This is a genomic window from Sinosporangium siamense, assembly GCF_016863435.1.
Classification (GTDB): Bacteria; Actinomycetota; Actinomycetes; order Streptosporangiales; family Streptosporangiaceae; genus Sinosporangium; species Sinosporangium siamense.
In genome coordinates, this window is the sequence record NZ_BOOW01000053.1 from 1 (window position 1) to 57,671 (window position 57,671).

Here is a 57,671-nt window from a genome sequence, read left to right on the forward strand (position 1 = left end):
TGCCCACCTCATCCTGGAGGCGCCCGAACCTGAGGTGGAGATCGCCCCGGCCGGTGATCTGGGGCATGTGGTGCCGTGGGTGTTGTCGTGCAAGAGTGAGGCCGCTCTCCGTGAGCAGGCCGCGCGGATGTCGCACTGGCTCGGCGAGCACCCGGAGGCATCCGCCCTGGACATCGGGTTGTCCCTGGTCACCGGCCGGTCGGATTTCGTGCACCGGGCGGTGGTGGTGGCCGGGGACCGGGAGTCGGCCGCACTGGCACTGGCAGGGCAAGGGTTGGTGGAGGGGGTCGCACGACCCGGAAAGTGCGGATTCCTGTTCTCGGGGCAGGGGTCGCAGCGGCTCGGGATGGGCCGGGAGCTGTATGAGCGGTACCCGGTGTTCGCCGAAGCCTTCGACGAGGTCTGTGCCGGGCTGGACGAACACCTGGGAGGAAGTGTCCGCGCGGTCGTGTGGGGCGATGACGCGGAGGCGCTGAACCAGACGGTCAACGCGCAGGCCGGGTTGTTCGCGGTCGAGGTGGCGCTGTTCCGCCTGGTGGAGTCGTGGGGAGTACGGCCTGACCTGCTTACCGGGCACTCGATCGGCGAGGTCGCCGCGGCACATGCGGCCGGCGTGTTCTCTCTGGCCGACGCGTGTGCACTGGTGGCGGCACGCGGCCGGTTGATGCAGGCATTGCCGGAAGGCGGGGCCATGCTCGCGGTGCGGGCGGGCGAAGCCGAGGTGTCGGCCTGCCTCGACGCCGTCGCGGCCGAGGGGCAGCCGGTCTCGATCGCGGCGGTCAACGGGCCGTCGTCGGTGGTGGTGTCCGGCGAGGAGGAGGCCGTCGCTGCGGTTGAGGCCCACTTCCACGACCTGGACCGGAAGACGACCAGGTTGCGGGTGTCGCACGCGTTCCACTCGCCCCTGATGGAGCCGATGCTGGAGGACTTCCGCAGGGTGGTCGAGACGCTGTCGTTCGAGCAGCCCACGATTCCCGTGGTGTCGAACCTGACCGGTGCGGTCGCCATCCCCGAAGAGCTCTGCTCCGCCGGCTATTGGGTGCGTCACGTGCGCGAAGCCGTACGCTTCGCCGACGGGGTGCGCACCCTCCAGGACCAGGGCGCGACCCGGCTGCTCGAACTCGGCCCCGGCGGCGTCCTGTCGGCCATGGCCGCCGACTCGGCCGACGAGGGCACCATACTCATCCCGCTTCTGCGCAACGGCAGACCGGAGGAGACGACCGCGCTGCACGCGCTCGCCCGCCTCCACGTCGACGGCTGCCGGGTCGACTGGGCGGCGCTGTTCGCCGGGACCGGGGCGAGGCCGGTGGAACTTCCGACCTACGCGTTCCAGCGTCGACGCTTCTGGCCTGTCCCGTCCCCCTCCGCCGGCACCTCCGGGTTGAAGTCCGCTGGCCACCCGCTGTTCACGGGTGCGGTGGACCTCGCGGGCTCCGGCGGCGCGCTGCTCACCGGCCGCCTGTCGCTTGAGACGCACCCCTGGCTGGCCGGCCACGTGGTGCTGGGCTCGACGCTCGTGCCCGGTACGGCGCTGCTGGAGATGGCCGCCCGCGCGGGCGACGAGGTCGGCTGCGACCTGGTGGAGGAGCTGACGCTCGCCGCGCCCATGGTGATGCCGGAGCTGGACGGCGTGCGCGTGCAGGTGGCGGTCGGCGCCCCCGACGAGGGCGGCAGGCGTACGGTGACCGTGCACGGGCGCCGCGCCGACGACGACGAGTGGACCGAGCACGCGACCGGTTTCCTGGCCCGTCACGAACGCGGCGGACCGGCCTTCGACGCGACGGTCTGGCCGCCCCGGGGAGCTCAGCCGCTGGACGTGAGCGACGTCTACGACCGCATGGCGGACGGCGGCTTCGCCTACGGGCCGGCCTTCCAGGGGCTGCGGGTGGCGTGGCGGCTCGGCGAGGAGGTGTTCGCCGAGGTGGCGTTGCCGGACGAGGTCGATGCGGCCGGCTTCGCGGTGCACCCGGCGCTGTTCGACGCCTGCCTGCACGCCGTCGCCCTGTTCGCCCCTGAGCCCGGTGCGGTGGCGGCCGGAGTGCCGTTCACCTGGTCCGGGGTGTCGGTGCACGCCGCCGGGGCTTCCGCCGTACGCGTGCGGCTCGCCCGGTCCCCTGAGGGGACGGTGGCGCTCGACCTCGCCGACGGCTCGGGCGCGCCGGTGGCGTCGGTGGAGTCGCTGCTGACCCGGCCCGTCTCCACCGGGGGAGCGCGGTCCGACTCGTTGTATGAGGTCGAGTGGGTGCCGCTGGCGGATCAGGCAGGGGAGCCGCCGGTGTTCGCCGTGGCCGGGGAGATCGACGGGATCGGCGGGGAGAGATATGCCGATGTGGAGTCTCTCCCGGATTCTCCGCCACCTGTCGTGCTCGTGCCGATCGGCGGCGAAGGGGTCGGTCCCCGGCATGTGCACGAGGTGGCCGCGGAGGCCCTCCGGCTGACGCAGATGTGGGTGGCGGGGGACCGGTTCGGCGAGTCCCGCCTGGTGTTCGTCACCCGTGGCGCGGTGGCAGGGGACGACCTGGCCGGTGCGGCGGTGTGGGGGCTGGTGCGGTCGGCCCAGTCCGAGCATCCTGAGCGCTTGGGCCTGCTGGACATTGACGGTGAACTCTCCGAGACGGGCGTCACCAGGGCCCTGGCCGCCTCCGGTGAGCCGCAGGTGCTCACCCGGGGCGGCGACGTCCTCGTGCCGCGGCTCAGGAGAGCGACGGCGGGCGGGGAGATGTCTCTCGGCGGTGAGACGGTCCTCGTCACCGGGGCGCTGGGCGGCCTGGGCCGCCTGGTGGCGAGGCATTTGGTGGAGCGGCACGGTGTGCGGCGCCTGGTGCTGGTGAGCCGGAGAGGCATGGACACCGAAGGCGCCCCCGAGTTCGCCGGCGAGCTGGCCGCCCTGGGCGCGGACGCCGTGGTGGAAGCCTGCGATGTCGCGGATCGAGCGGCTGTGGCGGACCTCGTGGCCCGCCACCCGATATCCGCCGTCGTGCACGCGGCTGGGGTGCTGGACGACGGTCTGCTCGGCTCTCTCACCCCGGAACGCCTGTCCGCCGTGCTGCGCCCCAAGGTCGACGCCGCCTGGAACCTCCACCTGGAGACCAAGGACCTGTCGGCCTTCGTGCTCTTCTCCTCCGCGGCGGGCACACTCGGCAACGCCGGCCAGGCGAACTACGCCGCCGCCAACGCGTTCCTCGACGCCCTCGCCAACCACCGCCGCGGCCGGGGCCTTCCCGCCGTCTCGCTCGCGTGGGGGCCGTGGAAACAGGCCGGCGGCATGACCGGCGGGCTCACCGACGCCGACGCCGAGCGCATGGCGAGAGCCGGCCTGCCGCCGCTGTCACCCGAGCAGGGACTGGCCCTGCTCGACACCACGCTCGACGCCAAGGCCGGGGGCCTGCTCCCCGTCCGCCTGGACCTCGCCGCCCTCCGTGCCCGGGGCGACGTGCCGCCCCTGCTGCGGGCCCTGGTCAAACCCGCCCGCCGTACGGCGGCGCCCGACGGCGGCGCGGACCTCACGCGACGCCTGGCCGCCCTCCCGAGCGCCGAGGAGCAGCGCGAAGCGCTGCTGGACGCGGTGCGCGCCCAGGTGGCCGCCGTGCTCGGCCACACCGCCGCGGCCGGCGTGGACCCGGCGCTGGCCTTCCAGGACCTGGGCTTCGACTCGCTGACCGCGGTGGAACTCCGCAACCGGCTAGGCGCGCTCACCGGCGTGCGGCTGCCCGCGACCCTCGTCTTCGACTATCCGACCACCGTGGAACTGACCGATCACCTCTACACCCGCCTCGGCCTCACCCCGCAATCCGGCGAGCAGGCCCTCCTGGCCGAACTCGCCAGACTGGAGCAGGCGTTCAGCGGTCTGGAGATCGGCCCCGAGGTGTACAGGCAGGTGGCCGGCCGGCTGGACGTGCTCAAGGCCACCTGGGCCTCAGGCACCGGAGCCTCGGTGAACGGTGGCGGCTTCGACTTCGAGTCGGCATCCGACGAGGACGTCTTCAACCTTCTGGACAACGAACTCGGACTTTCGTGAAACCACCGCATCGAAAATCGGTGCGGCGGTTAAGCCGCTGTCCGTGTGAGACGCTCTCCCGGCGGGACATAACCGGATTCCCCATTCTCACCCCCGGGGATGTGGCTCTGGGAGTCGGTGTCCCGCCGTAAGGCAGGCGGGTCACCCCTCTTCCGCCCGGGGCCTGCGAGTTGCGTTTGATGAGCCGACTCCAATAAGTCGGGCCATAAGGCAATGTAGCTCGCTGATCACCCTTATGAAGGTGCATTTGCCGCGTGCAATGTGGATTACTCACGGGAATTGATCGGTGGATTATGGCAATTGTCGTGCCGCCCGCAGTGGAGCGCTCACCGCTCTCGCGGCCGGCTTTCCGACACTGCGCCTGGCCGTGCCCGCTGAGGAGCTCCGGCTGCGCGACGCGATGAACATCCACGGCATTCACGCCCTGCCGGTCACCTGGGACGCCGGCTTCTAGTCGCCGGCCAGGCGGGTGGCCTCGGCGACGACATGTTCGGCGAAGGGGCGGAGCCGGGGGAGGAGGTCGTCCCAGCTCTCCCCGCCGCCGCCGCGATAGGCGTCGCGGGCGCGGACGACGACCGGCCGGTGCTCGGCGGGCAGGCGGTCGAGGGCCCAGTCGGCCGCGCCGTCCTTGGAGCGGATGACGCCGGTGGCGAGCGTGGTCCAGATGCGCGCCAGCGTCAGCACGACGTTGCGGGTGTCGGTCTCGATCTCGTCCAGGAGCGCCGGGACGCCGGCGACGAGGGCCCGGTTCAGGTCCTCGCGCGGCACTTCGGGCAGCACCTGTGCCGGAGGCGGCCCGATCACGGGCGTGTCGCCCAGCAGCACCATGGTGATCAGCGGCGCCAGATCAGGGTCGGGCGTCGGCGCCGGCACCTCGCCGCGCAGATATTCGTCACGCAACCACTCGCCATACTGAAACTCGCGGATCGGGGGATAGCGCCAGGGCCGGACGTCGCCCTCGACGACGATCGACAACTCGACGGGGCGCAGCACCCCGGCCGGATAGGCCGAGATCTGGAGCAGCTCACGCACGAGGGTGCGGCGCTCCTCCTCGCTCGTGCGGCGCGCCAGCACGGCGAACACGTCGACGTCGCTGTCGGGCCTCATGCCGCCGAGTACGGCGGAGCCGTGCAGATAGACGCCGGCCACGTCGTCGCCGAACACCCTCAGCACGAGAGCGACGACGCTCTGCGTCTGGGAGTCGCCCGTCTCACGATCGACCATGGTCCGCGATGGTAGTCAACCGGTCACCCCTGGGCGCAAACCGTTTTCTGCGGCGCGGTTCAAGACCTGGCCCGGCGGGCGGAACGGCGATCGTGCGCTCTTGAAAGCCGGACAAGAGCACGGCCCGCACCCTGCGGTTCGGCGCCCGGGGCGGGCCGTGCCGTTGCCCGCACGCCTGCGGTTCTCCAGGCCGCGGCCGTGCGGATCCGCGCGGCCGGCCCCTCCTGCCGGGGTCGCGCGTCCTGCGATGTGGTGGCAGGTCCGGGACAGGTCGGCAATTTCCGCGAGATGCCCGGCGTGGTCCGGCAGCCCCGTCCGCGGGGCGGTTGCGGGTGGAAAACCGGTTGTCGGTGGCAGCGGGGATTTGATGTACTCGCCGGCGGCGGGGAGACGAGCGAGGAAAACGAGGAGAGTGCGATGAGGACTGCGCGCGTGTCCACCCAGCAGGCCGTTCCCACTCTCCCCGAGGACACGACGCTCCATGGCGCAATCCCGCACGACATCGCCCGAGGCCGACGAGCAGGCGTCGCCGGAGCCGGCCGCTAGGCCACGGCTCTCCACATTCCACTTCCTGCGCCCGGGACCCGGCACCACCGCCGCCCTGGTCCTCGCCGTGCTGGCGGCGGCCGCGCTTCCGCTCGCGGCCCCTCACCTCACCAGGCGTTTCGTCGACGACGCGATCGCCGGAGCGGCCACCGCCCACCTGCTGACGCTCGCCGCCGGTTATCTCGCCCTGGTTCTCACCGGCCAGGCCGCGCGCCTCGCCACCGTGTGGGTGGCGAGCAGGCTCGCCTGGGACGGCACCAACAACCTGCGTGAACGGCTCGCCGAGCACGCGCTGCGCCTCGACATGGACTACCACGGCGCCCACACGCCCGGCGAGATGATCGAACGCGTCGACGGCGACGTGACCGCCGTCGCCGATTTCGCCGTCGCCTTCATCGTGGACGTCGTCGTGGGTGCCCTGCTGCTCGCCGGAGTCCTCGCCGTGGTGTTCACCCTCGACGTCCGGCTCGGCGCCGCACTGCTCGTCTACTGCCTGCTGCTGGGGTTCGCCATGATGCGGGTCCAGCGGCTCGCCACGCCGTCGGCCGCCGAGGCGCGCGAGCAGAGCGCCGCGGTCATCGGCGGCCTGGAGGAGCACCTGACGATGGCCGAGGACATCCGCGCCAACGGCGCGGGCGCGCACGTCGTCAACCGGTTCCACCGGGCGAGCGCCGGGTGGTTCCGCGCGGACTACCGCGCCTCCACCGTCGGCAGCGCACTGATCGCGGGCACCTCGGTGGCGTTCGCGGCGGGCACGGCCCTCATGCTCGCACTGGCCGCGTGGGGCCGGGTGTCGGGAGTGCTCACCGTCGGCACCGCCGTACTCCTCTTTCAATACATGCTCATGGTGCGCACGCCGTTCGAGCGCCTGATCGACCAGCTCCGGCAATATCAGGGGGCGCTCGCCGGCATGGCCCGCGCCGGCGCGCTGCTCGCCGAGCCCCGCACCTTGCCTCCGCCCGCCGACCCGCGCCCCCTGCCCGGGTCAGGGCCCTTGAGCCTGCACCTCGACGGCGTCGGCTTCGCCTACCCCGACGACGGCGCGCGCGTGCTCGCGGGCGTCACGATCACCCTGAAACCGGGGGAGACGCTCGGTCTGGTCGGCCGCACCGGAAGCGGCAAGACCACCATCGCCCGCCTGATCCTGCGCCTCTACGACCCCACGGCAGGCGCCGTCCGCGTCGGCGGGATCGACCTGCGCGACACCGACCCCGCCTCGCTGCGCCGTCGCGTCGGCGTCGTCACCCAGGACGTGCAGCTTTTCGCCGCCGACGTGCGCGACAACCTCACCCTCTTCCGCCCAGGCACCGACGACAGCCGCCTGCGGGAGATCCTCGGCGAGGTCGGCCTCGGCGAGTGGCTCGCGGCCCTCCCCAATGGGCTCGACACGCGCGTCGACCACGTCTCCGCCGGTGAGGCACAACTGCTGGCCTTCGCCCGCGCCTTCCTCGCCGACCCGGGCCTGGTCGTGCTCGACGAGGCGTCCAGCCGGCTCGACCCCGCGACAGAACGCCACATCGAACGCTGCGTCGACCGCCTGCTCACCGGCCGCACCGGCGTGCTCATCGCCCACCGGCTCACCTCTCTGTCCCGCGTCGACAAGATCGCGGTGGTGAGCGACGGCGCGATCGTCGAGTACGGCTACCGCCGCGACCTCGCCGCCGACCCGGGCAGCAGGTTCTCCCGCATGCTAGAGCTGGCGGGGGCCGGCAGATGACCCGTCCGCGCACGAGGCCGGTGCTGCTGGTCGCCGCCCGCCTCGCCCGTTTCGACCTGCGCCGCTATCTGATCGGCGCGTTCCTCTGGTTGCCGGTCAGCGTCATCCCGCTCGCCGGCGGCCTGCTCCTGAAGGAGATTTTCGACCTGATCGGTGGGGACGCCCCCGCCGCGCTGGAGCACATCCTGGTGTTGTGCGCGGTCTACGCCGGCGTCGAACTGCTGCGCGGCGTGGTGATCGTCGTCGCCTGGTCCTACGGCGTCTACTGGTGGAACGCCGCCGCCACCCTCCTGCGCGCCAACGTCCTGCGCTCGATCCTCACCGCGCCAGGACCGGCGGCCGCCCGCCTGCCGCACTCCTCGGGCGAGGCCGTCGCACGCATGCGCGACGACGTCAGCGACGTGGTCGAACTCACCGACGAGTCCGTCCCGCTGGCCGGCATGTCCCTTTTCGGCGTCGCCGCCGTCGTGGTCATGGCCTCGATCGATCCTGTGCTCACCCTGGCGCTGATCGTGCCGATGATCCTGATCGCCCTGGTCAGCCGGCTCATGGGCACGACGATCGCGCGCCTGCACGGCGACGCCCGCGCCCGGGGAGCCGCCGTCGCCTCCTTCGTCGGCGAACTCTTCAGCGGCGTGCTCGCCGTCAAGACCGCCGGCGCCGAGACCGCCGCGCTGCACCGCCTGCGCCACCTCAACCGGCGGCGCCGCGACGCCGACGTCAAGGACCGGGTCGCCATCGGTCTCCTCCACGGCCTGACCGTCGCCGGCATCGAGGTCGGCGTCGGGCTTGTGCTCCTGCTCACGGCCTCCTCCATGCGGCGCGGCGACTTCACTGTGGGCGACTTCGCGCTCTTCACCGCCTACGTCGGCTGGATGACCGGCCTGCCGAGGGTCGTCGGCGCCATCCTCTATCGCATCCCGCAGTCGGCGGTCGGCGTCGGACGGCTCACCCGGCTCATGGCGGCGCACGAGGACGCCGACCACCTGTCCCGCGGCAAGGAGGTGCACCTCACCGGCCCGCCGCCGCCCGTGCCCGCCTCGCCGCCGAGGCACCACGACCCCCTTGAGGTCGTCGAGGCGCGCGGGGTCACCGTACGCCTCGGTGTGAACGGCGGCGGCCTGCACAGTGTCGACCTGCGTGTCACCCGGGGGTCGTTCACGGTCGTCACCGGGGCCGTCGGGTCGGGCAAGACCACTCTCGTGCGCGCCCTGCTCGGCCTCGTGCCCCTCGATGCCGGCACGATCAGCTGGAACGGCGTGAGCCTCGACGACCCCGGCTCCCACCTCGTGCCGGGCCGCGCCGCCTACGCCGGGCAGGTGCCGCGCCTGCTCTCCGCCTCACTGCGGGAAAACCTCCTGCTCGGCCATGCCGACGACCACCTGTCGCGCGCCCTCAAGCTCGCGGCCTTCGAAGACGACCTCGCCGGCATGGCCGACGGCCTCGGCACCGTCGTCGGGCCGCGCGGGATCCGCCTGTCCGGCGGGCAGCTCCAGCGGGCCACCGCCGCGCGGGCACTCGTGCGCGACCCCGACCTGCTCGTCGTCGACGATCTGTCCTCCGCGCTGGACGTCGAGACCGAGAACCTCCTGTGGGAGCGGCTCGCCGGCGACGGGCCGGAAACCGTGCTGGTCGTCTCCCACCGGCGGGCGGCGCTCGAACGCGCCGATCAGGTCGTCGTGCTCGACCGGGGGCGGGTCGCCGGAAGCGGACCGCTCAAGGAGTTGCTGCGGACGTGCCCAGAGATGCGGAGGTTGTGGGACGGGGTTGGAAACTCTGGGCAAACCCCCCTAATTCTCCGATCAAGGGTTGATCCACCCTTGACCTCTTGATCCAGAGCCGGATACTTGATCTGCTTATCGCCACGCCAATGTCCGGCCGCGACGTCGAGTCCGCAAGAGGTGACACAGGTGTTCACTCCGCCATCCGGCAGGAAACCGTCCGACGCGATCCCCACGTCCCTGTGACCGGCCCCGTCCCGGGCGAGACCGTGCGGGAGAGCTCGCCCGCCGGGCTGCTCGGTGCGCTCCTGCCGTCCGCCGCGGCGTCGTACGAACTGTTCCACGACGCCGTCGACCCCGACCTCCATCCCGAGGCCCGGCTCTTCCCCGACGAGGAGGCCGCGATCGCCCGGGCCGTCGAACGCCGGCGCCACGAGTTCGTCACCGTCCGCGTCTGCGCCCGGCGCGCCCTGGCCACCCTCGGCTTCGGGCCCGTCCCCGTGGTGCCGGGCGAGGCGCGGGCGCCCATCTGGCCGCCCGGCATCGTCGGCAGCATGACCCACTGCAAGGGCTACCGCGCGTGCGTCGTCGCCTGGGACCACGAACTCGCCACCGTCGGCATCGACGCCGAGCCGGCGGGCCCGCTGCCCGACGGCGTGCTCGAAGCCGTCAGCCTTCCCGAGGAGCGCACCAGGATCAAACGGCTGAAGGCGGCAGACGCGACGGTGCCGTGGGAGAAACTCCTCTTCTCCGCCAAGGAGGCCGTCTACAAGGCGTGGTTCCCGCTGCAGCGGCGCTGGCTGGGCTTCGAGGAGGCCGACATCGCGTTCCACCCGGACGGCACCTTCTCGGCGCGACTCCTCGTGCCCGGCCCGGTCGTCGGCGGGGAGACGTTACCCGGGTTCACCGGCCGCTGGCTCGCCGGCCAGGGGCTCGTGCTCACCGTCATCGCCCACCCCGCCCCCGGGTAGAGGTCCCCCGGCCGTGCGTCAGGCGGGGAGGACCGCCTGACGGGCCGAGGGAAAGTAGCGGCTCAGCATAAAGATCGACAGCGCTCCCAGGGCCAGCTCGACGAAGGTGACCACCACCAGCGGGCTCGCCGGCATGCCGTCCACCGCGATGCTCAGGATCCGCCCAAGGCCGTAGGCGACGTAGACGACGGCCCCGGCGATCAGCGCCGGGTAGGCCAGCCGGGAGACGAAGACGGCGGCGATCGTGAGGGCCCCGGTCGCGAGCAGGGCCGCGCCGGGCGCCCGGATCTCGCTGAGCAGGCTGGCGTCGCCGCCCAGCTCGACGCCGTTGAGCGCGTGGAGAGTCGCGGGCGAGAACGACAGGGCCGCGCCGACCGCGAGCAGGGCCAGGCCGGATACGACCAGGAACAGGGTGAGGGGTGTGCGGCTCCGCATGTTCGTTGTCCCTTCCAAAGGGGCGCGTTTCCCTTGACCTGGAACAGCACCCCGACGATGTTGCCGGAATCCATGCTGAAGCCGTGAACATGGACACACAATGACCACGTGTCCGGCCTGCTTTGCCGTTCGTCCAGGCATGTGGACGGGCGATCGGCCGCGGTGGCACGATGACGCCTATGCCAAGCCCGCCCCGCAGGATCCCCGCCCCGGCGGACGTCGTCGGCGAGGCGCTCCACCAGCTCCGCCTCACCGGGACCCTCTACTGCCGTGCCGAGCTCACCGCGCCCTGGGGTGTGGACGTGCCGCCCCTCGACGGGGCCATGGCCTTCCAGATCGTCACCGCAGGGCAGTGCCTGCTGGAGATGGCGGGGGCGGCGCCGCTTCTCCTCCAGCCGGGCAGCCTCACGCTGATTCCCCACGGTTCCGCGCACCGGTTCCGCAGCGGCCCCGGCGTCGACTGCGAGCCGCTGTTCGACCTCCAGGTCGAGCGGGTCAGCGACCGCTACGAGATCATGCGCCACGGCGGCGGGGGAGAGATCACCCGCGTCACCTACGGCGTCGTGCAGTTCGACCAGGCGGTGGGGCGGCGCCTCACCGCGCAACTGCCCGAGGTCCTGCACATCGACGCCTGGGAGGACGACGGGAGCTGGCTGCACAGCACCCTGCGCTTCATCTCCCGCGAGGCCCTCACCCTGCGCCCCGGCGGTGAGACCGTGCTCACCCGCCTGGCCGACATCCTCGTCATCCAGGCCATCCGCGCCTGGCTCGACTCCGCCCCCGAAGCCCACCAGGGCTGGCTCGCCGCCCTGCGCGACGAGCACATCGGGCGGGCCCTCACGCTCATGCACAGCGCCCCCGAGCAGGACTGGAGCGTCGCCACCCTCGCCCACGAGGCCGGCATGTCCCGCTCCGCCTTCTCGGCCCGCTTCACCGAACTGGTGGGTGAGCCCGCCATGCGCTATCTCGCGCACTGGCGCATGGGGCTCGCCCGCACCCACCTCCAGCAGACCGCCGAACCCCTCACCCTCGTCGCCCGCCGCTTCGGCTACCAGTCCGAGGCGGCGTTCTGCCGGGCCTTCAAACGCGCCTTCGGCGTGTCCCCCGGCAGCGTGCGCCGACCGGCGGTGCCCGCGGCGATGTGAAGGACGTGGGGTACGGCGGAGCCGGCTTGGAACGTACCGTGTCCTCGCCGGGGCCCTGACACGTCTTGTTCGGCTGCTTCTGCCTGCCGCCGATCGCAGTGTATTGACTGACTTATCTTGCCATTTGCTAATTTCGTCATTTCTATTGTCAGAACGTTGTTGGGATCGCTCCCCTGGCCTCTTGTTTGGGTTGTGTGCAAATCGGCGTATCGGTAAGGCGTTAAACGGCTACATGGACCTGCGTCATGTCATGAAAAGTGATGCGTGACACCGACTTGGCGGCCATGCCATACTCGCAGAGGATTTGAATAGGAAAGTTTCCTAAGATTTCCTTTCGGGCGTTCCGGGCAGGCAATCTCGCAGGTGAGGCCTGCCCTAATCTGCTCACCTCTGATGGAGGTGCGACTGTGGTCGCCTCACGAGGCATGCCCTCATCCGTGGAAGGCCGGCACAATGTCCGAATCACCGGCGCCCGGGAACCCCTGACAGTCCCGGCCGTTCTCGCGAGCCGCGCGCTCGCGCAACCGGACCGCGTCGCCCTGAATGTGGGCGGCTCCCGGTCTCTGACGTACCTCGAATGGGAACAGCGCGCCAACGCCGTCGCCACCGGTCTGCTCGACCGCGGTATGCGGCGCGGCGACCGTGTGGGGACGCTCTTCGACGAGCACCACTGGATCGAATACGCGATCACCTATGTCGCGATCCAGAAGGCGGGCGCGGTCGCGGTGCCGCTTCCCTCACGCCTCGCGCCCTCCGAGATCCGGTGGATGCTGGACCACTGCGGGGCCCGCGGCGTCGTCTCCGACGGCAAGATCCGCGGTGTGCTGGACATCCCGATGTGGAAGGCCGACGACCTCGCCACCGGCGCCGCCGATCCACCGGACGCCGGTGCCGGACCCGGCGACCTCGCGCAGATCCTCTACACGTCGGGCACGACCGGGCGGCCCAAGGGGGTGGAGGCGAGCCATGCCAACCTCACCTTCGAGATCGGCGCCTTCCGCCGGGGACGGCCGCTGGGGCATTCCGAGCACTTCGCGCACGCCTTCCCCATCGGCACCAACGCCGGGCAGACGATGCTCCTCAACTCGCTCCACGTGCATCCCGCCGCGCTGGTCCTGCCGCGCTTCTCGCCGGACCGCTTCGCCCGGCTCATCGCCGCGCACGCGGCGGGGACCGTCTTCGTGGTGCCGGCCATGGCGATGGAACTGCTCAACGCGCGGGTGCAGGACCGGCACGACCTGTCCGGCGTCGTCCTGCTGGGCTCCACGGCGGCGCCGCTCCCGCCCTCGGTCGGCGCCGGGCTGGCCCAGGCGTTCCCGAAGGCCGCGATCGTCAACTACTACACCTCGACCGAGGCGGCCCCCGCAGGGACGACGATGATCTTCGATCCTGCGCGGCCCGGATCGCTGGGCCGCGCGTCGGGAGCCAACACCGTCAGGATCACGGCTACCGACGGCACGCCGCTGCCGGCGGGACGGGCGGGGGAGGTGTGGCTGCGCTCCGGCGCCGCCGCCCGTGCCTACCACCGGGACCGGCGGGCCACCGACGAGGTGTTCAAACACGGCTGGATCCGCACCGGCGACCTCGGCTACCTCGACTCGGAGGGCTACCTCTATCTGGTGGACCGTGAGAGCGACGTCGTCAAGGTGGGCGCCTTCAAGGTGTCGACGATTCATGTCGAGGCGGCGGTGCACCGGCACCCGGCGGTCGCCGACGCGGCGTGCTTCGCCGTCACCCATCCCGCCTTCGGCACGCTGACCGCCGTGGCCGTCGTCAAGCGGGCCCCGGTGACCGCCGCCGACCTGCGGCGTTTCCTCGCCGAGCACCTCGCCCCGCACGAGGTGCCGGCACGTGTGATCTTCCTCGACTCCCTGCCTAGGAACGATGCAGGAAAAGTCATGAAACGAGAACTTCGGCAGCGCGCGGAAGGGATGTGAGCCTTGCCCCCGGCTTCACTCGCACAGCACGGCATCTGGATCACCGAGCGGGCCGCGGATGTGGGCCCGGCCTACCACATGGCACTCAGCATCGACCTTAAGGGGGCTCCCGCCGTACACACCCTGGCGGCGGCCTGCGAGGACGTGATCACACGGCACCCCGTGCTCGGCACCGCCGTCGCCGAGCGCGACGGCGTGCCCGAGCCCGTCCCCGCGGCCACCCGCCCCACCGTCGCAATCGAGCACGTGCCGGAGAGCCGCCTCGCCGAACGTATGCGTGAGGAGACCCGGCGGGCCTTCGACCCGGCCCGCGGCCCCCTCGCGAGATTCCACCTGCTCCTGCCCGCCCCCGGGCGGTGCGTGCTGCTCTTCACCGGCCACCACCTGGTGTTCGACGGCATCTCCAAAGACATCCTCGTCCGCGACCTGGCCGCCTTCTACAACGCGCGCTCGCACGGCGGCGACCCCGGGCTCCCGCCACTTGAGACCGGCTACGCCGAGCACGCCGCCGCCGAGCACACCGCCGTCGGCGGCGCACTCCCCGACGCGCGGGCCTACTGGGCGCCCAGGTTTCGCGAGCCCGAGGCCGTGCTCCCAGGCCTGCGCCCCGGGCACGCCGAGGGCGGCGCCGAGATCGCCTCGGTCATCGTCGAGCAGGAGTTCAACGGGCTCGCCGCGACGGCCGCGGAGCTCGGCCTCACCCACTTCGAGGTCCTGCTCGCCGCCCTGCACACCCTGCTGTTCAGGTACGGCACAGCGGCGCCGGCGATCGCCATCGACCTCAGCACCAGGACCGCCGGCACCCGCGACCACATCGGGCTGTTCGTCAACGAACTCCCCGTCTTCACCAGCCCCGCCCCCGAGATGAGTTTCGCGGACTTCGCCCGCCTGGTCCGGCGCGACGTCAGGCAGATGTACGCCGTGCGCGCCGTGCCCCTGGCCCGCGCCGTACCCGGGCTGACGCCGCGCACCGCCCTCGCGCCCGTCTCCCTCAGCTACCGCAGGCACGACACCGACCCCGTCTTCGCCGGGGCCGCGGCGGTCGTCGACCGCACCCTGTGGTGCGGCGGCAGCCGCAACCCCCTCCACATCCAGGCGGTGGAGGGCCCTTCGGAGCTCGTGCTCAAGCTGCAATACGCCCCGGCGCTGCTCGGCGCGGACGACGTGGAGAGGATCGGCGGGCACCTGCGGACCCTGCTGGCCGCCGTCGTCAAGGACCCGCGCACCCGCCTGGCCGACCTGGAGGTGCTCGGCGCGGAGGAACGCCACAACGTCGTCGCCGATTGGAGCGTGACACGCGCCCCCCACCTCACCGCGGAACCGGTGGTGGCCATGATCGCGCGGCAGGTCCAGGCCAACCCGGGCAGGCCCGCCGTGATCGACGGGGAGCGCCGCGTCAGCTACGCCGAGCTGGACGCGCTCGCCAACGGCGTCGCGGCACGGCTGGGCGACGCGCGCGACACCCTCTGCGCGGTGCACGAGGGCAACTCCATCGAGATGGTGGCCGCCTGGCTCGGAGTGCTCAAAGCGGGCGGCGCCTACCTGCCGCTCGACCCCGCCCATCCGCCGGCCCGGCTGCAGATGATTCTGGAGGACGCCGCCCCCTCCGTGGTGCTGTCGGTAGGAGACCTTCCCTTCAGCACCGATGCCACGGTGCTGCGACTCGGCGACGTGCGGCCGACGACGGCGGCCCCGCCCACCCCGCCCCGCAGCGGCGACCTCGCCTACACCATCTACACCTCCGGCTCGACCGGCCGCCCCAAGGGCGTGCAGGTGGAGCACCGGTCCCTGGCCAACCTGCTGCTCGCGATGGCCGACCGGCTCGGATCCTCGGCCGGCGACGTGTGGCTGGGGCTGACCTCACCGTCGTTCGACATCAGCGCCCTGGAGGTCTTCCTCCCGCTGGCCACCGGCGGGCGCCTGGTCGTCGTGCCGCCGGGCACGGCCAGGGACGGCAGTGCCGTACGCAGCCTGATCGCGGATGAGGGAGTCACCCATGTGCAGGCGACACCTTCCGGGTGGGAGCTGCTGCTTGAGTGCGGCTTCGCCGACGAGACGATCAGCGCGCTCAGCGGGGGCGAGGCCCTGCCGGCGGGGCTCGCCCGCGATCTGCGGGCCCGCGTCCGGCGGCTGGTCAACGTCTACGGCCCGACGGAGACCACGATCTGGTCCACCGCCGACGAGGTGCCCCCCGAGCCGGAGCACGTCGGGATCGGCGGGCCCATCGCGAACACCACCGTCCGGGTGCTCGGCCCCGGTCTCGACCTGCTGCCGATCGGCGTGCCCGGCGAGCTCTTCATCGGCGGCGACGGCGTCGCACGCGGATATCTCCGCCGCCCGGGACTCACGGCGCAGCGCTTTGTGCCCGACCCGTACGGCCCCGCCGGGGCGCGGCTCTATCGCACCGGTGACCGGGTCCGCTGGCGGGGCGACGGCACTCTTGAGTTCCTCGGCCGCGCCGACAACCAGATCAAGATCCGCGGACACCGGGTGGAGCTCGGCGAGATCGAGTCGCGGCTCCTTGAGCACTCCGGCGTGCGCCAGGCCGCGGTCGTCCACCGCGACGGGCGCCTCATCGCCTACGTGGTGCCGCGCGGCGCGATCCCACCGGTGGACGACCTCAAACGGCACCTGGCCGGCACGCTGCCCACGGCCATGGTGCCTTCGGCGTACGTCGTCCTTTCCGGGTTTCCGCTGAACCCGAACGGCAAGCTCGACCGGGCCGCACTCCCCGGCCCCGCGCCCGCCGCGGCCGAGCCGGCCCCCGCGGAGCACTCCGGCGTGGCGGGGCAGATCATCGAGATCTGCGGCGAGGCGCTCGGAGCCGAGGCGATCGGGCCCGACGACGACCTGTTCGAACTCGGCGCGCACTCGCTCACCGTGACCCGCATCATCGCCGCGATCCGCCGCGCGACCGGCGTCGAGGTCTCGCTGGACACGGTGTTCGACTATCCGACTCCGGCGGGCATCACCGCCGTCGTGCTCCAGGAGGCCGGACGCTTATGACAGACGACGGTCGCACGGGACGGGGAACGTTCCCGCCGGTCACGAAGCGGATCCCGGTTGCCTACACCGGGGCCGGCGCCCGGTCGGGGCCCGTCACCATGTCGCAGCGGAACGTGCTCCGCGCCATGCGGCACCAGACCACAGACGGCCACAACTTCACCCTCTGGCAGATCGTGGACCTGCCCGCCGGCACCGGCCTCGACGACGTCACACGGGCGGTCGCCGGCCTGCTCACCGCCTATGAGTCGCTCAGGACGGGGTTCACCCTCGGCGACGACCCCGTCCAGCATGTCGCCGGGTCGGGAACGATCCCGCTTTCCGTCCACGAGGCCGGCGACGCCGCGGACGAGGAGGCGGCCGACCTCGCCGCCCGCTACACCAGCGCCAGGTTCGACCCGGCAGAGCCGGCCCCCCTCCGGGTCGGCGTCGTCACCCGGGAGGATGTGCCCGTCAAGGTGGTCTTCGTGTTCTCCCACCTGGCGGTCGACGCCGCGAGCGTCTGGATTCTGCTGCGGCGGTTCGAGCACCTCCTGACCCCGGGCACCCGCGCCGTCCCGCCCGCACGCCAGCCGATCGACCAGGCCGAGGTGGAGCGTTCCGACCTCGGGAGGCGCCGCGCCGACGCGGCGCTGCGGCACTGGCGTGAGCGGCTGACCCGCGGGCCGCAGAGCATGTTCGCGGTCCCGCTCCACCCGGCAGGGCGCGCCGTCTACCGCTCCGCCCGGCTGCGGTCCCGCCTCGCCGCCGCGGGCGCCGCCGCCGTCGCCGCGCGCACCCGCACCAGCCCGTCTGCCGTCGTGCTGGCCACCGTGGCGGCGCTGATCGGGCTCCGCGCCGACCGGCGGACCTGCCTCATCACCTCCGTGGCGGGCAACCGTTCGGCCCCCGAACTCCGCGACTACGTCGGTCCGCTCGCCCAGGACGCGCTGCTCCTGCTGGACCTTTCGGCGCCCACCTTCGACACGCTGGTGCGCAAGACCTGGTCTAGCGCGATCGGCGCCTACCGGCACAGCCAGTTCGACGCGATTCGGCTGTGGGAGACGGTCGAGACGGTCGACCGTACGCGTGGCACGAACTTCGCCCGCGACTGCGTCTTCAACGACCAGAGCGACTACTCGGCCGCCGGCCGTCCGGCCAAAGCGGCACGGGCGCGGCAGGAGGGGGAGACGGAGTTCACCTGGCTTCCCGCCGGATTCGTGCCCGCCCGTTTTGTCTTCTATGTGAACCGCCTCGATGACACGGCCGAGTTCGTCCTGTGGGCCGACACCCGCCGCCTCCCCGCCCCCGGCATCGAGGCATTCCTGCGCGGCGCCGAGTCGGTGCTGGCCGCGGCGGCCGGCACCGACGTCGACCTCGGACGGCTGGAGGAGATCACCGGAGTGACGCCGGTCGAACGGGGAGACCGCTGGCGGTTCGCCGACGCCTGCTGGGTCGACCTCGACGACGTGCGCGCCCTCCTGCACGAGGCACTCGACCTCGAAGCCGGAGAGGTGTTCGCCGAGGGGGAGCGGCTTGTCGCCTACCTCGTCCCCAAAGGCGACCCGCCCACCCCCGCCGAGATCCACGCCGCCTGCCGTGCCCTGCTGCCCGACCGGGAGTCGGCGATGACCCCCCACCACTACGTCGTCTGCGCGCATGCCCCGCCCGACCCCCACGACCCCGCGCGGTGGGCCCGGGCCGCCGTCCTGGCCGAGGGCAGCGGAAGGGAACTCACCGTGCGGGAGGCGCCATGACACGGCCGGTCGTCATCGTCGGGGCGGGCCTCGCGGGCTCGCTCATGGCCCTGCTCCTCGCCCGGCACGGGCACGAGGTCGAGGTCTACGAACGCCGCCCCGACCCCCGCCTCGAACCCGGCGACGCCGGCGGCCGCTCCTTCAACCTCGGCATGTCCGCCAGAGGACTGCGCGCCCTCGAACACGTCGGCCTCGCCCACGCCCTCTCCGGCCGCACCGTGCCCATGCGCGGCCGCATGATCCACCGGCCCGGCCGCCCACCGCTGTTCCAGCCCTACGGCGTCAACGAGCGCGAGATCCTCCACTCGGTACGGCGGAGCGACCTCAACCGCCTCCTCATCGAGCAGGCCGCGGCCTACCCCGGCGTGCGCTTCACCTTCGGCGCGCGGTGCGTGGCCGTGGACAGGGACAACGCCGTGCTCACCGTCGCCGACCCCGACGGCGCAAGGTATGAGGTCAAAGCCGGTTACGTCATCGGCGCCGACGGCGCGTTCTCCAAGGTGCGCCAGGAGATGCAGCGCGGCCGGGCGGCGGACTATCGCCAGGAGTTCCTCCCCTGGGGGTACAAGGAGCTGACCATACCCCCCGCGCCCGGCGGCGGCCCCCGCACCGAGATCGAGGCGCTGCACGTGTGGCCCGCCGAGGGCGCGCTCATCGTGGCTCACCCTAACCACGACAACTCGCTGACCTGCACCCTCTTCCTGCCCCACGGCGACTTCGAGGGCCTCGCCACCCCAGAATCCGTCGTCGCCTTCTTCGGCACCCGCTTCCCGGACATCCCGGAGCTCATCCCCGACCTCGTCACCGAGTTCGCTGCCCACCCCGTCGGCCACCTCGTGACGATCCGCACCGCACCCTGGCACCACGGCGACACCGTCGTGCTCCTCGGCGACGCCTGCCACGCCGTCTATCCGTTCTACGGCCAGGGAATGAACTCGGCCTTCGAGGACTGCCTGGTGCTCGACGAGTGCCTGCGCCGCCACCCCGGCGACATGGCCGCCGCCTTCCAGCACTTCGAACGCCTCCGCCGGCCGCACACCGACGTGCTCGCCGACCTGTCCGCCCAGAACTTCCTCGAGTTGCGCGACCGTGTGCGCTCACCGCTCCACCTCGCCCGAAGACGGGTGGACCTGCTGCTCAACCGGTTCTTCCCGCGTAGCTGGGTGCCGTTATATACCATGATCTCCCACACCACCACGCCCTATGCAGAGGCACTGCGCCGCGCGCAACAACAGGACGACCTGCTGCGCCGCCTCGGCTGGGGGCTGGCTGCCGGAGCCGCCTTCGCAGCCGGTGCCGCCTTTCATCGCATTCCCCGTGGCAAGGAAGCGCTGACCAGTGATAACTCATGAGACCGATGTGGCCCTCCGCCTGCTGGAAGTGTCCGACATCGAGCCACCCCACGAGCCGGCCCCCCGCGTGCTCCTCCGCTGGGCACGCGAATATCTCTGCCGGCCCCACCCCGACCTCGGCCGCCGCGGGCCGGTTTGCCCTTACGCGCAGACCTCCATCGACAAGGAGCAGTTCTACATCTCCGTCCGCGAGGACGTGCCGGCCAGTGCCGAGGCGCTGGCCGCCTCTTTAGAGCTGTATCGCGACTGGTTCGTGGAGCTCGCCCCCCGCGGGAGCCCGCGCTCGCTCTTCACCGCGATCCTCATCGCCTTCCCGTCCCTGGAGAAGGACGACTACCACCTCATCGACGACGCGCAACGCCTCCTCAAACCCGCCTACGTGCAGCACGGGCTCATGATCGGCGAGTTTCACGACGGCCCGCCGGACAAAGGCGGATTGTGGAACCCCGAAATGCGCCCCCTGCGCTGCCCGGTGCCCCTGCTGGCGATTCGCCACATGGTGTCCACCGACCTGCCGTTCCTGCGCGACGACCCCGACTCCGTCGCCGCCTACCTGCGGCTCTTCGCCGACTCCGTCCCCTCGCACCTGCGCGGCATGCTGGCGGTGCAGCGGTGATTCCCCTGACCCCGGCACAGCACCGGCTGTGGTTCCTGGAGCAGGCAGGCACCGGCGGAGCCACCTACCTCACCTGGCACGCCTACCGCCTCACCGGCCCCCTTTCCGCCGCGGCCCTGGAACACGGCCTGCGGACGGTCGTCGCCCGGCACGACGCCCTGCGGACCGCGGTGGTGGACACAGAGGGCGAGCCCGCGTCGATCGTGCACGACCCCGGTGCGATCGACGTGCCGCTGGAGATCCACGAGGCCGCCGATCTCGACCGGGCGCGGGAACTCGCGGGCCGGATCGTGTCCGCCCCGTTCGACCTGGCGCGGGCTCCGCTCTTCCGCTCCGCGCTCATCCGCCTCGCCCCCCGTGACCACGTGCTCGTGCTCTGCGCCCACCACATCGTGTGCGACGGCCCCTCGATGGCCACGGTCGCCGGGGACCTGCTCGCCTGCTACGCGGCCCGCAGGCGGGAGCGCGAGCCGGACCTGCCCGATCCGGGCGAGCCGTTCGCCGCCTACGCCGCCGCCGGCCCGGCCTCCGCACGCGAGGACGACGACCGGGCCTACTGGAAGGAGCACCTCACCGGCGCCCCCGAACTGGTGGGGCTGCCCGCCGACCGCCCCCGCACGCCCGCCGCGGAGCGGCGCGGAGCCGAGCTCAAGGTACGGCTCACGCCCGAGCTGGCTCATGCCGTACGCACCGCCGCGCGGCGGGAACGCTGCACCCTGTTCATGGTGCTGCTGACCGCGGTGAAGATCCTCCTCGCCAGGGAGAGCGGACAGCAGGACGTCGTGGTGGGATCGCCCGTGGCCGCCCGCACCGAGGGGTTCGAGAGCACGGTGGGGATGTTCGTCAACACCCTCGCCCTGCGCACCGACCTGACCGGGAACCCGGCGATCCGGGAGGCGCTCCGCCGCGTGCGCCGCACCACCCTGGGCGGCCTCGGCCACCACCTGTTCCCCTTCGACCGGGTCGTGGAGATGACGGCGCCACAGCGCGGCCTGGGCGTCAACCCGGTGTTCCAGGTGATGGTGGTCGTGGACTCCGAGGACCCCGGCCTGGGGCGCCGCACACCCGAGCTGACCGTGGAGCCCTTCGCCGCCGCTCCCCTTCCCGCGCGGTTCGACCTGACCGTGCTGGCCGTGGACGGGGCCGAGTTCAGCCTGCACCTCCACTACGACGCCGACCTGTTCGACGAGGTGAGCGCGGCCCGGTATGCCGACCACCTGGTCCGGATCCTCACCGCGATGGCGGAGGACGTCGAGACCCCGCTGTGGGACATCCCCCTGCTGAGCGACACCGAACGCCGTACGATCGTCGGCACCGGCGGCGACCGGCTCACGGACGGCCCGCCTGTCTGCGAACTGGTCGCTCTCAGGAGTGCCGAGAACCCGCTGGCGCCCGCGGTGATCAGCGAGTCCGGCACGCTGACCTACGGTGAACTCGACCGGCGCGCCAACCGCCTGGCCCACCGCCTGCGCGCGCTGGACCTGCCCCCGGAGACACCGGTCGCCGTCCTGTTCCCGACCTCGGCGGAGGCCGTGATCGCCCTGCTGGGGGTGCTGAAGGCGGGATGCGCCTACGTTCCGCTGGACCCGGCCCACCCGCCCGACCGGCTGGCGGCGATGCTGGGGCAGGCCACCCCGCCCGCCCTGGTCACCACCGAGGGGGCCGATCCCGGCGGCTATCCCGGCCGCGTCCTCGTGCTCGACAAGGAGGAGGACGCCCGCCCGCCGGACGCCGCCGTGGCGCCGGATCACCTCGCCTACGTCGTGTTCACCTCCGGCTCGACCGGTCGGCCCAAGGGCGTCATGGTGCCCCACGCCACGGTCGCCGCCCTCACCCGGTCGTTCCAGGCGGCGCACCGCTGCTTCGCGCCCGGGGAGCGGGTGCTCATGCTGCCGCCGCTGACCTTCGACGCCTCGGTCGGCGACCTCTTCCCCGCGCTGACCGGCGGTGCGGCCCTCGTGCTGCACCCCGACCCGGCGTCGCTGAACGGCGCGGAGCTGGTGTCCTTCTGCACACGCCACGGTGTCACCGCCGTCGACGCCCCGGTCGCCCTGTGGCGGCACTGGACCGCGGGGCTGCACACCGTTCCCGAGGACTGGCCGGTGCGTGAGTTGATGGTCGGCGGGGAGAGTGTGCCGCTGGCGGTCGTGCGGGACTGGGCCCGGATCACCGGCGGGCGGATCCCCCTCTACAACCACTACGGACCGACCGAGGCGACCGTCTGCGCCACCGTGCACCGGACGGTCGACGGCGCAGAAGCGGGAAACGCCACCCAGCTCCCGATCGGCCTGCCGCTTCCACATGTGCGGGCATATGTGGTCGACCTGGACGGCGGACTCGCGCCGATCGGCGTGCCCGGTGAGCTTTACCTGGGGGGTGGCTGCGTCGCACGCGGCTATCTGGGCGACGCCGTACAGACCGCCGCGTCCTTCGTCCCCGACCCCTTCAGCGGCGAGCCGGGCGCCCGCATGTATCGCACCGGGGACCGCGCACGCTACCTGTCCGACGGCACGCTGGCGTTCCTCGGGCGTAGTGACCGGCAGGTCAAAATCAGAGGGCACCGCATCGAGCTCGGCGAGATCGAGGCCGCCGTCATGCGGCATCCGGCGGTGCGCGAGGCCGTGGCCGTGGCCCACGGCGACCGGCTGGCGTGCTATCTCGTCGGGCCCGGCGGTGAGCCCGGTGACCTGCGCGTTTTCCTGCGGCGGCGGCTGCCGGAACACATGATCCCCGCAGTTTTCGCCCCCCTCGACCGGGTGCCGCTCACCGCCCACGGCAAGGTCGACGAGCGTGCCCTCCCACCGGTCGGCACCACCCGTTCCTTCACCGCACCCGTGGGCGCGGTCGAAACGACACTCGCCGAGATCTGGGCCGAGACCCTCGGTGTGGAAGGCGTCGGGCGCCACGACAACTTCTTCGCTCTGGGCGGCCACTCGCTCGTCGCGGCGCCCCTCCTCGCCCGCGTCGCCCGCACTTTCGGTGTGTCGCTGCCGGTGCGCCACCTGTTCGAGACGCCCGACCTGGCGGGGCTCGCCGCCTCGATCAGCTCCGGGCGGCCCGCCGCCACGACGGTGGACCTGCACGCTGAAGCGGCCCTTCCTTCCACGTTCTCCCCGTCCGTCCATAGATCCTGGAAGATCACCGACGCGACCGTGCTGCTGACCGGGGCCACCGGTTTCCTCGGCGCCCACCTTCTCGCCGGTCTCCTGAACCGCGGCGCAAAAAAGGTCGTCTGCTTGATCCGCGCTCAGGATCCGGAAACCGGGAGGGAGCGGCTCCGTGCCGCCCTGGCCCGCTACGGGCTCCCGCACGACGACCTCGTCGGCAGAGTCACCGCTCTTCCCGGCGATCTGTCGGTCCCCGGGCTCGGCTTGTCTTCCGCCGACCTCGACGCCCTGCGTCCCGACGTCATCTGCCACAACGGCGGGACCGTCAACTTCCTCCACCCCTACGACCGGCTGCGTCCCGCCAACGTGGGCGGCACCCGCGAAATCCTCACGCTGGCCGCCCGCCGCCCGTCGATCCCCGTGCACCTCGTCTCCAGCCTCGGCGTCTTCCTCGGCACCGCCTACCAGGGCCGCCCGGTCGCCGAGAGCGACGCCCCCGACGATCCCCGGGGACTCGACGGGGGTTACGACCAGAGCAAATGGGTCGCCGACCGGCTTGTACGGCTGGCGCGTGAACACGGCCTGGCCGTGTCGGTTCACCGCCCCGCCCGCATCGCGGGCGACAGCCGTACAGGACGCGGCAACCCCGGTGACTACTTCACCCGCCTCCTCACCACCTTCCGCCAGATCGGCATGGTGCCCGACCTGCCCTTCCACGAGGACCTCTCGCCGGTCGACCACGTCGCCGCGGCCATCGCCCACCTCGTCTCCGACCCCGAGTCAACCGGGCGCGACTACCACTACTTCAACGACGCCATGGTGTCCTACGAGCAGATCGCCGCCGCCATGTCGGCGCGCGGTATGGACGTCGACCTGGTGCCCTGGCCGGCGTGGCGGGGCACCGTACTCAAACGCCTGGGGGAGGTAGCCATCGCGCCGTTCGCGGCGAACCTGCCAGAAGAGACGCCGCAGTGGCCCCGGCCGCACTTCGACTGCCGGCGAACCGCCGGCACCCTCGCGGCGGCCGGCATCGCCCCGCCGCCGTCCGCACACATCCTCCTCGACCGCTACCTGGAGCAGCTGACATGAGGCCCTCACCTGACGTGCTCAAGTTCGGGGGCATCTGGCTCGCGGAACTCGTCTCCGGAGTCGGGTCCAGCATCACCGGCTTCGTGCTCGGTGTCTGGGTTTATCAGCTGACCGGCTCGGAGACCCAGCTCGCGCTGGCGATGTTCTGCGCCTTTCTGCCGGGCATGGTGGTGGCGCCGTTCGCGGGTGCGATCGCCGACCGGTTCGACCGGCGCACCATCCTGATCGTCAGCGACACCGCCGCCGCCGTGGTCACCGCCGTGCTCGGCCTGCTGATCTACACCGGCGGGCTGGAGGTGTGGCACATCTACCTGGGCTCCGCCGTGGGGTCGGCTGCCGGGTCGTTCCAGCTCACGGCCTACCAGGCCATGACTCCGCTGCTCATCCCCAAACGCCATCTGGCCAGGGCGAACGGGCTTATGCAGACGGCCTGGGGGGCGCAGATCGCCGCGCCGCTCGCCGCGGGGGCGCTCCTCGACGGCGTCGGCCTAGTCGGGGTGCTCGCCCTCGACCTTGCCTCCTTCGCCGTGGCCCTCATCGCGCTCCTGCTGATCAAGCTTCCGGCCGAGGTCACCCGTCCCGGCAGGAAGAGCGATCGGTCGTCGTTCGGCAGCGATCTGACCTTCGGGTTCCGCTATCTGCGCGGCCGTAACGGGCTGCTCATGCTGGTCGTCGTCTTCGCCGGGTTCAACTTCCTGTTCGCCATGGCGGGTGGGCTTGTGCGGCCGCTCATCCTGTCCTTCACCAGTGCCACCGCTCTTGGCGTGCTGATGTTCTTCGGCGGGGGCGGTCTGTTCGTCGGCAGTCTGGTCATGGGGGCCTGGGGTGGTCCGCGGCGGAAGATGACCGGTGTCTACCTGTTTATGCTTTTCGGCGGCGCCGCCTTGATTTTGCACGCGCCCTGGCCCTCGGCTTTTGTGCTCGCGGTGGCGGCTCCCGCTTTTCTTTTCACGCTGCCCATTGTCAGTGGGTGTGTGATGACCATCCTGCAGACCAAGACCGCGCCGACGGCGCAGGGGCGTGTGCTCTCCGCGGCCAGGCTTGTGGGGCAGTCCGCCATGCCTTTGGCGTACTTGACGGGGGGGCCGCTTGCGGAACATGTGGTCAACCCGCTTTTGCAGCCGGGGGGAGTGCTGGCCGGGACCGTCGGTGCGGTCGTCGGGGTGGGGCCTGGGCGGGGCACGGCGCTCATCTTTCTGGTGGACGGTGCGCTGCTGATCGGCCTTGGGGCGGTCGTGTATCTGCTGCCGCGGCTGCGCAATCTGGAAACCGACCTGCCCGATGCTCTTCCCGACAGCCTTGCTTCCGACAGCCTTGCTCCTGACGGCTCTGCTTCTGGCGGCTCTGCTCCGGACAGCCCTGCTCCGGACGTCCGCGAAGGCGAACGCCTTACTGCCCTTCCGGAGCCGGCCGCCGATGCCCGCGTCGTGGTCGCCCCTCCCGAGTCGGCCGCCGACACCCGCGTGGCGGTCGCCCCTCCCGACTCCGCCGCCGGCACTCGCGTGTCGGCCGACCTTCCCGGCTCGGCCGCCGATATTTCCGACTCCGCCTCCGATGAGACGAGGAAACGCCATGCCGATCAACCTGCCAGCTGACGAGGCCCGCCGCTACCTCACGACGGGGGAGGCCCCCGCCCCACATGTGGACTTGGTGGGCATGATGGCCTTCCGCATCGCCGTCGCGGGAGTGCGGCTCGGCGTCTTCGACGCGCTGGCCGACGGCCCTCGCACCGCGAAAGACCTCGCCACCGTGCTGTCCACCGATCCGCACGCGTTGGAGCTGCTGCTGGACGCTCTATGCAGCGTCGGCTATCTCCGGCACGACGGAAGGACCTATGCCAACGGGGTGGCAGCCGAGCCGCTGCGGGCCGGCTATCGCGACATCATGCTCTTCTGGCACATCCTGGTCGGCCGGCTCTGGGAAGACCTTGAGGAGTCCATCCGCACCGGCCGCCCCACCGTTGACTTCTACACCTGGATGGCCGATCGCCCCGAGACTCTGGCCAAGTTTCAGGACCTCCAGCGTGTCGTGGTCGACTGGCTCGCCCGTGACATCGTCGAAGCCGTGCCCCTGCCCGCGGGGGCCACCAGGCTGCTCGACCTGGGCGGCGGCCACGGATCCTTCAGCGTCGCCTATTGCCAGAAATATGGGGATTTGTCGGCCACTGTGGTCGACCGCCCCGAGGTGCTCGTCATCGCGGGGGAGACCGCGACCGCCGCGGGCCTGTCCGACCGTGTCACGCTGCACGGAGCGGACCTGCGCGGTGAGGTGGAGTTCCGCGACCAGGACGCCGTCCTGCTCTTCCGCATGATCCACACCTTCCCCGCCGACCAGGCCCGGGCCTTGATCCGCGGCGCCGCCGACGCCCTGCGCCCCGGCGGGAAACTCATCGTGCTGGAACGCTATCCCGACCCCGACGCCGGCGTGGTCGAGAACGCGTTCTCCCACTGCTTCGCCCTCAACCTCCACCACACCCAAGGAGGCCGGCTCCACTCACCCGCCGAACTGGCCGCCTGGATCGGCGAAGCCGGATGCACCCCGCCCCAACGCGTCGTCCTGAAGGACTCACCCAGCCACGTCCTCCTCGTCGCGAGCAAGTGATTCCTACCCGACCAAGTCTTTCAGGAGGAGAGAAATGACGGACGACGACTCCCGCAGGCACGTCGTTGTGATCAACGACGAGGAGCAATATTCCATTTGGCCCGAGGGCAGAGAGATCCCACCCGGCTGGCATCCGTGCGGCGACTACGCCAGCGAGAGGGAATGCCTGGACTTCATCGAACAGGCATGGACCGACATGCGCCCCCGGAGCCTTCGAGAGGAAACACGTTGACGACCACGACCACCTCCGGCCTCCGCATGAGACTGGCCGAACTCGCCTCGGCCGCCTCGGAGCAGGAGGTCGGCGTGGACGAGATCCTCGCCGCACCGGACTCCCTGTCCGCCCTCGGCGTCACCTCCCTGGCCCTGCTCCGTCTCCTCGACGCCGTCGAATCGGAGTTCCAGGTGTATGTGGACCTTGAGGAGAACCCCTCGTTGATGGACAACATCGACGACCTCGCCGCCTACATCACGGAGTCGAGCCCCGAGCCCGTGTAGGCCGGAGGAGTGAGGTCCTTGCCGGTGAGCGCGGCAAGGACCTCACCGGGAGCCGTGCCGAACCGGGGAGCGCCGTGTATGACGGCGGCGGACTCCGACCGTGCCGAGCGGGGGGCCACCCTGCACGACAGACGGCAGGCTCCGGCCGCCACAAACCGAACCGGCCGAAGCGCGTGTCTCTGCCCTGCTCCGCATGGGATCCGATTCCTCCCCCGCCTGAAAGGGGGTTTCCTCGGAGGTTTCTGATGAAGGAGAACCGAGGACTATCCGGGCTCGGCCCCCGGATAGGCCAGGACTGCCATGACGCGGCGGTTGTGGTCGTCGCTGGGCGGGAGGCCCAGCTTGGCGAAGATGTCGTTGGCTTTTGCCGATCGCCCTGTCTGTGACGTGGAGGCGGGTGGCGATCGCGGCCTTCCCCGCAGGCGGGTGAACGACGTGCCGGAGAAGGTCGGGCTGACCGAGGCGACCGGCGGTGAAGCAGGAAGCCCAGCCGGTGACGGTTGTCCTCTCCCGGCTTTAGCCGGGAGAGGACGTCAAGGAGCTGACCGAGGAGAGCCTCGAGTTCGCCGCGCGGAGGCCCGGCTGATCGTCTGTGCCACGAGCCCCTTCCCAGTGCGGCGGGAAGGGGCTCGTCGGCGTCACCTCAGCTCATCGCCTGAGGCGAGGCGGGGAGCGGGTGCGTCAACTTGATGGTGATGAACTCGTTGTTGTCGGGCCTGCCAGGGGTGCGGCCCGACGAGAACGGGAAGTTGTTGTCGTTGGCGATGATCAAGGTGTGTCTGTCGAGGATGGCCACGCTCTCGATCGTCTCGAAGGGGAAGCGGAAGGTCTGCCCGAAGCCGCCGAGCTTGTCGGGGTTGGCGATGTTGAGCAGGTCGGCCACCAGGGTCTTGTCCATGAGGCCGTCGCGGTCGTGGTCCCGGCTGTCGACCAGGTAGACCTTCTTGACCTGGGCCGCCTCGCCCTGCTTGCCGTCGCGTTCGATGATCAGGAAGCGGTGCCGGTCGACGCTGATCGCGTCACCGATGGCGTGGGTGGCCGCGTCGAGCGGGTAGGTCCAGCGTTTGCCGGTATAGCCCTTCTTGCGGACGTCGAACTCATACATGCGCAGCGTCCCCGCCGGGTCGCCCGTGATCGTGCCCTCAAGCAGCGGGTAAAGCCGCTTGCCGTCCAAGGATCGGGCCATGCCCTCGAATCCCTTGCTGCGGCCCAGGTTGGGGGTGCCGCCGTTCAGGAAGGGGTTCTCCGGCGCCTGCACCCCGGGCAGCGGGACGGGCGCCTTGAGCAGTTTGCCGGACGAGGAGAAGTGCAGCAGGAACGGTCCGAACTCGTCACCGATCCAGTAGGTGCCGTCGGGGGCGCGCACGATCGATTCGACGTCGAGGTCGGCGCCGGTCAGCTTGCGGTCCTCCCGGGTGAGCGGGAACGTGATGTGCTTGTCGGGGTCGCTCAGGTTGAAGCCGCCGACCACCTCGACCCGCCCGCTGCCCAGGTCGGGCTTGACCCGCTGCACCCGCAGCAGGAAGTCCGCACTGTTGTCCTTCCTCCCGAAACCGTTGTCGGACAACATCTCGTAGACGCCGCCGTCCCGCCGGACGACGCCGCTGAACCCCTGTACGGGCTGACCGGCGAAGGGCGGAGTGAGACCGTTGATGGGGTTCGTGCCGAGCCCACCGCCGGAGGCCTCGCTGCCGGGCACAAAGGTCTCGGCCGGCAGCGACGCGAACCCCGTAAGGGTGGCCTGGCCGAACTCGGCGGGCCCGGGATCGGCAAGAGCGGGCGCGGCCAAGCCGACGACCAGCGCGCCGACACCGAGGGCAAACAGTGCACGTTTCATGTTCGGCAAGCTTGGCTTTCCCTCATTAATCCCGTCATAACGCCAGACGTCCTCACGATGGGGAAGGAACGAAGACTTGCTGCTGGAGCAGGTACGGCACAGCCTCCATAAGCGAGGCAAAGCAGAAGTCAGCCTGGCCAAGTCAGGAAGGGGAGATGCGGCCTCGATCCGCACCTGGCTCCGCGACCCGGTCACGTGCTCCGAGACTGCTTCCGAGCAGCCTCGTGTCGGCATCACCGAGGCCGGAAGACGGGACCGGTTCCACGTGCGAGGTGGATCAAAGCCGCCGATACATGATGTGCAGTCCGACGTAGCCGTGAACCGGATGATGGAAACCCTCCGGGAGGGTGGTCATCACTTCGAAGCCGAGTGACCTCCACAGCGCCACTGCCTGGGTGTTCGTCTCCACAACGGCGTTGAACTGCATCGCTCGAAAGTTGTCCTTGCGTGCCTGCTCCAGGACATGCTCGCCGAGCGCTCTGCCGACTCCCCGGCCGGAGTGGCTCGGAGCGACCATGAAGCTCGCCCCGGAGATATGTGCGGCACCGCCCCTGTGGTTGCGGACGCTGTTAGCTGTGCCCAGGATGGTTCCATCCGCCTCCACGGCGACGAAGGTGCGGCCCGGCGACTTCGGGAACCACATCTGCCTGGCCTGGGATTCGGTGGTGTCCCGATCCCACGTGAACGTCTCCCCGGCTCGCACGATGCCCTCCATGAACGCCCACATCCTGGGCCAGTCGTGCGGCGTCGCCTCTCTGATCAGCATGGCCGCCAGCATGGGTCAACCAGATAGGGGCCGCAACTGAGTTTCGAACCGTGATGTGGCCCGGCCGAGCCTGAACCATCTGATGCCTCGTGAATCGACCACGTGATCCGCGGGACAGGCACTTGTATGTGCGCCGGGCCGTTCGCCATTACTTGATCACGCTGTCGGCAGCCCGGCGATATGCCTTCTCTTCCTGGACAACACGCCCATCCCAATCGACCGGGCGGCTGTGGGCAGACCCCCCACCACTTATGTACGGCATGCGCAGCCGTTCTCATCCAATACCTTCGAGGAGATCCCTGCCTTCAGGAGGGGGAGGAACCGGACCCCTGCGGAGCAGGACAGGGTCCTCTCGGGCGGGTGACTGGCTGTGAAGCAGGAACTCCCAGGGGTGACTGTGGGAATCCCCTCGTTTACGAGGGGGAGGATGTCAACGGGCAAGCACGTGGTAGCCCAGCCCCGAGCTCGTAGCCCGTGGACGGGCACGATGTACTCGCGTCAGACAGGACATGTGGTGTGGACGGTGGGCTCGTCGGCAAGCCTGAAGTCCACAGTCGGAAGGGCTCATCGGCAAGCCCGGCTTCCAGAGTCTCGACGGCTTGTCGGTGAGCTGGTTTGTGGGCTGGACCGCCGGGAGGGAAGTTCGCCGGCGGTCCAGGCCCTAGGTGGTTATTCGTCGCCTTCGAGGTCGCCTTCGGTTTTGAGGTAGATCTCTTGCAGGGCGGTGAGGATTTCGGGGTCCGGGTGTTCCCACATGCCGCGGTTGGCTGCCTCCAGGAGGCGTTCGGCTATGGAGTGGAGGGCCCAGGGGTTGGACTCGGTGAGGAACGCCTGGTTTTCGGGGTCCAGGACGTAGGTGGCGGTGAGTTTGTCGTACATCCAGTCGGCGACGACGTCGGTGGTGGCGTCGTAGCCGAACAGGTAGTCGACGGTGGCGGCAAGTTCGAAGGCGCCCTTGTAGCCGTGGCGGCGCATGGCGGTGAGCCAGCGGGGGTTGACGACGCGAGCCCGGAAGATGCGGGCGGTCTCCTCGGAGAGGCTGCGGGTGCGGACGGCGTCGGGGCGGGTGCTGTCGCCGATGTAGGCGGCGGGGTTGCGGCCGGTGAGGGCGCGGACGGTGGCGATCATGCCGCCGTGGTACTGGAAGTAGTCGTCGGAGTCGGCGATGTCGTGTTCGCGGGTGTCGATGTTCTTCGCAGCGACGTTGATGCGGCGGTAGGCGGCTTCCATGTCGCCGCGCGCGGGCCGGCCGTCGAGGTCTCTGCCGTATGCGAAACCGCCCCAGACCGCGTAGACCTCGGCGAGGTCGGTGTCGTCGCGCCAGTTTCGGCTGTCGATCAGGGGAAGCAGGCCCGCGCCGTATGCCCCGGGGCGGGAGCCGAAAACGCGCATGGTGGCGCGGCGCCGGTCGCCGTGGAGTGCGTGGTCGGCGGTCACGTGGGCACGGATGTAGTTGTCGGTGTCGGATTCGTCGAGGTCGGCGACGAGCCGCACGGCGTCGTCGAGCATGGCGACGACGTGGGGGAAGGCGTCGCGGAAGAAGCCGCTGATGCGGATGGTGACGTCGACGCGGGGGCGGTCGAGCTCGATGAGGGGGATGACCTCGAGGCCGGTGACGCGGCGGGAGGCCTCGTCCCACACGGGGCGCACGCCGAGCAGGGCGAGCACCTCGGCGACGTCGTCGCCGGCGGTGCGCATGGCGCTCGTGCCCCACACGGACAGGCCGACCGAGCGGGGCCATTCACCGGTGTCGGCGCGGTAGCGGGCGAGCAGGGAGTCGGCCATGGCCTGGCCGGTCTCCCAGGCGAGCCTGCTCGGCACGGCCTTGGGGTCGACGGAGTAGAAGTTGCGGCCGGTCGGCAGCACGTTGATGAGGCCGCGCAGGGGCGATCCGCTGGGCCCGGCGGGGACATAGCCGCCGTCGAGAGCGTGCAGGATCGCGCCGATCTCGTCGGTGGTGCGGTCGAGCCGCGGCACGATCTCGTCGGCGGCGAAGGTGAGGATCCGCGTCACGAGCTCGAGGTCGGGGGCCGAAGCCGTTCTTCCTGTCGAAGCCGGTCTTCCTCCCGGCAACTGTGGGGCCGCCTCGCCGGCAGCAGTCCCTCCCGCCGGCACCTGTGCGGTTGCCTTGTCGGTGGCCGTGCTTCCTGCCGGCACCCGTGCGGCTGCCCCGTCGGGAGTCGTCCCCTCTGGCGGCACTCGTGAGGCCGCCCCATCGACAGATGTCTCCCCTGCCGGTAATTGTGCGGCCATCTCGTTGGCGGCTGTTCTTCCCGTCAGCACCTGTGCGGTCACCTCGGCGGCTGCCGACGGGGGCCAGCCGCGTTCCTCCATGCCGGAGACCAGCGCCCTCGCCAGGGTTTCCGCCTCGTCGACGGAGACCCGGCCGAGGGTGCCGTCCTCGGCCAGGCCGAGGGCTTCGCGCAGGCCGGGGAGGGCCTGGCGGCCCGCCCACAGCTGGCGGGCGCGCAGCATGGCGAGCACCAGGTCGACGCGGCCTTCGCCGTGGGGTGCGTCGCCGAGGATGTGCAGGCCGTCGCGGATCTGCACGTCCTTGACCTCGCACAGCCACCCGTCGATGTGCAGCAGGAAGTCGTCGAACTCGGCGTCGTGGGGGCGGTCCTCGACGCCGAGGTCGTGGTCGAGTTTGGCGGCCTGGATGAGGGTCCAGATCTGGGCGCGGATGGCAGGCAGTTTGGCGGGGTCCATCGCGGCGATGGTGGAGTGCTCGTCGAGGAGCTGCTCCAGCCGCGCCATGTCGCCATAGGTGTCGGCCCGCGCCATCGGCGGCACCAGGTGGTCGACGAGGGTGGCGTGGGCGCGGCGTTTGGCCTGGGTGCCCTCGCCCGGGTCGTTGACGAGGAAGGGGTAGATGAGCGGCAGGTCGCCGAGTGCGGCGTCGGGGCCGCAGGCGGCCGACATCCCGGCGGATTTACCGGGCAGCCACTCCAGGTTGCCGTGTTTGCCCACGTGCACGACCGCATGGGCGCCGAAGCCGTCGGACAACCAACGGTAAGCGGCGAGATAGTGGTGGCTCGGCGGCAGGTCGGGGTCGTGGTAGATCGCGATGGGGTTCTCACCGAAGCCGCGGGGCGGCTGCACCATGACGACGGTGTTGCCGGCGCGCAGCGCGGCCAGCACGATCTCGCCGTCGGGGTCGGCAGAACGATCCACGAACAGCTCGCCGGGCGGCGGCCCCCAGTGCTCCTCGACGCCGGCGCGCAACTCCTCTGGCAGCGTGGCGAACCACGTCGCGTAACGTCTGGCGGGAATGCGCACGGGGTTGCCCGAGAGCTGCTCCTCCGTCAGCCAGTCCTGGTCCTGGCCACCGGCGGCGATCAGGGCGTGGATGAGCGCGTCGCCGTTTTGCGTGTCGACTCCGGGCAACTCGCCGTCGCCGCCGATGTCGTAGCCCTGTTTCTTGAGCGCCGCGAGCAGGCGCATCACGCTGGCGGGCGTGTCGAGGCCGACGGCGTTGCCGATGCGAGAATGCTTGGTGGGATAGGCCGACAACATCAGCACGATGCGCCGCTCGTGCACCGGGATGTGGCGGAGCACCCCGTGGCGTACGGCGATGCCCGCGACTCTGGCTGCGCGCTCCGGGTCGGCGCGGTAGACGGTGAGGCCGTCCTCGTCGATCTCCTTGAAGGAGAAGGGCACGGTGATGATGCGCCCGTCGAACTCGGGGATGGCGACCTGCGTGGCGGCATCGAGCGGCGACAGGCCGTCGTCGTTCTCCTCCCAGGAGGCGCGGCTCGCGGTGAGGCAGAGGCCCTGCAGGATCGGGATGTCCAGTTCTGCGAGCGCCCCCACATCCCAGGACTCGTCGTCGCCGCCCGCCGAGGCGGTGGCGGGCCGGGTGCCTCCGGCCGCGAGCACGGTCACGACCAGGGCGTCCAGGGTTCGCAGGGTGTCGAGCAGGCCCGGCTCGGCCGTGCGGAGCGACGCGCAATAAACGGGCACGGCACGACCGCCGGCGTCCTCCACCGCGGAGCAGAGGGTCTCGACGAACGCGGTGTTGCCGGAGACGTGGTGGGCGCGGTAGTAGAGCACGCCGATGGCCGGCCCGTCACCGGGGCGCGCCTCGCGCTCCAGCAGGCCCCACGACGGTGTCGGCGCGGGAGGGGCGAAGCCGTGGCCGGTCAGGAGCACGGTGTCGGACAGGAAGTGGTGCAGCTCGGTGAGGTTGGCCGGGCCGCCGTGGGCGAGGTAGGCGTGAGCCTCGGCGCAGACGCCGCCGGGCACGGTGGACAACTCCATCAGCTCGGCGTCGGGCGCCTGCTCCCCGCCGAGCACCACCACGGGCCGGGGGCCGGCCAGCAGCAGGTCAAGCCCCTCTTCCCAGGCCCTGCGCCCGCCGAGGAGGCGCACCACCACCAAGTGCACCCCGTCGAGGAGAGCGGGGACGTCGTCGGCTGAGAGCCGTGCGGGGTTGCCCAACCTGTAGTCGGCTTCGCTCGCACGGGCGCTCAATAGGTCGGTGTCGGAGGTCGACAGCAGGAGAATCATGCCGCGCCTCCCGCCAAGTGCATCGGGTCCGTCAAACGGCATGGGCATGCCAGACTGCGCACAGAGCGTCCTCCCTCGGGGTCCTCGCCCCGGGTCGTGGTCACTTGCGATGGTCGGAGTCTCCTGGCTCCCGGATCAATGCTCGCTCCAGCCTTCCCACCCTTGCGGGCAGTGGCGCGTCGCAGGAGCTTGCTCCCCGGTCACAGTGGCGGGACCACGCCGGATTCGCACCGGCTTCCTCGTAACCATCACCTGAGGGGAGCCTACGACAGACCGAACCTTCGCTGGAAACCGGTGTATAACCTCCATACGTGTGGATTCACCGCTTTCGTTGGGCACCCCGGGTTTTCAGCAGGCAATCCCGAAGAACATCCATGTTCGGGAGTTTGTCGGGACGGATGAGCTGATAGACAGGACGCCCATGCCTCACGGCGACTTCACCGGACGTTCACGAGCCGATGCCTGTCCGGGAGCACTCCAGATCCATCAGGCCGCCGACGGCGGCTTAGCTCGCGTGCGTGTCCCCGGCGGGCACATCACCCCTGAGCAACTCCGGCTCCTGGCGGACGTCGGCACCGTGGAACTCACCTCGCGCGCCAACCTCCAAGTGCGCGGCCTCGCCCCGGGCGCGGAACACGACCTCGCCGCCCGGCTCACCGAGGCCGGCCTGCTGCCGTCGCGAACACATGAGCGAGTGCGGAACATCGTCGCCTCCCCCCTCAGCGGGCTCGACGACCGAGGCCGGCTCGACGCCGGGAGGGTGGCGGCCGACCTGGACCGGGAGTTGTGCGCGACACCACGCCTCGCCGCCCTCCCCGGACGCTTCCTCTTCGCGATCGACGACGGCCGGAGCGACATGTTGTCCCTGGAAGCCGACGTCACGGCAGTGCCTGCGGAGGCCCTTCTCGCACCCGTGGGCATCACGGCAAACGCTGAGGGGGAGGGGCGCGCCGATGTCGAGCCCGAGGAGGGGCCCGGCGGTTCCGGGGTGGTGGCCGGCATCGCCGTGCCGGTGGAGGGTGAGTCGGTCGCGGCCAGCCGGACGTGCAGCTGCACCCTGGCCGGAGTGAACGCCGTCGCACCCGCGGCGGAGAAGAGGCGCGCCGATGTCGAGCCCGACAAGGGGTCCGGCGGTTCCGGGGTGGTGGCCGGCATCGCCGTGCCGGTGGAGGTGGGTGAGTCGGTCAGGGTCGGCCGGAGCTGCGCCGGCGCCGGGGCCGGGGCCGCGGCGAACGCGGCCGCCCCCGTGGCGGGCGAGGGGCGCGGCGGTGCCGAGGCGGAGGAGGTGCCCGGCGCCGGGGTGGTGGCTGGCATCGCCGTGCCGGTGGAGGTGGGTGAGTCGGTCGCGGCCGAGTGGAGATGCGGTTGCGCCGGGGCTGGGGTGAACGCCGCCGCACGTGTGGCTGGCGAGGGGCTTGCCGGTGTCGAGGTGGAGGAGGGGCCCGGCGGTTCCGGGGCGAACGCCGCCGCATTTGTGGTGCGGGAGGGGGAGGTGGCGCTGCTGCTGGCCGGGGTGGACACCGGTCTTCGAACTGTTGTTCCTCATGTGGCCATGATGGACGCGGCCTCCGCCTTCCTCGATGTGCTTGGAGAAGGTGGCACCGGCGCTTGGCGCATCGCTGAACTTGCCGACGGACCGGCGCGCGTCACGGCCCGGCTGCTCGCGATAAGTGAGCACGTCACGCAGGACTTTGGGCGACGAAACGCCCCGGCCATCGCTCCCGGTGGGCGGCGGCGCGCCACAGCGATGGCACGCCCCCCGATCGGGCCTGTGCCTCAGCGGGACGGGGGCGTCACCCTGGCTCTTGCCGTACCTCTCGGGCGGTTGACTCCCGCGCACCTGCGCCTGCTCGCCGATGCCGCAGAGGTGACGGGGCGGGCCGTACGGCTGACGCCGTGGCGGGGGGTCGTCGTGCCGGGGCTGGCCGCGGCGGAGGTGGGGGAGTGGGCGGAGCGGTTCGCGGGTGTGGGGCTGGTGGCTGATCCGGGTTCGCCGTGGCTGGGGGTCACGGCTTGTGCGGGACAACCGGGGTGTGCGAAGTCGCTGGCCGATGTGCAGGCCGACGCGGCCACCGCGGTCGCCGAGGCCGGGAGGACGGAACAGGACGAGGCGGCGACGACCGGACGGGATCTGGGTGCGGGTGGCATAACGGTCCCGAGTACGCTTCCCGTGCATTGGGCGGGCTGTGAGCGGCGCTGCGGGCGGCCGAGAGGGCACGTTGTGGACGTGGTCGCGACCGGCCCCGGTTATCGCATCGAATCCGGTGAAACCAGGCTGACCTGCGATGACATCCATCAGACTGCGGCAGCGACGGCGGCCCTCCGTCTGGGGGAACGCGCAAACGCGGACACTCCCCGCCAGGCTGAGCACACCAACGCGGAACACGCAGACACGACGACGACAGGGGAACGTTGACCGACTACGTCAAGGACGGTGCGGAGATCTACCGCCGGTCCTTCGCCACGATCCGCGCCGAGGCCGATCTTTCCGGCATGCCGGAGGACGTGGCCCGTGTCGCGGTGCGCATGATTCACGCCTGCGGCATGGTGGACCTCGTTAAGGATCTGGCCTGGTCCCCGGGTGTCGTCGCCGCGGCGGACGCCGCGCTGCGCGCGGGGGCGCCGATCCTGTGTGACGCGATGATGGTGGCCTCCGGGGTGACCCGCAAACGCCTGCCGGCCGGCAACGACGTCGTGTGCGCGCTCGGCGATCCCCGGGTGGCGGATCTCGCGCTGCGTATGGGCAATACCCGCAGCGCCGCCGCCCTCGACCTGTGGCTCGACCGGCTCGGCGGCGCGGTGGTGGCGATCGGCAACGCGCCGACGGCGTTGTTCCGGCTGCTTGAGCTGATCGAGCAGGGCGCGCCGAGGCCGGCGGCGGTGCTCGGCCTCCCGGTGGGGTTCATCGGCGCGGCGGAGTCGAAGCAGGCCCTGGCCGATCATCCGTCGGGTGTGGAATACCTGGTCGTCCACGGGCGCAGGGGCGGCAGCGCGATGGCCGCCGCCGCCGTCAACGCGATGGCGAGCGAGCGGGAATGACCGGCGGGTCGGGAAGAAGAGGCCGGGCCCGGTGGCGAGCGGGAATGACCGGCGGGACAGAAGCCGCGATCGGCGGGACAGAAGCCGTGACCGGCGGGACAGGAACCGTGACCGGCGGGACAGAAGCCGCGACCGGCGGCGAGCGGACAAGACCCGGCGACAGGGCCGGGAGGCGGGCCCCTCATACGGAAGTCAAGATCGGCAGCGAGCCGGCATGACCGGCGAACACTCGAAAGGCGGGACGGTGCAGGACAACACGGGCGCGGCGACGGGCAGGCTCTACGGGGTCGGGCTGGGGCCGGGCGATCCGGAGCTCGTCACCGTCAAGGCCGCCCGCCTCATCGGCGAGGCCGACGTGATCGCCTACCACAGCGCCCGCCACGGCAGGAGCATCGCCAGGTCGGTGGCCGAGCCGTACTTCCGCGGCGACCAGATCGAAGAGGCCCTCATCTACCCCGTCACCACGGAGACGACCGACCACCCGGGCGGCTACCAGGGCGCGATCGACGAGTTCTACGCCGCGAGCGCCGAACGTCTGGCCGCGCATCTCGACGCCGGCCGGACGGTGGTGGTGCTGAGCGAGGGCGATCCGCTCTTCTACGGGTCGTACATGCACATGCACAAGCGCCTCGCCGGCCGCTATGCGACGGAGGTGGTGCCGGGGGTGACGTCGGTCAGCGGCGCCGCCGCAGTCGTCGGACGTCCCCTGGTCGAGCGGGACGAGACGCTCACCGTGCTGCCCGGCACGCTGCCCGCCGAGGTGCTGGCGGAAAAGCTCGCCGCCACCGACTCGGCCGCCGTGCTCAAGCTGGGCCGCACCTTCGAACGCGTCAAGCAGGCGTTCACCGAGGCCGGACGGCTCGACGAGGCGTGGTACGTCGAGCGCGCCACGACCGGCGGCCAGCGTGTCGCGCCGCTGAAGGAGGTCGATCCGGCCACGGTCCCGTACTTCTCCCTCGCCCTGCTCCCAAGCCCGGTCAACGCCGCCCAGCCGGTGCTCATGTCGGCTCCGGTGCGCCGGAGCGGCGCGGGTGAGGTGGTCGTCGTCGGCCTGGGACCGGCGGGCAGCCCGTGGCTGACGCCGGAGGCCCAGCACGAGCTGGCCGCCGCCGACGAACTCGTGGGCTACGGCCCCTACCTCGCCAGGGTCCCGCACAACCCGCGCCAGCTCCGCCACGCGACCGACAACCGGGTCGAGGCCGAACGCGCCGCGCACGCCCTCGAACTCGCCCAGGCCGGTTCCCGCGTCGCGGTCGTCTCGTCGGGCGACCCGGGCGTGTTCGCCATGGCGAGCGCGGTGCTCGAAGTGGCGTGCGAGCCTCGCTTCGCGGGTGTGCCCGTGCGGATCGTGCCGGGTCTCACCGCGGCGCACGCGGTGGCGTCGCGGGTGGGTGCGCCCCTCGGCCACGACTACTGCGTGTTGTCCCTGTCGGACCTGCTCAAACCGTGGGAGGTCGTCGCCGGCCGCATCCGCGCAGCCGCCGCGGCGGACCTGGTCATCGCGATCTACAACCCGGCCTCGCGCAGCCGCACCTGGCAGGTGGCCGCGACACGCGACCTGCTGCTGGAGCACCGCGACCCGGACACCCCCGTGGTCGTCGGCCGCGCGGTCGGCTCACCGGACGAGAGCGTCACCGTCACCACGCTCGACGGCCTCGACCCGGCGGCGGTGGACATGCGCTGCCTGCTGCTCGTCGGCTCCTCCACGACCCGCGTCGCCGAACGGGAGAGCGGCCGCGTCGTCTTCACGCCGCGCCGCTATCCGGCCTGACCGGTCAGGGCCTCGATCCATGCCCGCGCCTCGGCCACGCTCTCCACGCGGGGCACGCCGTCGTGCGCGGGCGGCCGCCGTACGATCACCACCGGCACCCCCAGCTCCCGCGCCGCGTGGAGTTTGGCGGTCGTCATCTCGCCGCCGCTGTCCTTGGTGACGAGCACGTCGACGCGGTGCCGCCGCATCAGGCCGAGTTCGCCCTCGACGCTGAACGGCCCGCGGCTCAGCACGACCCGCACGTGGCCGGGCACCGGCCCCTCGGGCGGGTCCACTGAGCGCGCGAGGAACCACAGCGTGTCGAGCCCGGCGAAGACCGGCAGGCTGCGGCGTCCGGTCGTGAGGAAGACCCGCCGGCCGAGGTACGGCAGAGCCTCGGCGGCGGCCTCAAGCGACGGCATCCAGTGCCATCGGTCGCCCTCCGCCTCCTGCCATCCGGGCCGCAGCAGCACCAGCAGCGGGGTGCCGGTCCGGGTGGCGGCCGTGACCGCCGACTCGCTCATGCGTGCCGCGAAGGGATGGGTGGCGTCGACGACCGCGCCGACGCCGTTATCCCGTATCCACGTCTCAAGTCCGGAAGCGCCCCCGAAGCCGCCTTCGTGAACGTCGCCGACGGGCAGCTTGGGGTCGCGCACCCGCCCGGCGAGGGACGACACGACTCGCAGGCCCGGCCGCCCGTGGAGGGCGCGGGCGAGCCGCCGGGCCTCGTCGGTGCCGCCGAGTAGCAGCACGGTGAAGACATCACTCACACCGAGCAGCGTAAGGCCCGCCCGCCGGCATCTCCGTTCATGCCCTGTCCGCCCCGGTCGGGAGGAGGTGTTCTCGCAGGCGGGGGCCGCCTTCCGGCAGGCCGGTGGCGGGTGGCGGAGGTCACAGCCTACCGATCGGCCGGGTTAGGCTTCCCCCCAATTACGTTATGGTGTTCAAAGGGGCAAATATGCCGTTTCGGGTTGCTCTCTTCTCTCTCGGCGGAACCATCGCCATGACACCGGCCGCCCCAGGTGAAGGCGCAGTGCCCAACCTCGCGGGAGAGCAGCTCGTGGCCGGGGTGCCCGGGCTGGCCGAGATGGACGTCACCATCGACGTGCGCGACTTCAGACGCCTGCCCAGCGGCTCACTCACCTTCGACGACCTTCGCCGCCTGGCCGAGGAGATCGAGACCTGCGACGCCGACGGCGTCGTCGTCACCCAGGGCACCGACACCATCGAGGAAAGCGCCTACATGCTCGACCTGCTCCACAGCGGCCACCGGCCGCTCGTGGTGACGGGCGCGATGCGCAACCCCAGCCTCGCGGGGGCGGACGGCCCGGCCAACGTGCTGGCCGCGGTCCAGGTGGCGGCCGACCCCGGGGCCCGGGGCCTCGGCTGCCTGGTGGTGCTGGCCGAGGAGATCCACGCCGCCTGCCGGGTGCGCAAGACCCACAGCACCAGCCTCGCCACGTTCGAGTCCCCAGGCGGCGGGGTGCTCGGTCACGTGGTGGAGGGCCGGCCGCGCTTCCTCAACGCGCCCCGCGAGCGGGTCACCGTACGGCTTGAGCCCGATGTGCCTTTCGCGAGAGTCGGCCTGGTCACCGCGGTTCTGGGGGACGACGGGGAGAGTGTGCGGGCAACCGGCCGATATGCCGACGGGCTGGTCGTGGCCGGGATGGGCGCGGGGCACGTGCCGGTCGGCTGCGTCGAGCCGCTCAGCGAGCTGGCCGGGCGCATGCCGGTCGTGCTCGCCTCGCGCACGGGGGCCGGGTCGGTGCTCTCCCACACCTACGGATATCCGGGCTCGGAGGTGGACCTGCTGGAGCGCGGCCTGATCAACGCCGGGTTCCTCCACCCCTACAAGGCACGCATCCTGCTCACCGCGCTCCTCACCGCCGGCGCCCCGGCGGCCGAGATCGCGAAGACGGTCACGGTGGCGGGCGCCGTACACGGCTAGCCGCATCGGCCAGCAGCTCGGCGGCCCGGTCGACCTCGCCGGCCGTCGTGGTGCGGCCGAGGCTGAGGCGCACCGTGGCCTGCGCCTCGGCCCGGGACAGGCCGATCGCGGAGAGCACATGCGAGGGTTCGCCCCTGTCCGCGTCGCAGGCGGCCCCCGCGGAGGCCGCGACACCGGGGAGCCGGGCGAGCAGGTCGGCGGCGCGCAGACCGGGCACGGTCAGGCTGAGGTTGCCCCCCAGGCGGTGCTCGGGATGGCCGTTGACGACGGCGCCGGGCAGCGCCGCCAGCAGGCGCTTTTGCAGGCGGTCGCGCAGGATCGGCACCGGCGTGGTGTCGCAGGGCACGAGGTGGGCGGCGGTGCCGAGCCCGACGATCGCCGGCACATTGGGCGTGCCCGCCCGCAGCCCGTGCTCCTGGCCGCCGCCCGTCTGCTGCGCGAGCAGAGGTGTGCCGGCCCGGACGTAGAGGGCGCCGACGCCCTTGGGGCCGTAGAACTTGTGCGCGGTCAGCGAGACGAGATCCACCCCGGCGACCCCCACGTCCAGCAGGCCCCAGCCCGCACTCTGCGCGGCGTCGGTGTGCAGGAGGACACCACGCCCGGCGAGCTCCTCGGCGACGGCGGCCAGGGGTTGCAGGGTGCCGATCTCGTTGTTGGCGTGCATCACCGAGACCAGCACCGTGTTGGGCGTGAGCGCGGCGGCGACGGCGGCGGGATCGACCCTGCCGAAACCGTCCACCCCCACGCGGGTCACTTTGTAGCCGTGGCGTTCGGCGAGCCGGTCGCAGGCGGCCAGCACCGCCTTGTGCTCGATCACGGTCGTGACGATGTGCCCGCCGTATGGGCGGACCGCGAGCGCCGCGCCGACGATCGCCAGATGATTGGCCTCGGTGGCCCCCGAGGTGAAGACGATCTCCCGCTCCGCCTCCGCCCCGACGAGCTCGGCGACCCGGCGGCGTGCCGTGCGGACGGCTGCCGCGGCGGTGTGGCCGTAGGCGTGCCGGCCGGCCGGGTTGCCGAACTCGGTGGTGAAATAGGGCAGCATCGCCTCCAGCACCCGCTCGTCCAGCGGGGTGGTGGCCTGGTGATCGAGATAGATCGGGCGTGCGGTCACGCGGCGCTCTCCTTCGACGCGGGTCCATCGGCCGGCTACATCGTCGGGGCGGCGGGACAGGCCCGCCGTCGTGCAATCGCATGTGCGTGTGCCGTAGATCGTTGCCGATCGGCTCGGGCGCAAGGCTACCGCTCTTGCCCGCACCTATCACAGCCGGGAGAGGGTGTTTGCGGGTGCGCTCAGCCGGCGTCGACCGCGCGCCGCATGCGCCACAACGACGCGCGCAGGTGCCCGCTCAGCTCCGCCGGCACACCCGCCTCCCCGGAGGCTGCGAGGATGGTCTCCAGGCCGACGGCCTGCATCCCGGGGTTGTACTCCTCCGGGACCGTCGCACTCGGGTCGGCACCGGCGACGATGATCGGAAGCATCTGCTCCATCCAGGGCCCGAGCACCGCACGCTTGAAGGTTTCCAGGTCGCCGCCCTCCGCGTGCAGCATTGTCACGGCGTGATCGGCTCCGGCGCTCATGCCGTACATCCCGCTCAGAGCCGCCATGTCGTAGAGCGCCGCGAAGCCCGGGTCCTCGCCCGCCCACTGGGGACGGCCGATGGGGCTCAGCACGGGAGCGACCCGGTCGAACAGGTCACGGGCGCCGCTGTAGAGGATGAAGGCGCCCTCCGTCCCCACCGTCGAGGGCACGGCCATGATCCCGCCGCCGAGGAACCTCACACCGCGCCCGCCCAGCCACCCGGCCAGCTCCCGCGCCTGCTGCACGGAACCACTGGTGAGGTTGACGAGATCCCGCCCGGTCAGTCCCCGCACGACCGGCGCGAGCGCCTCCCGCACACTGGCGTCGTCCAGCAGGCACACCACCACCAGTCCGCCCGCCTGAACCGCCTCCTCCACACTCGACACCTCACGCGCGCCGCGCGCGACCAGCTCACCCGCCTTCCCAGGCGTACGATTCCACACCGTCACCTCGTGCCCGGCCCCAATGAGCGCGCCCGCAAGCGCCCGCCCCATGCTTCCGAGACCGAGGAGGCTGATTCGTTCCTGTCGCATATCCATGGCGAACACTGTTCCCCGTCCAGCCAGGCCCCACAAGAACGCACTTCGAAGTACGTGCTTACCCCAAAGTAAGCAACCAGGCCACATCATTTGTCGCCGTTTAGATGGCGACAAGAGTCATTGTGGTCGTGCGGGATCGGGCAGACTAGGGAGCATGGAAGCCAGGAGGTATGGAGACCTCCGTCCTTACGTCGTGCCCACGATTCTGGATGAGCTCACCGGACCCAGCGAAGATGTCGTCACACTTCCCCGGCGCCTTGATTGGGGGCCGCGCAGCTACCGCCTGGATCAGGTCGATGATGCATGTGTTCTCTACATGCGCGTGATAAGGGAGAGCGCTTCTGTCGATGATCTTCGCCATTTCCTCAACGCTTCGTTATTGCGCAAGATATGGCGGGAGTTGATTTTGCCGTCCCGGGTCCGAGCCCTATGGCTTGACCGATTTCCCGAACTTCGTTGCTAATCCGCCTGACATACCCGGCAGGGGGAAGGCTATGTTGATCCGGTGGCGCCGAGGGGAGATCAGGCCGGCTCCTCCGGCTTTGTTACGGTCCAGATGGTGACCGGCATCATCGTCCGCCAGCCGGTGAAGGCGCCGATGGGCGTGGCGCGGCTTACGGTGAGGCGGGTGAGGTCGCCGCCGAGGGTGTTGTGCCAGGTGGTGAGGAGGGCTTCGGATTCCAGGGTGACGGCGTTGACCACCAGGCGGCCGCCGGGGCGGAGGGAGTCCCAGCAGGTGGTCAGGACGCCGGGGCGGGTGGCTCCGCCGCCGATGAAGATCGCGTCGGGGGCGGGGAGGCCGGTGAGGGCGGAGGGGGCGGTGCCGGTGACGATGTGCAGGCCGGGCACGCCGAGGGCGGTGGCGTTGCGTTTGATGCGGGCGGCCCGCTGGGGGTGGCTCTCGACAGCGACGGCGCGGCAGGACGGGTGGCTGCGCATCCATTCGACGGCGATGCTGCCCGCCCCCGCCCCGACGTCCCACAGGAGTTCGCCGGGCACCGGGGCGAGGCGGGACAGGGTGACGGCCCGCACCTCGCGTTTGGTGAGCTGGCCGTCGTGTTCGAAGGCCGTGTCGGGCAGCCCGGGGGTGCACGGCATGGGCGGGGTGCCGGGGTCGGCGCGGCATTCGACCGCCACGATGTTGAGGGCCTGCACGGCGGGCAGGTGCCAGCCCGCGGCGGTGCCCGCGATGACGCGTTCGGCGGGGCCGCCAAGGTGTTCGAGCACCGTGACCGGGCTCGTGCCGTATCCCCGCTCGGTGAGGAGGGCGGCGACCTCGGCGGGGGTGCGGGCGCCGGCGCTGAGCACGAGGAGGCGGCGGCCGTGGTGGACGGCGGGGTGGAGGGCCGCGACGGGCTTGGTGACGAGGCTGACGACCTCGGCTTGATCGAGGGCCCAGCCGAGGCGCGCGCAGGCCAGGGAGACCGAGGACGGGTGGGGCAGGACGCGCACACGATCGGCGCCGAGCAGCCTCACCAGCGTGGTGCCGATGCCGTGGTGCATGGGGTCGCCGCTGGCGAGCACGCAGACGCGGCGGTCCCGGTGGGCCGCGAGAAGCCCGGGAAGGGCCGGCAGGAGGGGCGAGGGCCACGGCACGCGGGTGCCGGGCACGTCGGCGGGGACGAGGGCGAGTTGCCGTGTGCCGCCCATGAGCACGTCGGCGGCCTGGATCTCGTGCCGGGCGGCGGGGGCCAGGCCGTCCCAGCCGTCGGCGCCGATGCCCACGACGACGACCGGGGGAGAGGTCTCAGACATTGCCCAGCACGCGGGTCACGGCGATCTCGATCACGACCCGGCTGGGGTTGGGGCGCGGCGCGCGGTAGCGCTCGGCATAACGGCGCTCGGCGCCTGCGACCTCGTCCGGCTCGCGCCGGACGACGGCACGGCCCTCCAGCGTGGACCACCGCCGCCCGTCGACCTGGCAGACGGCGACGAGGGCGCCCTCCGCCCCGGCGGCGCTCACGTTGCGCGCCTTGCGGGAGTTGCCGGAGGCGATGACGCGGGCCGTGCCGGTCTCGGGGTCGAGGGTGACGCCGACGGGGACGACATGAGGGGTGCCGTCGGGCCGCAGCGTGGTCAGCGTGCACAGGTGGCGTTCCCGCCAGAACTCACGGAAACCTTCCCCGAGGTCCTTCATCCCTTGTCTCCCCCCGATCCGACGGCCGCCATGCTAGCGCCGCCGGTCCGGCAAGCAGGCTCAGGGGGTCGTGTGCCCGGCGCGGAAGCCGTTGAGCAGCTCCCGCTTGAACTCGGTGAACTCCTCGTCGGTGAGCACCCCGTCGCGGTGCAGCTCGCCGAGTTCCCGCAGCCGCCGCATGAGAGCCTCGGACCGGTCGCCCACCGCGGACGGAGCGGCTTCCAGGGCGGCGGGCTGCGGCGCGGAAGGCGCGGACGAAGCAGCTTCCAGGGCGGCGGGCTGCGGCGCGGAAGGCGTGGACGAAGCAGACGGATGGGGAAGGCGGGCGGTGACGGCGGCGGCGAACAGCACGGTGGAGTCGTGGTCCTTCTTCACCGCCCAGTGCATCAGGCTGTGCGGGTCGCGCTCGGGTGCACTCGCAGGGGTGGCGCCTTTGATCCGGAACCGCAGATAGCCGTATCCGACGTCGCTCCCGGGCCCCCACTCCACCAGGGAGATCTCATGCAGCGGGAAGTTCTGCGGGCCCTGCTGCCGCTTGCGCCTCGCGGCCGCCCAGTTCCACTCCAGCCTGACGCTCTCCCCGTCGAAGAAGGCCGTGCCGTCGTAGGCGGTCGCGGAGATCGGTACGGCGGGGCCGGGCAAGAGGTAGCGGTCGCTGGGGCCGGACGGCTGTTGTTCGATCTCGAGCACATGGCGTACCTCGGTGGCGAAGTACTCCGCGATGTCGGCGCTCTTATCGTCGACCGCGAGGTGGTAGGGGAGGGCGTCGTCGCCCAGCAGGGATCCGGCGACCTGGCTCAGCGGGTCGGCGCCGGGCCGCAGCCGGAGGCGGAGCCTGCCGCCTTTGCGGGCGGCCTCGTAGGAGACGCCGGCGACGCGGCGAGCGGGACACCGACCTCGCCGAGCGCCTGCCGCACCTTGTGCACCCGCCTGTCGTGCCCTGGAACGATGCGCAAAGTCGAGCCGTCGAACGACCAGGTGCCGTCCCGAGTGGTGATCTCCGCCATGGGCTCCATGCTATTCGGATGGATCACCATTGAATGTGTCCAAAAGGCCTCAGAGTCGGGCGGTCGGCCCACCGCTGACCTGCGTGTTGCGGGCTTCGCCGTACCGCTCCCCGGGGCGCCGTGGACCGCTGCAGCGGACCTCGCTTTCGGAGCATAGATCGACATCCCACGCAGATCGAGATTTTTCACCCCTTCAACTACCCCGATGTTGATTGCGGGCAGGTGCGGCTATCGCCGCAGAACAAGGGCCACGCCCGCGACCTGCGGTGACGCCCCACACGTCCGGAGAGATGTCCGGTTCCGTGAAGAAAAGTGGGGTTCCGGACGCCCGATCCACTTGCGCCGGATGGACCGAGCGAGCATAGTAATTCTTAAGAAGGTTTACTGTTCAAACATGGCGACGCGCCGATCGGGGATGACGATCGGGGCGGACGCGATGGCGGTTCGACTGCTGCTGCTGACTCGGAAAGCTGCTGCTCTTCCGGCTTCGGCGTGCGCTCCTTTCGACGGTGGACGGCTCTGCGATCAGGGCCGGAGCTCCACAACCGCCAGGATTCCCCATGGCTCCAGGAGGAGGAGCAGCCGCCGGCACCCCAGTCGGCCGTCGCGCGCGTACCTCCAAGTTCCCCCAGCCAAGGAGGAGTTCAGTGCAAGCCAGACACAAGGTGGCCGCAGTCGCGACTTCCGTCATCTCCACAGCATCCCTTCTAGCCATCCTGCCCACGAGCCCGGCCATGGCCCACGGCTCCATGTCGAACCCCCCGAGCCGCGCCTACGTGTGCAAGGCGGAGGGGCCTGAGACTCCGAAATCCGACGCTTGCAAGGCGGCCGTCGCCGTCGCCGGCACGCAGGCGTTCTACGACTGGCACGAGGTGTCCCGCCTCGACGCGGGCGGACGCCACCGCCAGATCATTCCCAACGGGCGCCTGTGCGGCGCCGGCCGCGACAAGTATCGCGGTCTGGACCTGCCGCGCGCCGACTGGCCGGCCAAGCGCATCTCGCCAGGAAACCTGACCGTCACCTATCACGCGACCGCACCCCACTCGAACAGCAACTTCGAGTTCTACATCACCCGCGAGGGCTGGAATCCCTCGGGACCGCTGAGCTGGTCGGACCTCGTGCCGATCCGCACCTTCACCGGTCAGAACCCCACAACTTTCACCAATTGGACGATTAACATCCCGCAGCGGACCGGCCGCCACATACTGTTCTCCATCTGGCAGCGCGTCGTCGGCAGCGAGGAAGCCTTCTACACCTGCTCCGACGTCACCTTCGGATAAGGCTTTTCCATAGCACCACCCGCGCGGGCACACCGCGCGGCACGCCACAGGACGCGGGACGCACGCCGGGCGAGGCGTGTGTCCCCTCACCGGGCCCGGACGCCGCTCCACGCGGGGTCCGGGCCTCCGGCCGTACCGCACACCACGACCCCCCATCACTTCGAGGAGCACCCCCCGTGAACTACCGCGCGCCCGTATTGGCCGCTCTGTGTGCACTGCTGCTCACAGGATGCGGAGCCCACAGCAGCGCGTCCGGACACGGCGCGGCGTCCGGGCACGGCCCCGCCGCCGTCTCCGTCGCCCTACCGGCGGAGCCGGGGCCGGCTGCCGAAAGCACCTCCTACAACGACGCCGACGTGATGTTCCTGCAGATGCTCATCCCGTACAACACGCAAGGCGTCGAGATCGCCAAGCTCGCCGAGTCCCGCGGCGTCAGCGGCGAGGTGAAAAAGCTCACGGCGTCGATCGTCGGCACGCACAACGAGGAGATCGTCACGGCGGCCGGATGGCTGAAAGGCTGGAACAAGCCGATGACCGCCCCGGTCGACGAACACAAGCACCACGGCGGCATGCCAGGCCTGACCGCCGATGAGCTCGCCAAGGTCAAGGGCGCACCCGACGAGGGCTTCGAGGAGAAGCTGGTCAACACGCTCATCGCCCACCACGACGACGCCGTGCAGATGGCCCGCGCCGCGAGCGCCGACGGCAGCAACCCCGAGGTCAAGGGGCTGGCCCGCAAGGTGGAGAGCCTCCGCTCGACACAGGTCAAGGTGATGCTCAAAGTCCTCGGACAGTGACTCCCGCCTCCGGGCCGGGCTTCCACCCGGCCCGGCGGATCGGCACCGCCGAGCGGCGCTTTCAGGGTCTCCCAGGCCGCCTGTGATGTACGGCGAGAGCCTCGGCACCCGCCCTCGTGATTGTGCCGCCGTCGCGACGTGAACCTCCGATCGTGCGGACCGAAGCACATGGTGCCGGGCCGCGGCCCGCACGATCGGCACGGGCCGCTCCTGGCCGCCCGGTACGGCGGGAGCCGCCATAGCCGGAGGGTGTGGCGGTGGTCCGGGGGTCCTGGGTGGGCCGGCTGCGCCGTACCGGCCATGTGCGGAACGCCGATCGGCACGATGGGCCGCGGACCGCGACCGGGTGGGGGACAGCTCTCAAGGAGGCCCGGGGAGGATCAGGTCGTAGCGAACGCCGTGTGTTCCCCCGCAAGGGCGCGATCCGGAAGCGGCGCCCCGCCCGCGCCCTCGTCCTAAATGCGCGCGGGCGGCCCGAGCGGGCACATCGGCTGGCCCGTGTTTCCAGACGCCCGCGAGAGGCGCGCTTGCGAGGCCCATCCCCCCGCGCTCGTGAGGAGCGCGAGGGTGACGCCGGGGAACGGGAGGCGTGGCGTGTGGCCTGCCCGCAGGTGGCCGTCAGATGGCCGGGTGCAGGGAGAAGGCACCCGGCCATCGTGACGGCTACGCTGTCGGATCTGGTTCAGGAGCCTGTGCCGTACGACCCCGGCCGAAGGTGCCGAACTCCCTCGGCCGGGGCCGCGTCGCTGTCACCGTGTTGCCGGTCCCCGAGGGCGGTGTCAGCGATGCCTCTTGGTGCGATGTCCGGCCGTGGAACGGGTGGCGAGGTGTGGCTCGCCGGGCCCGTTCACCGTCGGCTGCGATCAGGCCGCCGGCCGGGGGTCGAGGGTGGACGTTGGTGGAGACGGTGCCGCCGCCGGGCGCCGAGCGTGCTGGTCGGCGCGGGAGCGGCGTCGTGGAGCGCGGTGGTGACGGGGGGCGGCGGGGCTTTCCCCGCCATTCATCTTCTCTTGTTCACGGGCATCCTTGTAGAGAGGCGGGCTGGACCTTGTGGATGAAGTAGTGCTGGTTCGGCCCCGGGTGGTGGACCGTGGAATGGCTCCCCGCCGGCCTCGCGACACGGGCCGGACGGGGGCATGACGACGATGTGGCGCCGGATGAGGAGAAGATGATCCCGAGGCCTGCGGGGATCGCATGCGCGGGGCTCGCGAGTACGCCCGGGGAGAGCGGTGCGATGGTCGTGGCGCCCGCGAGGCGTCTTCTCGTGTTCATCGCTAACGCTTGTGGACGTCGTGACTCTGGACCGGGCCGTAGAAGTGGGCCGCCGAGTTCTCACTCGCGGATGCCCAGGGGCCCCGGCGTTCGGCGAAGCCGATGATGGGGGCGTGATGTCGGTCCAGGACGACGATGGCGTGCTGACCTGTCCCCGAGGCGCGGGAGCGGGTGGCCGAGGTGGTGCTGAAGGTCGCCGAACAGTCGTCGGGGACCGCGTGCGCGGCGCCGGCCGTGGCCGCGAGCACGCCGGTGGTGGGCGGTGCGGTGGCGGAGGCTTCCGCCATCCATCTTCTGACTCTCAAAACGGACTCCTGGGGGGATGAAGTCGAGTAGGAGAGTTCACGCGCTGGTCAGAGCGATCGCGTTTAGGAAACTTTCCTAAAAGAAAAGTTAAGGCTCACATTGACTCCCCGTCAATGACCCCTGACGGATCTGGGCCCCCGGAAACCCGGGGGCCCAGTGGGGAGGGAGTCGTCAGGCGGGGCTCGGACCCATCGCGATGGCGTCCAGCTCGAACCGGCCCCCCGGCGCGCTGAAGTTGTTGACGGCGACCATGGTGGCCGCCGGGGTCCATTTCCGGTAGTACTCGTCCATGGCGGTGTTGTGCCTTCCGGTGAGTACGGCGTCAGCCCAGGGGCAGCGGTGTCTCATGGGTGTCCACCGTGACGGTCTTGCGTTGGGTGAAGCCGTCGAGCGCCCCTTCGAGGGAGAATTCGCGGCCGAGCCCGCTTTGCTTGATGCCGCCGTAGCTCATGCCTGGGAGCTGCCCGAGGCCCCGGTTGACCTGTACCCATCCGGCGTCCAAGGCGTGTGCCGTACGCAGGGCGCGGCCGATGTCGTGGGACCAGACGTAGGCGGCGAGGCCGTAGTGGGTGTCGTTGGCCATGCGCAGGGCCTCGGCCTCGTCGTGCCAGGGAAGGGCGACGAGCACGGGGCCGAAGATCTCCTCGCGCACGACGCGCCACGAGGGGCGCACCCCGGTGAGCACGGTGGGCGGGATGTAGAACCCGTCGGACGGGCCCGCCTCGGCGGGCAGGTCGCCGATGAGGGGCCGCGCGCCGCAGGTGAGGCCGTCGTCGATGTAGCCGCGCACCCGGTCGTACTGCTTCTGGTTGATCACCGTGCCGAGGTCGGAGCGCTCGTCGAGCGGATCGCCCATGCGCAGGCGCGACACCGCGTCGGTCACCCGGGCGGGGAAGGAGTCGAAGACCGACGCGTGCACCAGCAGGCGCGACCCGGCCGTGCACGACTGGCCCTGCCGGGTAAAGCGCATGCCGTCCACCACTCCGGCGGCGACGGCGTCCTCGTCGGCGTCGGGGAACACGATGACGGGGCTCTTGCCGCCGAGCTCCAGGGAGACCGGCAGGATGCGCTCGGCGGCGGCACGCATGACGATCCTGCCGACCTCGGTCGACCCGGTGAACGACAACTTGTCGACCCCGGGATGTTCGAGCAGCGCCGCGCCGGCCTCCGTGCCATAGCCGGTGAGCACGTTGAGCACCCCGGGCGGCAGGTGGCGCGCGCAGATGGCGGCCACCTCGAGCACGGCGAGCGGCGCGTCCTCCGCCGCCTTGAGGACCAGGGTGTTGCCGGTGACCAGGGCCATCGCGATCTTCACGGACGCGAGCTGCACTGGAGCGTTCCACGGAACGATGCCGCCCACCACGCCGATCGGTTCCCGCAGTGTGTAGTTGAGCAGCCCCCGGCCGAGCGGCACGGTCTCGCCCTTGGCCTCCCCGGCGACGCCGCCGAAATAGCGGAAGAGGTCGGCCGCGCTCGCCACCTCGGGCCTGGCCTGGCGGCGTATCGCGTTGCCGGTCTCGGTGGCGAGCAGCCGCGCGATGCGCTCCGCGTCGGCCTCGATGTCGTCGGCGATCCGCAGCAGGGCCCGGCCGCGTCCGGCGGGGGTCTCCCGCCGCCATGCGCGGAAGGCCGCGGCGGCGGCGCGCACGGCGCGGTCGACGTCGGCGGCGCCGGCGCGCGGCACCCGGCGACATCCTGATCGCCTTCACCGGCAACCCGTGGCTCATCGGCCTGGCGATCACGGTCATGAACTCGATCACCGGCATTCTCTTCGGCCCGCAGGCCGCCCTCTTCGCCGAACTGTTCAGCACCAGGGTGCGCTACAGCGGTGTGACGGTCAGCTACCAGGTCGGGGCGCTGTTCGGCGGGGCGCTCGCCCCCATCATCGCCACCGCCCTCTACGGAATGACCCAGACGTCCTCGCTTATCACGGTCTACATGGTGGCCATCTCGGTAATCAGCCTGCTCTGCTTCCTGGGGCTCAGTGAGACCCACCGCCGCAACCTCGCGGAGGAAGACCATGAGACGACACCTCACCGTGCCACCGAACCGGCGCCGGGGGTGTGAACGGCGGGGTGTCACCGTATTGACCACGTGAGTGAGTCCCCGAGAGCCCCCCGCTCAACCTGGGGGGTTTCTCCGTCCTGACCATTTGGCATGTGTGAGTCCCCGAGAGCCACCCGTTGAACCCCCGGGGGTGCGCGCCGGCCGGGAGCCGCCCTCTCAATCCCGGGGGTGTGCGCCGGCCGGGAGCCGCCCTTTCAACCCCGGGGGTGTGCGCCGGCCGAGAGCCGCCCCCGTAACGTCGGGGTTGGAACACATGGCCACGGCACCCCTACGTGCCACCGAACCGCAGTGGAGATGTGAATGCCCTTCACCACCAGGCCTGAACTGACCGGCACCTTTGGAATGGTCTCGTCGAGCCACTGGCTGGCCACCGCCACCGGTATGGCGGCCCTCGAAGCCGGAGGCAACGCCTTCGACGCCGCCGTCACCGCCGCGTTCACCCTCCAAGTGGTCGAACCCCACCAGAACGGCCCGGCAGGCGACGTGCCCGTCATCTTCGCCCGCGCCGATGACAAAACCCCCCGCGTGCTCAGCGGCCAAGGCCCAGCTCCCGCCGGCGCCACCGTCCAGCACTACCGTTCCCTCGGCTTCGACCTCGTCCCCGGGGCGGGGCCCCTCGCCGCCCCCATCCCCGGCGCGACCCCCGCCCTGCTCACCCTCCTGCGCGACCACGGCACGATGAGCCTGCGCGACGTGCTTGCCCCCGCGATCGGTTATGCCCGGCACGGCTTCCCCCTCAGCCACACCGCCGCCGACACCATCGCCGCCGTCGCCGACCTGTTCACCGGCCACTGGCCCACCTCGGCCGCCGTCTACTTGAACGGCGGCCGAGCCCCCCGTGCTGGCGAGCGGTTCACCAACCCCACTCTCGCCGCGACCTACGAACGCCTTGTCACAGAGGCCGAGCACGCGGCAGGCGACCGCGACAGGCAACTGGATGCCGCCCTGCGGGCCTGGTCCGAGGGCTTCGTGGCCGAAGCCGTCGACGCCTTCGCCCGCCTGCCCTGGCAGGACTCCTCCGGCAGCGCCAACCCCGGCGTCCTCACCGGCGCCGACCTCGCCTCCTGGCGGCCCGTCTACGAAGACCCCGTGCGCCTCGACTTCCGCGGCCACACCGTCTGCAAAGCCGGCCCCTGGAGCCAAGGCCCCGTGCTGCTGCAGCAGCTGGCCCTGCTCGAACCCTACGACCTGCGCCCCGGCACCGCGGACTACGTCCACACCGTCGTCGAGGCCGCCAAACTGGCCTTCGCCGACCGCGAGGCGTGGTATGGCGACGGCGCCGACCTCACCGACCTCCTGTCCGCTGACTACACCGACGCCCGGCGCGCCCTCATCGGTGACACCGCCTCCTACGATCTGCGCCCAGGCTCACCCGGCGGGCGCACACCCCGCCTCCCCGCCGCCTGGGAGCGCTCCACCTCGGCCGCGTCCCTGGACGCGAGCATCGGCGAACCCTCCCAGGCAGCCCGGCAGCGCACCGGCCCCATCGACGGCGACACCGTCCACGTCGACGCCGTCGACCGCTGGGGCAACATGGTCGCCGCCATGCCGAGCGGCGGCTGGCTCCACGCCTCACCGATCATCCCCGCCCTGGGCCTGCCCCTCGGCACCCGCCTCCAGATGACCTGGCTGGAGGAAGGCCTCCCCACCACCCTCACCCCCGGCCTGCGCCCCCGCACCACCCTCTCGCCCAGCCTCGCCCTCCGCGACGGCGAACCCGTCCTCGCCTTCGGCTCACCCGGCGGCGACCAGCAAGACCAGTGGCAACTCATGTTCCTCCTCAACCACTTCACCGCCGGCATGGGCCTCCAGGCCGCCATCGACGCCCCGACCTTCCACAGCGCCCACTTCCCCTCCTCCTTCTACCCGCGCACCGCCCACCCCGGCCGGCTCCATGCCGAAGCCGGCCTGGGCCAAGCCGTACTCGACGACCTCCGCGCCCGCGGCCACGAGGTGATCGAAGCCGCCCCCTGGACCCTCAGCCGCATGTGCGCCGTCGGCCGCAACCCCGACACAGGCTTCCTCCACGCCGCCGCCGACCCCCGAGACGGCCTCGGGTATGCCACAGGCCGGTAAACCGTGACCACTCACAAACCGGCGACCTCCCGCCGGGGGACCTCTATGGCAATCTTGCCGTTGGGTGCAGTGGGCGGCGATGACCGCTCAACCGTCCTCACCGACCCGGCCGAGCTCCAGCCTTGGTTCGCCGAACACGCCGACGTCGCACACCATGCGGCGCAGGCCCACTCCCTTGCGCTTGGAAGATGCCCCGGACGCTCGTCGCAGGCCGCCGCGTGCGGCGGGCGAGCGCAAGGAGAGCAGCGCATGCGTGCCGTCGCCGCTCGCGGCCCGGGCGGCGCGTCGCGGGTTGTGGCGAGCAGTGGAGCCCTGCCCCTCAGTGCTCTCTCTCCCGCCACACATCGCCAGGCAAGGCCATTCATCTCTCGCCGCCAAAAGAGTGCTCAGGTTTCTTGGATGGCGACATGACCCGCCATGCGGGATTCGCCGCCGCATGGGCAGCCCCTCCAGACCTGGCGGAGGGGCTGCCCGCCGTACACGCCGGCCATTGGGTCATCGCGGTGGCCCCCGTCGTCGTGCTCTTGGCCCTTGTCGTCTGGGGGAGATGGTCGACCGCCGTCAACGGCCTCATCACCCTGGTCACCGCAGCGGCCCTGGCCGCTGCCTTCTTCGGGGCCGGCCCACAGGCCCTCCTCGTCGGAGTGGGCAAAGGGTTGTGGGTGGGCGTATGGATCCTGTGCGTGGTGGTGGCGGCGCTCTTCCTCCACCACTGCACCACCCGCATGGGCCTCGAACGATCGGGCGGCGTCCTGCGCCGAATACTCCCGCGCGACGTCGAGAACGTGCTGGTCGTCGCATGGATCTTCGCCTCCCTGGTCCAAGGCGTCGCGGGCTTCGGCGTGCCCATCGCTGTGGCCGCCCCTCTTCTCGTCACCATGGGCGTGCGCCCCGTACTCGCCGTGGCGCTTCCGCTCATCGGCTATCACTGGTCGGTCGGCTTCGGCTCGATGGGCTCGTCGTTCTACATGGGAGCCCTCACCGCCTCCCTGGACGCCGAGCAGACGGTCGCCTACGCCAAAGACAGCGCCATACTCCTCGGCGTCAACGCCCTGATCGCCGGCGTCCTGGTGGCCCTCGTCTACGGCGGCTGGCGTGAAGTGGCCCGCGCCTGGCGAGTGCTGGCGGTGTGCGGCCCCCTGATGGTGACCGCCCAGTATCTCGCCGCCCACATCGAACCGGCCATCGGCTCCCTCGCCGCCGGCGCCGCAGGCATCCTGGGCGTGACCCTCCTCCACTTCCTGACCCGCCACCAACGCCAACCCATCCTTGACGCCCCCACTTCCGCTGCCTCCGAGGCCCAAGGCGCCTCGGGTCGGTCGTCCTCAAACGTTTCGATGCGTTCCACACCTGCTATGGCCTCCCAGAAATCGGTGAATGCCGGTTCGCAACCAAGCGGCCAAGCCGACGACACCATCCAGACATCGAACGGGAGAGGTGCACCTGACCAGGGCGAGGTGGAGCCCAAGACAGCGTCACCCGCGATGGTCTTCCTGCCCTACGCGCTGCTCTTCGCGGTGGCGCTGGCCGTCTACCTGCCGACACCCTCACGAGAGTGGGTGAAAACCCACCTGCTGGCGGGACCGTCCTTCCCCTCCACCCAAACCTCATACGGCCTGGTCAATCCCCCCGTAGACACCTACACCCCCATCGCCTTGCTCGGCCACCCCGCGACCTACATCGTGCTCGCCGCCCTCCTGGCTCTGATGGTCTGGCGCATCCGTGGCATCTGGCCAAAGGGCGCACTGAGACCCACCCTCGGAACATGGGCCAGGCAAGTGCGCAAATCAGCGGCCTCCCTCCTCGCTCTCACCGCCGTCGCCAACCTCATGACCGACACCGGGATGGTGAGAATGGTGGCGGTCGGCATCGCCGAAGCGATCGGCCCGTTCTATCCACTCGCAGCAGCCGCGATCGGATGCCTTGGAGCGTTCCTCACCGGCTCGACAACCTCATCCAACGCCCTGTTCGCGTCACTGCAACGCGACGTCGCCGGCCAGATCGGCGTGTCCCCGTCCTCACTGCTCGCCGCACAATTGGCAGGCGGCAACATCGGTAACTCCCTGGCCCCCGTCACCACGTTGATCGGCGCGGTATCACTGGGCGACCGCACCATCACCGGAGCGGTATTCCGCCAGGCAGTCCGAGTCGCATGGGTCCTGCTCGCGATCACCGCCCTCCTGACCGTGGTCCTCATCACCCGCTGAACCTGCCGGACGACCTCACCCGGCAGACCCCACAGGAGATGGCGGGTGAGGTCCGCGCGGTGTCCCCTCGCTTGATGGTCTTGGTGGCGGACACATCCGGAACGGCTTGCGGGCACAAGGCCAGGCAAGCAGACGAGGCAGGTCCCACCTGCGGCCCCACCACTGCCAGTAGAACTTCTCCCGGTGAGGAAGTTGGCCATAGGCAGCCTGAAATCCGCGTATGCGTGACGATGTCGGTGGCGATTGGTGGGTTGAGGCTTGTTTGGAGAGGGGGTTTTTGTGCAGGCCGTTCTGATGAGAGTCAGTCACATCACGTCGTGATTCGGTCGAAGGCTGTGGCGAAGTCGGCGGCGAGGGGGTGGTTGGCGGACCAGACCGCGCGGCGCAACGGGAGGAGGATGTCGCGGACGCGGGGGGAGAGGACGGAGGCGCCGAGAGGTGGCAAGACGCGCAGGCCCTCCCGGAAGGCGGCGTGTTCGTCGCCCGTGGCGAGCAGTGCTGTGCTGAGGAGGGCGCGAGCCTGGAGGCGGTCGCGGACTCCCGTGTCGGGGGCGTCGGCCGCGGTCCTGAGACATTCGATCGCAGTGGTGGGCCGGTGCAGGGCGAGCGCGGCCACCCCTTGAGCGGCTGAGATCTCTCCCCTGGTCATCGACCCTGCCCAAGGCGGGTCGTCCTCGTGTGGGCCGCGCTCGAACTCGCGTATGGCGCGGGCCAGGGTAGAACGGTGATCGTCTTCTTGGCCGAGGACCGCGTGGGCCTGCGACTCGCGGAGTGACAGCATGGCGTAGACGCGAGGGGTCGCCCAGTGACGGGCGGCGTCATATGCGGCGTCGAGC

40 protein-coding genes, 1 pseudogene and 1 riboswitch (1 of these 42 running past the window's edge) are annotated in these 57,671 nt (G+C 71.1%); of the genes and pseudogenes, 25 read left to right on the forward strand and 16 right to left on the reverse strand.

Annotated features, from left to right (window positions below):
- Positions 1 to 4,018, forward strand: a 4,018-nt coding sequence (locus Ssi02_RS35170) for a type I polyketide synthase (RefSeq protein ID WP_204032205.1), incomplete at its 5' end; no start/stop codon positions are given.
- Between the two features lie 286 nt (positions 4,019 to 4,304).
- The gene (locus Ssi02_RS35175; protein ID WP_204032344.1) at positions 4,305 to 4,472 is read left to right on the forward strand and encodes a hypothetical protein; all 168 of its coding nucleotides are present in this window, start codon (positions 4,305 to 4,307) and stop codon (positions 4,470 to 4,472) included.
- Here Ssi02_RS35175 and Ssi02_RS35180 read toward each other — a convergent pair.
- A complete protein-coding gene (locus tag Ssi02_RS35180; RefSeq protein WP_204032207.1) occupies positions 4,469 to 5,242 on the reverse strand; it encodes an aminoglycoside adenylyltransferase family protein in 774 nt (257 codons plus the stop codon). The two genes, Ssi02_RS35175 and Ssi02_RS35180, sit on opposite strands and share 4 nt — an antisense overlap.
- Before the next feature lie 481 nt (positions 5,243 to 5,723).
- Here Ssi02_RS35180 and Ssi02_RS35185 point away from each other — a divergent pair, with 481 nt between their 5' ends.
- The 3 genes from Ssi02_RS35185 (at position 5,724) to Ssi02_RS35195 (ending at position 10,197) form a co-directional block, all read left to right on the forward strand.
- Positions 5,724 to 7,505 carry an ABC transporter ATP-binding protein gene (locus Ssi02_RS35185; RefSeq protein WP_204032209.1) on the forward strand — a complete coding sequence of 594 codons (1,782 nt, stop codon included), beginning with the start codon at positions 5,724 to 5,726 and terminating at the stop codon, positions 7,503 to 7,505.
- The gene (locus Ssi02_RS35190; protein WP_204032211.1) at positions 7,502 to 9,337 is read left to right on the forward strand and encodes an ABC transporter ATP-binding protein; all 1,836 of its coding nucleotides are present in this window, start codon (positions 7,502 to 7,504) and stop codon (positions 9,335 to 9,337) included. Before Ssi02_RS35185 ends, Ssi02_RS35190 begins: the two co-directional genes overlap by 4 nt.
- Before the next feature lie 131 nt (positions 9,338 to 9,468).
- On the forward strand, positions 9,469 to 10,197 hold the full coding sequence (locus tag Ssi02_RS35195) for a 4'-phosphopantetheinyl transferase family protein (RefSeq protein WP_239130283.1): 729 nt from the start codon (positions 9,469 to 9,471) through the stop codon (positions 10,195 to 10,197).
- Between the two features lie 18 nt (positions 10,198 to 10,215).
- On the opposite strand, the gene Ssi02_RS35200 is transcribed toward Ssi02_RS35195, so the two are convergent.
- Positions 10,216 to 10,632 carry a DUF4345 domain-containing protein gene (locus tag Ssi02_RS35200; RefSeq protein WP_204032215.1) on the reverse strand — a complete coding sequence of 139 codons (417 nt, stop codon included), beginning with the start codon at positions 10,630 to 10,632 and terminating at the stop codon, positions 10,216 to 10,218.
- A gap of 170 nt (positions 10,633 to 10,802) precedes the next feature.
- Between Ssi02_RS35200 and Ssi02_RS35205 the strand changes: the two genes are divergently transcribed.
- The 11 genes from Ssi02_RS35205 (at position 10,803) to Ssi02_RS35255 (ending at position 27,716) form a co-directional block, all read left to right on the forward strand.
- Positions 10,803 to 11,777, forward strand: coding sequence for an AraC family transcriptional regulator (locus Ssi02_RS35205; protein ID WP_204032218.1), 975 nt, complete (start codon positions 10,803 to 10,805; stop codon positions 11,775 to 11,777).
- Between the two features lie 407 nt (positions 11,778 to 12,184).
- Complete coding sequence (locus Ssi02_RS35210; protein ID WP_239130284.1) at positions 12,185 to 13,714, forward strand: class I adenylate-forming enzyme family protein; 1,530 nt, start codon at positions 12,185 to 12,187, stop codon at positions 13,712 to 13,714.
- Positions 13,715 to 13,717: 3 nt separating this feature from the next.
- On the forward strand, positions 13,718 to 16,720 hold the full coding sequence (locus Ssi02_RS35215) for a non-ribosomal peptide synthetase (RefSeq protein ID WP_239130286.1): 3,003 nt from the start codon (positions 13,718 to 13,720) through the stop codon (positions 16,718 to 16,720).
- A complete protein-coding gene (locus Ssi02_RS35220) occupies positions 16,717 to 18,453 on the forward strand; it encodes a condensation domain-containing protein (protein ID WP_204032220.1) in 1,737 nt (578 codons plus the stop codon). The genes Ssi02_RS35215 and Ssi02_RS35220 overlap by 4 nt, the downstream gene beginning before the upstream one ends.
- Complete coding sequence (locus Ssi02_RS35225; protein WP_204032222.1) at positions 18,450 to 19,805, forward strand: FAD-dependent oxidoreductase; 1,356 nt, start codon at positions 18,450 to 18,452, stop codon at positions 19,803 to 19,805. The genes Ssi02_RS35220 and Ssi02_RS35225 overlap by 4 nt, the downstream gene beginning before the upstream one ends.
- Positions 19,792 to 20,421: a DUF6875 domain-containing protein gene (locus Ssi02_RS35230; RefSeq protein WP_204032224.1), complete on the forward strand. Its 630-nt coding sequence runs from the start codon at positions 19,792 to 19,794 to the stop codon at positions 20,419 to 20,421. The genes Ssi02_RS35225 and Ssi02_RS35230 overlap by 14 nt, the downstream gene beginning before the upstream one ends.
- A complete protein-coding gene (locus Ssi02_RS35235; RefSeq protein WP_204032227.1) occupies positions 20,418 to 24,617 on the forward strand; it encodes a non-ribosomal peptide synthetase in 4,200 nt (1,399 codons plus the stop codon). Before Ssi02_RS35230 ends, Ssi02_RS35235 begins: the two co-directional genes overlap by 4 nt.
- Positions 24,614 to 26,212 carry an MFS transporter gene (locus Ssi02_RS35240; protein ID WP_204032229.1) on the forward strand — a complete coding sequence of 533 codons (1,599 nt, stop codon included), beginning with the start codon at positions 24,614 to 24,616 and terminating at the stop codon, positions 26,210 to 26,212. The genes Ssi02_RS35235 and Ssi02_RS35240 overlap by 4 nt, the downstream gene beginning before the upstream one ends.
- Positions 26,190 to 27,218 (forward strand): methyltransferase, encoded by a 1,029-nt coding sequence (locus Ssi02_RS35245; protein ID WP_204032231.1) that lies wholly within the window; start codon positions 26,190 to 26,192, stop codon positions 27,216 to 27,218. Before Ssi02_RS35240 ends, Ssi02_RS35245 begins: the two co-directional genes overlap by 23 nt.
- A gap of 34 nt (positions 27,219 to 27,252) precedes the next feature.
- Positions 27,253 to 27,450: an MbtH family protein gene (locus Ssi02_RS35250; RefSeq protein ID WP_204032232.1), complete on the forward strand. Its 198-nt coding sequence runs from the start codon at positions 27,253 to 27,255 to the stop codon at positions 27,448 to 27,450.
- Complete coding sequence (locus Ssi02_RS35255; protein WP_239130288.1) at positions 27,447 to 27,716, forward strand: phosphopantetheine-binding protein; 270 nt, start codon at positions 27,447 to 27,449, stop codon at positions 27,714 to 27,716. Before Ssi02_RS35250 ends, Ssi02_RS35255 begins: the two co-directional genes overlap by 4 nt.
- Positions 27,717 to 28,359: 643 nt before the next feature.
- Here the strand turns inward: Ssi02_RS35255 and Ssi02_RS35260 are convergent.
- The 3 genes from Ssi02_RS35260 to cobN form a co-directional block, all read right to left on the reverse strand.
- The gene (locus tag Ssi02_RS35260; RefSeq protein WP_204032234.1) at positions 28,360 to 29,553 is read right to left on the reverse strand and encodes an esterase-like activity of phytase family protein; all 1,194 of its coding nucleotides are present in this window, start codon (positions 29,551 to 29,553) and stop codon (positions 28,360 to 28,362) included.
- Positions 29,554 to 29,830: 277 nt separating this feature from the next.
- Positions 29,831 to 30,319, reverse strand: coding sequence for a GNAT family N-acetyltransferase (locus Ssi02_RS35265; protein WP_204032235.1), 489 nt, complete (start codon positions 30,317 to 30,319; stop codon positions 29,831 to 29,833).
- A 669-nt stretch (positions 30,320 to 30,988) separates the two neighbouring features.
- Positions 30,989 to 34,828, reverse strand: a complete 3,840-nt coding sequence (gene cobN, locus Ssi02_RS35270; protein ID WP_204032236.1) for a cobaltochelatase subunit CobN — start codon at positions 34,826 to 34,828, stop codon at positions 30,989 to 30,991.
- A 94-nt stretch (positions 34,829 to 34,922) separates the two neighbouring features.
- Positions 34,923 to 35,126: riboswitch (cobalamin riboswitch) on the reverse strand.
- A gap of 123 nt (positions 35,127 to 35,249) precedes the next feature.
- On the opposite strand from cobN, the gene Ssi02_RS35275 reads away from it, so the two are divergent.
- The 3 genes from Ssi02_RS35275 to Ssi02_RS35285 all read left to right on the forward strand — a co-directional run bounded on the left by Ssi02_RS35275 (position 35,250) and on the right by Ssi02_RS35285 (position 39,638).
- Entirely contained in the window at positions 35,250 to 37,244 is a 1,995-nt protein-coding gene (locus tag Ssi02_RS35275; RefSeq protein ID WP_204032237.1) for a ferredoxin-like domain-containing protein, read from the forward strand.
- Positions 37,241 to 37,867 carry a precorrin-8X methylmutase gene (locus Ssi02_RS35280; RefSeq protein ID WP_204032239.1) on the forward strand — a complete coding sequence of 209 codons (627 nt, stop codon included), beginning with the start codon at positions 37,241 to 37,243 and terminating at the stop codon, positions 37,865 to 37,867. Before Ssi02_RS35275 ends, Ssi02_RS35280 begins: the two co-directional genes overlap by 4 nt.
- Before the next feature lie 214 nt (positions 37,868 to 38,081).
- Positions 38,082 to 39,638: a precorrin-2 C(20)-methyltransferase gene (locus Ssi02_RS35285; protein WP_204032241.1), complete on the forward strand. Its 1,557-nt coding sequence runs from the start codon at positions 38,082 to 38,084 to the stop codon at positions 39,636 to 39,638.
- Here Ssi02_RS35285 and Ssi02_RS35290 read toward each other — a convergent pair.
- Complete coding sequence (locus Ssi02_RS35290) at positions 39,626 to 40,387, reverse strand: cobalt-precorrin-6A reductase (RefSeq protein ID WP_239130291.1); 762 nt, start codon at positions 40,385 to 40,387, stop codon at positions 39,626 to 39,628. The genes Ssi02_RS35285 and Ssi02_RS35290 overlap by 13 nt on opposite strands.
- A gap of 188 nt (positions 40,388 to 40,575) precedes the next feature.
- On the opposite strand from Ssi02_RS35290, the gene Ssi02_RS35295 reads away from it, so the two are divergent.
- Positions 40,576 to 41,565, forward strand: a complete 990-nt coding sequence (locus tag Ssi02_RS35295) for an asparaginase (RefSeq protein WP_204032243.1) — start codon at positions 40,576 to 40,578, stop codon at positions 41,563 to 41,565.
- On the opposite strand, the gene Ssi02_RS35300 is transcribed toward Ssi02_RS35295, so the two are convergent.
- From Ssi02_RS35300 to Ssi02_RS40050, 6 genes and pseudogenes are all read right to left on the reverse strand, one after another.
- Entirely contained in the window at positions 41,537 to 42,679 is a 1,143-nt protein-coding gene (locus tag Ssi02_RS35300) for a cysteine desulfurase family protein (protein WP_204032245.1), read from the reverse strand. The two genes, Ssi02_RS35295 and Ssi02_RS35300, sit on opposite strands and share 29 nt — an antisense overlap.
- Before the next feature lie 179 nt (positions 42,680 to 42,858).
- Entirely contained in the window at positions 42,859 to 43,680 is an 822-nt protein-coding gene (locus Ssi02_RS35305) for an NAD(P)-dependent oxidoreductase (protein ID WP_204032247.1), read from the reverse strand.
- A 528-nt stretch (positions 43,681 to 44,208) separates the two neighbouring features.
- Positions 44,209 to 45,441 (reverse strand): precorrin-6y C5,15-methyltransferase (decarboxylating) subunit CbiE, encoded by a 1,233-nt coding sequence (gene cbiE, locus Ssi02_RS35310; RefSeq protein WP_204032249.1) that lies wholly within the window; start codon positions 45,439 to 45,441, stop codon positions 44,209 to 44,211.
- Positions 45,434 to 45,823 (reverse strand): TIGR03618 family F420-dependent PPOX class oxidoreductase, encoded by a 390-nt coding sequence (locus Ssi02_RS35315; RefSeq protein ID WP_204032251.1) that lies wholly within the window; start codon positions 45,821 to 45,823, stop codon positions 45,434 to 45,436. Before Ssi02_RS35315 ends, cbiE begins: the two co-directional genes overlap by 8 nt.
- A gap of 60 nt (positions 45,824 to 45,883) precedes the next feature.
- Positions 45,884 to 46,513 (reverse strand): DUF4429 domain-containing protein, encoded by a 630-nt coding sequence (locus Ssi02_RS35320; RefSeq protein WP_239130294.1) that lies wholly within the window; start codon positions 46,511 to 46,513, stop codon positions 45,884 to 45,886.
- A gap of 63 nt (positions 46,514 to 46,576) precedes the next feature.
- Positions 46,577 to 46,995, reverse strand: a pseudogene (locus tag Ssi02_RS40050) (DUF4429 domain-containing protein); the annotation flags it as partial.
- Between the two features lie 482 nt (positions 46,996 to 47,477).
- Here Ssi02_RS40050 and Ssi02_RS35325 point away from each other — a divergent pair.
- Both Ssi02_RS35325 and Ssi02_RS35330 read left to right on the forward strand, forming a co-directional pair.
- Positions 47,478 to 48,110 (forward strand): lytic polysaccharide monooxygenase auxiliary activity family 9 protein, encoded by a 633-nt coding sequence (locus Ssi02_RS35325; RefSeq protein ID WP_239130298.1) that lies wholly within the window; start codon positions 47,478 to 47,480, stop codon positions 48,108 to 48,110.
- A 176-nt stretch (positions 48,111 to 48,286) separates the two neighbouring features.
- Positions 48,287 to 48,907 carry a DUF305 domain-containing protein gene (locus Ssi02_RS35330; protein WP_204032256.1) on the forward strand — a complete coding sequence of 207 codons (621 nt, stop codon included), beginning with the start codon at positions 48,287 to 48,289 and terminating at the stop codon, positions 48,905 to 48,907.
- Positions 48,908 to 50,181: 1,274 nt separating this feature from the next.
- Here the strand turns inward: Ssi02_RS35330 and Ssi02_RS35335 are convergent.
- The 3 genes from Ssi02_RS35335 to Ssi02_RS35345 all read right to left on the reverse strand — a co-directional run bounded on the left by Ssi02_RS35335 (position 50,182) and on the right by Ssi02_RS35345 (position 52,169).
- Positions 50,182 to 50,484 carry a hypothetical protein gene (locus Ssi02_RS35335; RefSeq protein ID WP_204032258.1) on the reverse strand — a complete coding sequence of 101 codons (303 nt, stop codon included), beginning with the start codon at positions 50,482 to 50,484 and terminating at the stop codon, positions 50,182 to 50,184.
- Positions 50,485 to 50,656: 172 nt separating this feature from the next.
- On the reverse strand, positions 50,657 to 50,833 hold the full coding sequence (locus Ssi02_RS35340; protein WP_204032260.1) for a hypothetical protein: 177 nt from the start codon (positions 50,831 to 50,833) through the stop codon (positions 50,657 to 50,659).
- Complete coding sequence (locus Ssi02_RS35345) at positions 50,808 to 52,169, reverse strand: aldehyde dehydrogenase family protein (RefSeq protein ID WP_204032263.1); 1,362 nt, start codon at positions 52,167 to 52,169, stop codon at positions 50,808 to 50,810. The genes Ssi02_RS35340 and Ssi02_RS35345 overlap by 26 nt, the downstream gene beginning before the upstream one ends.
- Before the next feature lie 62 nt (positions 52,170 to 52,231).
- Here Ssi02_RS35345 and Ssi02_RS35350 point away from each other — a divergent pair, with 62 nt between their 5' ends.
- The 3 genes from Ssi02_RS35350 to Ssi02_RS35360 all read left to right on the forward strand — a co-directional run bounded on the left by Ssi02_RS35350 (position 52,232) and on the right by Ssi02_RS35360 (position 56,835).
- A complete protein-coding gene (locus Ssi02_RS35350) occupies positions 52,232 to 52,552 on the forward strand; it encodes a hypothetical protein (protein ID WP_204032266.1) in 321 nt (106 codons plus the stop codon).
- Positions 52,553 to 52,852: 300 nt separating this feature from the next.
- Positions 52,853 to 54,628, forward strand: a complete 1,776-nt coding sequence (locus Ssi02_RS35355) for a gamma-glutamyltransferase family protein (protein WP_204032268.1) — start codon at positions 52,853 to 52,855, stop codon at positions 54,626 to 54,628.
- Positions 54,629 to 55,035: 407 nt separating this feature from the next.
- Positions 55,036 to 56,835, forward strand: a complete 1,800-nt coding sequence (locus Ssi02_RS35360; RefSeq protein ID WP_204032270.1) for an L-lactate permease — start codon at positions 55,036 to 55,038, stop codon at positions 56,833 to 56,835.
- 310 nt (positions 56,836 to 57,145) lie between these two features.
- Here the strand turns inward: Ssi02_RS35360 and Ssi02_RS35365 are convergent, their stop codons facing one another.
- Positions 57,146 to 57,671 carry the end of a helix-turn-helix domain-containing protein gene (locus tag Ssi02_RS35365; RefSeq protein ID WP_204032272.1) on the reverse strand. Its footprint extends 1,238 nt past the window's final position, so only the last 526 of its 1,764 coding nucleotides appear in the window; its start codon lies off the right edge, out of view — the gene reads right to left on this strand; its stop codon occupies positions 57,146 to 57,148.

Excerpts from the sequence above, each read along its gene's own strand:
- Ssi02_RS35180 (WP_204032207.1), bottom strand. The coding sequence starts at position 5,242 with ATGGTCGATCGTGAGACGGGCGACTCCCAGACGCAGAGCGTCGTCGCT.
- Ssi02_RS35185 (WP_204032209.1), top strand. The coding sequence starts at position 5,724 with ATGGCGCAATCCCGCACGACATCGCCCGAGGCCGACGAGCAGGCGTCG.
- Ssi02_RS35190 (WP_204032211.1), top strand. The coding sequence starts at position 7,502 with ATGACCCGTCCGCGCACGAGGCCGGTGCTGCTGGTCGCCGCCCGCCTC.
- Ssi02_RS35200 (WP_204032215.1), bottom strand. The coding sequence starts at position 10,632 with ATGCGGAGCCGCACACCCCTCACCCTGTTCCTGGTCGTATCCGGCCTG.
- Ssi02_RS35205 (WP_204032218.1), top strand. The coding sequence starts at position 10,803 with ATGACGCCTATGCCAAGCCCGCCCCGCAGGATCCCCGCCCCGGCGGAC.
- Ssi02_RS35220 (WP_204032220.1), top strand. The coding sequence starts at position 16,717 with ATGACAGACGACGGTCGCACGGGACGGGGAACGTTCCCGCCGGTCACG.
- Ssi02_RS35225 (WP_204032222.1), top strand. The coding sequence starts at position 18,450 with ATGACACGGCCGGTCGTCATCGTCGGGGCGGGCCTCGCGGGCTCGCTC.
- Ssi02_RS35240 (WP_204032229.1), top strand. The coding sequence starts at position 24,614 with ATGAGGCCCTCACCTGACGTGCTCAAGTTCGGGGGCATCTGGCTCGCG.
- Ssi02_RS35245 (WP_204032231.1), top strand. The coding sequence starts at position 26,190 with ATGCCGATCAACCTGCCAGCTGACGAGGCCCGCCGCTACCTCACGACG.
- Ssi02_RS35250 (WP_204032232.1), top strand. The coding sequence starts at position 27,253 with ATGACGGACGACGACTCCCGCAGGCACGTCGTTGTGATCAACGACGAG.
- Ssi02_RS35260 (WP_204032234.1), bottom strand. The coding sequence starts at position 29,553 with ATGAAACGTGCACTGTTTGCCCTCGGTGTCGGCGCGCTGGTCGTCGGC.
- Ssi02_RS35265 (WP_204032235.1), bottom strand. The coding sequence starts at position 30,319 with ATGCTGATCAGAGAGGCGACGCCGCACGACTGGCCCAGGATGTGGGCG.
- cobN (WP_204032236.1), bottom strand. The coding sequence starts at position 34,828 with ATGATTCTCCTGCTGTCGACCTCCGACACCGACCTATTGAGCGCCCGT.
- Ssi02_RS35275 (WP_204032237.1), top strand. The coding sequence starts at position 35,250 with ATGCCTCACGGCGACTTCACCGGACGTTCACGAGCCGATGCCTGTCCG.
- Ssi02_RS35285 (WP_204032241.1), top strand. The coding sequence starts at position 38,082 with ATGACCGGCGAACACTCGAAAGGCGGGACGGTGCAGGACAACACGGGC.
- Ssi02_RS35295 (WP_204032243.1), top strand. The coding sequence starts at position 40,576 with ATGCCGTTTCGGGTTGCTCTCTTCTCTCTCGGCGGAACCATCGCCATG.
- Ssi02_RS35305 (WP_204032247.1), bottom strand. The coding sequence starts at position 43,680 with ATGCGACAGGAACGAATCAGCCTCCTCGGTCTCGGAAGCATGGGGCGG.
- cbiE (WP_204032249.1), bottom strand. The coding sequence starts at position 45,441 with ATGTCTGAGACCTCTCCCCCGGTCGTCGTCGTGGGCATCGGCGCCGAC.
- Ssi02_RS35315 (WP_204032251.1), bottom strand. The coding sequence starts at position 45,823 with ATGAAGGACCTCGGGGAAGGTTTCCGTGAGTTCTGGCGGGAACGCCAC.
- Ssi02_RS35340 (WP_204032260.1), bottom strand. The coding sequence starts at position 50,833 with ATGAGACACCGCTGCCCCTGGGCTGACGCCGTACTCACCGGAAGGCAC.
- Ssi02_RS35350 (WP_204032266.1), top strand. The coding sequence starts at position 52,232 with ATGAACTCGATCACCGGCATTCTCTTCGGCCCGCAGGCCGCCCTCTTC.
- Ssi02_RS35355 (WP_204032268.1), top strand. The coding sequence starts at position 52,853 with ATGCCCTTCACCACCAGGCCTGAACTGACCGGCACCTTTGGAATGGTC.
- Ssi02_RS35360 (WP_204032270.1), top strand. The coding sequence starts at position 55,036 with ATGACCCGCCATGCGGGATTCGCCGCCGCATGGGCAGCCCCTCCAGAC.